50 protein-coding genes, 2 tRNA genes, 3 rRNA genes and 1 pseudogene (1 of these 56 only partly in view) are annotated in these 55,868 nt (G+C 59.5%); 30 read left to right on the top strand and 26 right to left on the bottom strand.

Features of this window, described 5'->3' with window-relative positions; all coding sequences use genetic code 11:
* A protein-coding gene (locus ACYZTY_RS19025; RefSeq protein ID WP_461955011.1) for a hypothetical protein crosses the window boundary here: on the bottom strand, nt 1-547 show its 5' portion. Its footprint begins 140 nt before the window's first position; 547 of the gene's 687 nt are visible here — the first part of the coding sequence; it begins with the start codon at nt 545-547; its stop codon lies beyond the left edge, outside the window.
* A 339-nt stretch (nt 548-886) separates the two neighbouring features.
* Here ACYZTY_RS19025 and ACYZTY_RS19020 point away from each other — a divergent pair, with 339 nt between their 5' ends.
* From ACYZTY_RS19020 to ACYZTY_RS19000, 5 genes are all read left to right on the top strand, one after another.
* A complete protein-coding gene (locus ACYZTY_RS19020) occupies nt 887-1,570 on the top strand; it encodes a response regulator (protein ID WP_461955010.1) in 684 nt (227 codons plus the stop codon).
* On the top strand, nt 1,567-2,892 hold the full coding sequence (locus ACYZTY_RS19015; RefSeq protein ID WP_461955009.1) for an ATP-binding protein: 1,326 nt from the start codon (nt 1,567-1,569) through the stop codon (nt 2,890-2,892). The genes ACYZTY_RS19020 and ACYZTY_RS19015 overlap by 4 nt, the downstream gene beginning before the upstream one ends.
* A 254-nt stretch (nt 2,893-3,146) precedes the next feature.
* Nucleotides 3,147-3,632 (top strand): GNAT family N-acetyltransferase, encoded by a 486-nt coding sequence (locus tag ACYZTY_RS19010; RefSeq protein ID WP_461955008.1) that lies wholly within the window; start codon nt 3,147-3,149, stop codon nt 3,630-3,632.
* Between the two features lie 77 nt (nt 3,633-3,709).
* Nucleotides 3,710-5,122 carry a diaminobutyrate--2-oxoglutarate transaminase gene (locus tag ACYZTY_RS19005; RefSeq protein WP_461955007.1) on the top strand — a complete coding sequence of 471 codons (1,413 nt, stop codon included), beginning with the start codon at nt 3,710-3,712 and terminating at the stop codon, nt 5,120-5,122.
* An 81-nt stretch (nt 5,123-5,203) separates the two neighbouring features.
* The gene (locus tag ACYZTY_RS19000; RefSeq protein ID WP_010461182.1) at nt 5,204-5,431 is read left to right on the top strand and encodes an MbtH family protein; all 228 of its coding nucleotides are present in this window, start codon (nt 5,204-5,206) and stop codon (nt 5,429-5,431) included.
* 174 nt (nt 5,432-5,605) lie between these two features.
* Here the strand turns inward: ACYZTY_RS19000 and ACYZTY_RS18995 are convergent, their stop codons facing one another.
* From ACYZTY_RS18995 to ACYZTY_RS18960, 8 genes are all read right to left on the bottom strand, one after another.
* Entirely contained in the window at nt 5,606-6,505 is a 900-nt protein-coding gene (locus ACYZTY_RS18995; RefSeq protein WP_461955006.1) for a metal ABC transporter substrate-binding protein, read from the bottom strand.
* Entirely contained in the window at nt 6,506-7,405 is a 900-nt protein-coding gene (locus ACYZTY_RS18990; RefSeq protein ID WP_003226663.1) for a metal ABC transporter permease, read from the bottom strand.
* Nucleotides 7,405-8,163: a metal ABC transporter ATP-binding protein gene (locus tag ACYZTY_RS18985; RefSeq protein ID WP_461959354.1), complete on the bottom strand. Its 759-nt coding sequence runs from the start codon at nt 8,161-8,163 to the stop codon at nt 7,405-7,407. The genes ACYZTY_RS18990 and ACYZTY_RS18985 overlap by 1 nt, the downstream gene beginning before the upstream one ends.
* Before the next feature lie 74 nt (nt 8,164-8,237).
* The gene (locus ACYZTY_RS18980; protein WP_461955005.1) at nt 8,238-9,164 is read right to left on the bottom strand and encodes a metal ABC transporter substrate-binding protein; all 927 of its coding nucleotides are present in this window, start codon (nt 9,162-9,164) and stop codon (nt 8,238-8,240) included.
* A 35-nt stretch (nt 9,165-9,199) separates the two neighbouring features.
* Nucleotides 9,200-9,772 carry a DUF6162 family protein gene (locus ACYZTY_RS18975; protein ID WP_461955004.1) on the bottom strand — a complete coding sequence of 191 codons (573 nt, stop codon included), beginning with the start codon at nt 9,770-9,772 and terminating at the stop codon, nt 9,200-9,202.
* Nucleotides 9,769-10,092: a hypothetical protein gene (locus tag ACYZTY_RS18970; RefSeq protein WP_461955003.1), complete on the bottom strand. Its 324-nt coding sequence runs from the start codon at nt 10,090-10,092 to the stop codon at nt 9,769-9,771. Before ACYZTY_RS18970 ends, ACYZTY_RS18975 begins: the two co-directional genes overlap by 4 nt.
* Nucleotides 10,089-10,631: a thiamine pyrophosphate-binding protein gene (locus ACYZTY_RS18965; protein WP_461955002.1), complete on the bottom strand. Its 543-nt coding sequence runs from the start codon at nt 10,629-10,631 to the stop codon at nt 10,089-10,091. Before ACYZTY_RS18965 ends, ACYZTY_RS18970 begins: the two co-directional genes overlap by 4 nt.
* On the bottom strand, nt 10,628-11,821 hold the full coding sequence (locus ACYZTY_RS18960; RefSeq protein WP_461955001.1) for a PepSY-associated TM helix domain-containing protein: 1,194 nt from the start codon (nt 11,819-11,821) through the stop codon (nt 10,628-10,630). The genes ACYZTY_RS18965 and ACYZTY_RS18960 overlap by 4 nt, the downstream gene beginning before the upstream one ends.
* A gap of 427 nt (nt 11,822-12,248) precedes the next feature.
* Here ACYZTY_RS18960 and leuC point away from each other — a divergent pair, with 427 nt between their 5' ends.
* Nucleotides 12,249-13,670 (top strand): 3-isopropylmalate dehydratase large subunit, encoded by a 1,422-nt coding sequence (leuC, locus tag ACYZTY_RS18955; protein ID WP_461955000.1) that lies wholly within the window; start codon nt 12,249-12,251, stop codon nt 13,668-13,670.
* Nucleotides 13,667-14,281 (top strand): 3-isopropylmalate dehydratase small subunit, encoded by a 615-nt coding sequence (gene leuD, locus ACYZTY_RS18950; RefSeq protein ID WP_461954999.1) that lies wholly within the window; start codon nt 13,667-13,669, stop codon nt 14,279-14,281. Before leuC ends, leuD begins: the two co-directional genes overlap by 4 nt.
* A gap of 96 nt (nt 14,282-14,377) precedes the next feature.
* On the opposite strand, the gene ACYZTY_RS18945 is transcribed toward leuD, so the two are convergent.
* From ACYZTY_RS18945 to ACYZTY_RS18935, 3 genes are all read right to left on the bottom strand, one after another.
* On the bottom strand, nt 14,378-15,328 hold the full coding sequence (locus tag ACYZTY_RS18945) for a LysR substrate-binding domain-containing protein (RefSeq protein WP_461954998.1): 951 nt from the start codon (nt 15,326-15,328) through the stop codon (nt 14,378-14,380).
* 18 nt (nt 15,329-15,346) lie between these two features.
* Nucleotides 15,347-16,222 carry an alpha/beta fold hydrolase gene (locus ACYZTY_RS18940; RefSeq protein ID WP_461954997.1) on the bottom strand — a complete coding sequence of 292 codons (876 nt, stop codon included), beginning with the start codon at nt 16,220-16,222 and terminating at the stop codon, nt 15,347-15,349.
* A 241-nt stretch (nt 16,223-16,463) separates the two neighbouring features.
* Nucleotides 16,464-16,922, bottom strand: coding sequence for a VOC family protein (locus ACYZTY_RS18935; RefSeq protein ID WP_461954996.1), 459 nt, complete (start codon nt 16,920-16,922; stop codon nt 16,464-16,466).
* A gap of 188 nt (nt 16,923-17,110) precedes the next feature.
* On the opposite strand from ACYZTY_RS18935, the pseudogene ACYZTY_RS18930 reads away from it, so the two are divergent.
* Nucleotides 17,111-17,488 (top strand): annotated as a pseudogene (locus ACYZTY_RS18930) (MetQ/NlpA family ABC transporter substrate-binding protein); the annotation flags it as partial.
* Nucleotides 17,489-17,613: 125 nt separating this feature from the next.
* Here the strand turns inward: ACYZTY_RS18930 and soxR are convergent.
* Nucleotides 17,614-18,081 carry a redox-sensitive transcriptional activator SoxR gene (gene soxR, locus ACYZTY_RS18925; RefSeq protein WP_461954995.1) on the bottom strand — a complete coding sequence of 156 codons (468 nt, stop codon included), beginning with the start codon at nt 18,079-18,081 and terminating at the stop codon, nt 17,614-17,616.
* A gap of 95 nt (nt 18,082-18,176) precedes the next feature.
* On the opposite strand from soxR, the gene ACYZTY_RS18920 reads away from it, so the two are divergent.
* On the top strand, nt 18,177-18,548 hold the full coding sequence (locus tag ACYZTY_RS18920; protein WP_461954994.1) for an antibiotic biosynthesis monooxygenase: 372 nt from the start codon (nt 18,177-18,179) through the stop codon (nt 18,546-18,548).
* Between the two features lie 4 nt (nt 18,549-18,552).
* Here ACYZTY_RS18920 and ACYZTY_RS18915 read toward each other — a convergent pair whose 3' ends face one another.
* From ACYZTY_RS18915 to msuE, 4 genes are all read right to left on the bottom strand, one after another.
* Entirely contained in the window at nt 18,553-19,656 is a 1,104-nt protein-coding gene (locus ACYZTY_RS18915) for a sigma-54 interaction domain-containing protein (RefSeq protein ID WP_461954993.1), read from the bottom strand.
* A gap of 24 nt (nt 19,657-19,680) precedes the next feature.
* The gene (locus ACYZTY_RS18910) at nt 19,681-20,868 is read right to left on the bottom strand and encodes an acyl-CoA dehydrogenase family protein (RefSeq protein ID WP_461954992.1); all 1,188 of its coding nucleotides are present in this window, start codon (nt 20,866-20,868) and stop codon (nt 19,681-19,683) included.
* Between the two features lie 134 nt (nt 20,869-21,002).
* Nucleotides 21,003-22,148, bottom strand: coding sequence for an FMNH2-dependent alkanesulfonate monooxygenase (ssuD, locus tag ACYZTY_RS18905; RefSeq protein WP_033059220.1), 1,146 nt, complete (start codon nt 22,146-22,148; stop codon nt 21,003-21,005).
* Between the two features lie 10 nt (nt 22,149-22,158).
* Nucleotides 22,159-22,722, bottom strand: a complete 564-nt coding sequence (msuE, locus tag ACYZTY_RS18900) for an FMN reductase (protein ID WP_461954991.1) — start codon at nt 22,720-22,722, stop codon at nt 22,159-22,161.
* A 399-nt stretch (nt 22,723-23,121) separates the two neighbouring features.
* Between msuE and ACYZTY_RS18895 the strand changes: the two genes are divergently transcribed.
* From ACYZTY_RS18895 to ACYZTY_RS18880, 4 genes are all read left to right on the top strand, one after another.
* Entirely contained in the window at nt 23,122-23,391 is a 270-nt protein-coding gene (locus ACYZTY_RS18895; protein WP_131060115.1) for a hypothetical protein, read from the top strand.
* Nucleotides 23,392-23,493: 102 nt separating this feature from the next.
* Entirely contained in the window at nt 23,494-24,105 is a 612-nt protein-coding gene (locus ACYZTY_RS18890) for a LysE family translocator (protein ID WP_461954990.1), read from the top strand.
* A 204-nt stretch (nt 24,106-24,309) separates the two neighbouring features.
* The gene (locus tag ACYZTY_RS18885) at nt 24,310-25,467 is read left to right on the top strand and encodes an aminotransferase class V-fold PLP-dependent enzyme (RefSeq protein WP_461954989.1); all 1,158 of its coding nucleotides are present in this window, start codon (nt 24,310-24,312) and stop codon (nt 25,465-25,467) included.
* Between the two features lie 65 nt (nt 25,468-25,532).
* Nucleotides 25,533-27,341: an aminopeptidase P family protein gene (locus ACYZTY_RS18880; RefSeq protein ID WP_461954988.1), complete on the top strand. Its 1,809-nt coding sequence runs from the start codon at nt 25,533-25,535 to the stop codon at nt 27,339-27,341.
* Here the strand turns inward: ACYZTY_RS18880 and ACYZTY_RS18875 are convergent.
* Nucleotides 27,334-28,254, bottom strand: a complete 921-nt coding sequence (locus ACYZTY_RS18875) for a LysR family transcriptional regulator (protein ID WP_461954987.1) — start codon at nt 28,252-28,254, stop codon at nt 27,334-27,336. The two genes, ACYZTY_RS18880 and ACYZTY_RS18875, sit on opposite strands and share 8 nt — an antisense overlap.
* Before the next feature lie 104 nt (nt 28,255-28,358).
* Between ACYZTY_RS18875 and ACYZTY_RS18870 the strand changes: the two genes are divergently transcribed.
* Nucleotides 28,359-29,357 carry a zinc-dependent alcohol dehydrogenase family protein gene (locus ACYZTY_RS18870; RefSeq protein ID WP_461954986.1) on the top strand — a complete coding sequence of 333 codons (999 nt, stop codon included), beginning with the start codon at nt 28,359-28,361 and terminating at the stop codon, nt 29,355-29,357.
* Here ACYZTY_RS18870 and ACYZTY_RS18865 read toward each other — a convergent pair.
* Nucleotides 29,354-29,944, bottom strand: coding sequence for a 2-hydroxychromene-2-carboxylate isomerase (locus ACYZTY_RS18865; RefSeq protein ID WP_461954985.1), 591 nt, complete (start codon nt 29,942-29,944; stop codon nt 29,354-29,356). The two genes, ACYZTY_RS18870 and ACYZTY_RS18865, sit on opposite strands and share 4 nt — an antisense overlap.
* Before the next feature lie 38 nt (nt 29,945-29,982).
* Nucleotides 29,983-30,711: an SDR family oxidoreductase gene (locus ACYZTY_RS18860; protein WP_461954984.1), complete on the bottom strand. Its 729-nt coding sequence runs from the start codon at nt 30,709-30,711 to the stop codon at nt 29,983-29,985.
* A 92-nt stretch (nt 30,712-30,803) separates the two neighbouring features.
* On the opposite strand from ACYZTY_RS18860, the gene ACYZTY_RS18855 reads away from it, so the two are divergent.
* A complete protein-coding gene (locus tag ACYZTY_RS18855) occupies nt 30,804-31,376 on the top strand; it encodes a TetR/AcrR family transcriptional regulator (protein ID WP_461954983.1) in 573 nt (190 codons plus the stop codon).
* On the opposite strand, the gene ACYZTY_RS18850 is transcribed toward ACYZTY_RS18855, so the two are convergent.
* Complete coding sequence (locus ACYZTY_RS18850; protein ID WP_222587803.1) at nt 31,363-31,644, bottom strand: hypothetical protein; 282 nt, start codon at nt 31,642-31,644, stop codon at nt 31,363-31,365. The genes ACYZTY_RS18855 and ACYZTY_RS18850 overlap by 14 nt on opposite strands.
* 168 nt (nt 31,645-31,812) lie before the next feature.
* Nucleotides 31,813-32,700 carry a threonine/homoserine exporter RhtA gene (gene rhtA / locus ACYZTY_RS18845; RefSeq protein ID WP_461954982.1) on the bottom strand — a complete coding sequence of 296 codons (888 nt, stop codon included), beginning with the start codon at nt 32,698-32,700 and terminating at the stop codon, nt 31,813-31,815.
* Nucleotides 32,701-33,370: 670 nt separating this feature from the next.
* Here rhtA and ACYZTY_RS18840 point away from each other — a divergent pair.
* From ACYZTY_RS18840 to rrf, 5 genes are all read left to right on the top strand, one after another.
* Nucleotides 33,371-34,909, top strand: a 16S ribosomal RNA gene (locus ACYZTY_RS18840).
* A gap of 123 nt (nt 34,910-35,032) precedes the next feature.
* Nucleotides 35,033-35,109: transfer RNA gene (locus tag ACYZTY_RS18835), tRNA-Ile, on the top strand.
* Between the two features lie 9 nt (nt 35,110-35,118).
* Nucleotides 35,119-35,194: transfer RNA gene (locus ACYZTY_RS18830), tRNA-Ala, on the top strand.
* 239 nt (nt 35,195-35,433) lie between these two features.
* A 23S ribosomal RNA gene (locus tag ACYZTY_RS18825) occupies nt 35,434-38,325 on the top strand.
* A gap of 154 nt (nt 38,326-38,479) precedes the next feature.
* Nucleotides 38,480-38,595, top strand: a 5S ribosomal RNA gene (gene rrf, locus ACYZTY_RS18820).
* Together the 16S, 23S and 5S rRNA genes with 2 tRNA genes alongside form the textbook arrangement of a ribosomal RNA operon.
* A 114-nt stretch (nt 38,596-38,709) precedes the next feature.
* On the opposite strand, the gene ACYZTY_RS18815 is transcribed toward rrf, so the two are convergent.
* Nucleotides 38,710-39,633 carry a TIGR03571 family LLM class oxidoreductase gene (locus tag ACYZTY_RS18815; RefSeq protein WP_461954981.1) on the bottom strand — a complete coding sequence of 308 codons (924 nt, stop codon included), beginning with the start codon at nt 39,631-39,633 and terminating at the stop codon, nt 38,710-38,712.
* Nucleotides 39,634-39,909: 276 nt separating this feature from the next.
* Between ACYZTY_RS18815 and mrdA the strand changes: the two genes are divergently transcribed.
* From mrdA to qhpG, 5 genes are all read left to right on the top strand, one after another.
* Nucleotides 39,910-41,802, top strand: a complete 1,893-nt coding sequence (gene mrdA, locus ACYZTY_RS18810; protein ID WP_461954980.1) for a penicillin-binding protein 2 — start codon at nt 39,910-39,912, stop codon at nt 41,800-41,802.
* A 235-nt stretch (nt 41,803-42,037) separates the two neighbouring features.
* Nucleotides 42,038-43,942, top strand: coding sequence for a sigma-54-dependent Fis family transcriptional regulator (locus ACYZTY_RS18805; protein WP_461954979.1), 1,905 nt, complete (start codon nt 42,038-42,040; stop codon nt 43,940-43,942).
* The gene (locus ACYZTY_RS18800; protein WP_461954978.1) at nt 43,942-45,660 is read left to right on the top strand and encodes an ABC transporter ATP-binding protein; all 1,719 of its coding nucleotides are present in this window, start codon (nt 43,942-43,944) and stop codon (nt 45,658-45,660) included. Before ACYZTY_RS18805 ends, ACYZTY_RS18800 begins: the two co-directional genes overlap by 1 nt.
* Entirely contained in the window at nt 45,650-46,327 is a 678-nt protein-coding gene (qhpE, locus tag ACYZTY_RS18795) for a subtilisin-like serine protease QhpE (protein WP_461954977.1), read from the top strand. Before ACYZTY_RS18800 ends, qhpE begins: the two co-directional genes overlap by 11 nt.
* Nucleotides 46,324-47,613, top strand: a complete 1,290-nt coding sequence (gene qhpG, locus ACYZTY_RS18790; protein WP_461954976.1) for a flavin-dependent monooxygenase QhpG — start codon at nt 46,324-46,326, stop codon at nt 47,611-47,613. Before qhpE ends, qhpG begins: the two co-directional genes overlap by 4 nt.
* A gap of 112 nt (nt 47,614-47,725) precedes the next feature.
* On the opposite strand, the gene ACYZTY_RS18785 is transcribed toward qhpG, so the two are convergent.
* Nucleotides 47,726-49,216 carry an aldehyde dehydrogenase family protein gene (locus ACYZTY_RS18785; protein WP_461954975.1) on the bottom strand — a complete coding sequence of 497 codons (1,491 nt, stop codon included), beginning with the start codon at nt 49,214-49,216 and terminating at the stop codon, nt 47,726-47,728.
* 284 nt (nt 49,217-49,500) lie between these two features.
* Between ACYZTY_RS18785 and ACYZTY_RS18780 the strand changes: the two genes are divergently transcribed.
* Nucleotides 49,501-49,755: a DUF1652 domain-containing protein gene (locus ACYZTY_RS18780; protein WP_461954974.1), complete on the top strand. Its 255-nt coding sequence runs from the start codon at nt 49,501-49,503 to the stop codon at nt 49,753-49,755.
* Nucleotides 49,756-49,803: 48 nt separating this feature from the next.
* On the opposite strand, the gene ACYZTY_RS18775 is transcribed toward ACYZTY_RS18780, so the two are convergent.
* A complete protein-coding gene (locus ACYZTY_RS18775) occupies nt 49,804-50,160 on the bottom strand; it encodes a hypothetical protein (protein ID WP_461954973.1) in 357 nt (118 codons plus the stop codon).
* A gap of 343 nt (nt 50,161-50,503) precedes the next feature.
* On the opposite strand from ACYZTY_RS18775, the gene peaA reads away from it, so the two are divergent.
* The 4 genes from peaA (at nt 50,504) to peaD (ending at nt 55,063) form a co-directional block, all read left to right on the top strand.
* Nucleotides 50,504-52,084 carry a quinohemoprotein amine dehydrogenase subunit alpha gene (gene peaA / locus ACYZTY_RS18770; protein ID WP_461954972.1) on the top strand — a complete coding sequence of 527 codons (1,581 nt, stop codon included), beginning with the start codon at nt 50,504-50,506 and terminating at the stop codon, nt 52,082-52,084.
* An 81-nt stretch (nt 52,085-52,165) separates the two neighbouring features.
* Nucleotides 52,166-53,596, top strand: a complete 1,431-nt coding sequence (gene peaB / locus ACYZTY_RS18765) for a quinohemoprotein amine dehydrogenase maturation protein (protein WP_461954971.1) — start codon at nt 52,166-52,168, stop codon at nt 53,594-53,596.
* Between the two features lies 1 nt (nt 53,597).
* Nucleotides 53,598-53,921 carry a quinohemoprotein amine dehydrogenase subunit gamma gene (gene qhpC, locus ACYZTY_RS18760; protein ID WP_008027961.1) on the top strand — a complete coding sequence of 108 codons (324 nt, stop codon included), beginning with the start codon at nt 53,598-53,600 and terminating at the stop codon, nt 53,919-53,921.
* 23 nt (nt 53,922-53,944) lie between these two features.
* Entirely contained in the window at nt 53,945-55,063 is a 1,119-nt protein-coding gene (peaD, locus tag ACYZTY_RS18755; RefSeq protein WP_461954970.1) for a quinohemoprotein amine dehydrogenase subunit beta, read from the top strand.
* A 139-nt stretch (nt 55,064-55,202) separates the two neighbouring features.
* Here the strand turns inward: peaD and ACYZTY_RS18750 are convergent, their stop codons facing one another.
* The gene (locus tag ACYZTY_RS18750; RefSeq protein WP_461954969.1) at nt 55,203-55,607 is read right to left on the bottom strand and encodes a lysozyme inhibitor LprI family protein; all 405 of its coding nucleotides are present in this window, start codon (nt 55,605-55,607) and stop codon (nt 55,203-55,205) included.
* Nucleotides 55,608-55,868 lie beyond the last annotated feature (261 nt).

Below are 55,868 nucleotides of genomic sequence, written 5' to 3'. Positions count from 1 at the left end.
TCTTTACAGCGGTAATCATGCGGCCTTTGTATTTTTCTAACTGTGCCCAGTGGGAACCTTTTAGGGGCTTGATGTGCAGCTCTTGCGTGTAAGCGTTATAACTAAGATAGTTGCCGTCGTTCAGCAGTATCCAGAAAACAAACCTGCGCCCCGATTCCTCCAACCACATGACACCAACAATCTTGTCGAAGTAAGGTTTCAACGGCGCCCATATGGATTGTGAAACAGGCGTTTTGGTAACGACACAGTCGTTACCCTGGGAGTACCTGCACACCATCGGTGTCTTGCCTTCGTAGTAGAACAACACGAGAAGATCGCCACCAGCCCCGTCCCAATCAAGCCCCGAGGTGGTAAATCCACATCGCACGTCTTTTGCATGCTGGGAAAAGTCGTCCCAGTTACCGTAAACACTACAGGGGTAACCCTCTCCGACACAGTTGTCCCCAAGATCGAAACGAGAATAGGTTTCGTCGTCCTTGAAGAAAAAATGAATGCGGTCGAGCCCGTCGCGCCAGTCGACGGCTACAAAGTTTTTCAGGGTTGTCATTGTTTGATTCCTTTCGTTTGTTTAAATGGCGCTACAGTGCGGTAGCGCGATTTTATGAGTGTGTTAATCGTATTGAAGTTGCTGCTGTTCAATGATGTTAGATTAGCGTTAGTGTTTGATAATTAGAATGGGTGTTGGGTGATTGTATGTTTCAAGTTGAATCCGGGTGTTTGGTTTTAATAAGGGTGTAAAGAGTAAGTTGTCAGGCTGGCGCTATAGTTTTTAGTGACTACTCTTTGGTTCAATATTACGAATGTGCTTCTCGTCCGCTGACTCGCTCGTCATAATTCAGCCTTAATCCTCACCTGCTTGACTCGCTTTTTTGCTAAGGGGGCTCCCATGCACGTACTGGTTTGCGAAGACGATGAGCTGATCGCCAGCGGCATTGTCGCTGGCCTCACTGCCCAGGGCTTGACCGTGGAGCATGTGGCGACGGCATCCTCGGCCCGTGCGATGCTCAAGGTGGCTGAGTTCGACGTCATGGTGCTCGACCTTGGCCTTCCCGATGAGGACGGCTTGAAACTGTTGCAGCAGTTGCGTTCCAGTGGTCTGGAGATTCCGGTGCTGATCCTCACGGCACGGGACGCGGTCACTGACCGCGTTGACGGCTTGCAGGCCGGCGCCGACGATTATCTGCTCAAGCCATTCGACCTGCGTGAACTCGCCGCACGCCTGCACACCTTGTTGCGACGAGTGGCGGGGCGCAGCGTCAATCTGATCGAACACGGCCGTTTGACCTACGACCCAAGCAGCCGCGAAACCATGCTCGGCGGTCAGTCCGTCGACCTATCGCGGCGTGAACAGTCGCTGTTGCAGGCCTTGTTGCATAATCGTGGTCGGGTGCTGTCCACCGAACAACTGAAGGACAGCGTCTACGGTTTCAACGACGAACTGGAAAGCAACGCCCTCAACGTGCATATCCATCACCTGCGGCGCAAACTCGGCAATGGCATTGTCGAGACCGTGCGCGGCTTGGGCTATCGCCTGGGGCCGGCCGATGGTGGAGAGGAATTGAAAAAGTGATGAGCCTGCGTTTGCGCCTGAGCCTGACGCTCGGCGCCGCCTTTGCGCTGATCTGGGCTCTGGCGGCGGCCTGGATGCTCAGCGACTTGCGCAACCAAATGATGTTTTCCCTCGACCAGCGGCTGGTGGCATCGGCGCGCATGGTCGCCGGCCTGATGGAGCAATTGCCGGCGTTGCCGAGCAAGGGCGAGGGCACCCATTTCAGCGCTGAACAATTGAATATCCCTGGTGGCATGGCCTGCCAGGTCAGCTCGTTGCGCGGCGAAATCCTCGCCCGCAGTCACACCGATCCGCAACAAACCCTGGAAGCCGAGAAGATGGGCTTCCACGATCAGATGATCGACGGCGCGCCGTGGCGCAGCTTTACCCTGGCCCGCGGTGATCTGCGCATTACCACCGCCGACCGGCAGATCGAGCGCGAGGCGCTGAACATGTCGATCCTGCTGGCCGCTTCGGTGCCGGTGGGCGTGGCGTTGCTTGGCTGCCTGTGCCTGTTGTGGCTGGGGATCGGCCAGGGATTGGCGCCGCTGAACCGGATGCGCGATGCGTTGATGCGCCGCAGTGCCGATTCGCTCGAACCCTTGCAAATTCAGCCGTTGCCCAGCGAACTTCAACCGTTGCTGGACACGCAGAATCAGCTGTTCCAGCGCATCGGCAAGACCATCGAACGCGAACGTCGCCTGACCGGTGACGCGGCCCACGAATTGCGCAGCCCGCTGACGGCGATCAAAACCCACCTGCAAGTGGCGCGCATGACCGAGGGCGCGGCCCGGGATCAGTCCCTGGCGCGAGCTGAAGAGGGCGCCGACCGCATGCACCGCACGCTGGAACAATTACTGCTGCTGGCGCGGGTCGAGGGCAGTCTGTCGTTCGATGACGGTGTGCAATGCAGCGCCGAGCAAGTGGCGAAACTGGCGATTCAGGATGCTGCCAGCGGTGATCGTCGACGGATCAAGCTGCAAATGCCGGCGAAATTCTCCGATGCACCAGTGCAAATGCCCGCGGTGCTGTCGATCGCTGCATTGCGCAACCTGCTGGACAACGCCCTGCGCCATACCCCGGGCGACGGGGCGGTGGAACTGAGCCTGGAAACCACCGGCAGTCGTGCGCGCTTTCTGGTCCGCGACCACGGCCCGGGCATTGCCGAAGACGACCTGCAACACCTGACCCAACGCTTCTGGCGCCACGGCCAGAGCACCGGCTGCGGTTTGGGCCTGGCAATCGTCCAGGCGATTGTTCAGCGCTGCGGCTGCACCCTGCATTTCGACAGCCGCCCGGATGGGTTGCGGGTTGAGCTGACCATGCCCCTGCAACCCATCTAACAACCACCACAACTCCCCTGTAGGAGCGAGCCTCTGTGGCGAGGGGATTTATCCCCGCTGGACTGCGCCGCAGTCCCATTTTTTGGGGCCGCTTCGCAGCCCAGCGGGGATAAATCCCCTCGCCACAAAAGCCCGCTCCCACAGGGATCTGATGTGTTGCACATCAAATGTAACTTCTCTCCATTGGTATTCTGACGGCCACCAGCGCTATCGTCCCCGGCAGCTTTTTCTCAATGGATTGAGGTAACAGCGCCATGGATGCATCGATTCACATCTGCAAGGCAACCCCCGCCGACGCCGGCATCATCAGCCGCATCGTCGAGCGTTCCATTCGCGTCGGCTGCGCGCTCGACCACCGCAACGACCCGCGAACCGTTGCCACCTGGACCCACAACAAAACCATCGAACACGTACAACCCTGGCTGACCGACCAACGGTTGTACCTGAACATCGCCCTGTTGCAGGACAAACCGGTCGGTGTCGCCATGGCGGCGATCAGTGGCAAGGTCGCGTTTTGCTACGTGCAGCCGGAATGGTTTCGTCGCGGTGCCGGAGAGGCGCTGGTACACGACCTCGAAGGCTGGTTGATCAACCGGGGGCTGGCTCAGGCACGGCTCAACAGCACCCGCACCAGCGAGGCCTTTTACCGTCATCTGGGTTACCGGCCCTGCGCCGAAATCTTCACCGTGGCCGGGCTCCACGCCATCCCCATGCGCAAAGCACTGACACCGCCTTCATAGAAAGCTGATCGAGGGTCTAAATCCTCGGCGCCCTGATGCGTTTCCAGAACAGGAAAACCTTATTGAGGGGTCGAGAGATGTCAGTCGCTACCAGCCTTATGGAAGATCAGTCGGCCCGGATCACTCCGGCGCCGGCCGAGACGCTTTATCAGTTCAACGAATCGCCGCTGCTGGCCCGTCAAAACCAGCAGGAATCGAATGCCCGCAGCTACCCGCGGCGCATTCCCCTGGCGCTCAAACGCGCCAAGGGTATTTATGTCGAAGACGTCGAAGGCCGCCATTTCATCGACTGCCTGGCCGGCGCCGGGACCTTGGCCCTGGGGCATAACCATCCGGTGGTGATCGAAGCGATCCAGCAAGTGCTGACTGATGAACTGCCGCTGCACACCCTCGACCTGACCACGCCGGTCAAGGATCAGTTCGTCCAGGACCTGTTCGGTCTGCTGCCACCCGCACTGGCTGCTGAAGCGAAGATCCAGTTCTGCGGCCCGACCGGCACCGACGCGGTGGAAGCCGCGCTGAAACTGGTGCGTACCGCCACCGGACGCAGCACCGTGCTGTCGTTCCAGGGCGGTTATCACGGCATGAGCCAGGGCGCGCTGAGCCTGATGGGCAGCCTGGGGCCGAAAAAGCCATTGGGCGCCTTGCTCAGCAACGGCGTGCAGTTCATGCCGTATCCCTACGATTACCGCTGCCCCTTCGGGCTCGGCGGCGCGCAAGGGGTGAAGGTCAACCTGAGCTACCTGGAAAACCTGCTGAATGACCCGGAGGCCGGCGTGCAATTGCCGGCGGCGGTGATTGTCGAGGCTGTGCAAGGCGAGGGCGGGGTGATCCCGGCCGATCTCGACTGGTTGCGCGGCCTGCGACGCATCACCGAAAAGGCCGGCGTGGCGCTGATCGTCGATGAAATCCAGAGCGGTTTCGCCCGCACCGGCAAGATGTTCGCCTTCGAACACGCCGGAATCATTCCCGATGTGGTGGTGATGTCCAAAGCCATCGGCGGCAGCCTGCCATTGGCGGTGGTGGTCTATCGCGACTGGCTAGACACCTGGCTGCCGGGCGCCCATGCCGGGACCTTCCGTGGCAATCAGATGGCCATGGCCGCAGGATCTGCGGTGATGCGTTACCTGACCGAACACAAGGTCTGCGAGCACGCCGCCGCCATGGGCGAACGCTTGAGCGAACACCTGCGCATCCTGCAGCGGGACTTCCCGCAACTGGGCGACATTCGCGGGCGTGGCTTGATGATCGGCGTTGAGCTGGTCGATCCGACGGGCGCGCCCGATGCGCTGGGCCATCCGCCGATCTTCGGTCGCCTGGCGCCGCTGGTGCAGCGTGAATGCCTCAAGCGTGGGCTGATTCTTGAGCTGGGTGGCCGTCATGGCGGCGTGGTGCGCTTCCTGCCGCCGCTGGTGATTACCGCCACGGAAATCGATCGGGTGGCCGAGATTTTCGGCCGGGCCATGGCCGCTGCCACCGCCAGCCTGTAAATTTTTCCGCACCTGGTACGTTCCTTCTACATACCGGCTGCGCACGCAGTGCAGTCCACCCTACAGCGATGGAGATACACCATGACGTCAGTATTCGACCGCGAGGACATCCTCTTTCAGGTCGTGGTCAACCACGAAGAGCAATACTCGATCTGGCCCGACTACAAAGCCGTGCCTGCCGGCTGGCGCACCGTGGGCAAGAGCGGCCTGAAAAAGGAATGCCTGGCCTACATCGAAGAGACCTGGACCGATATGCGTCCGTTGAGTTTGCGCCAGAAGATGGACGAGCAGGCGGCAGTGGCTAATTAAGGCCCGGCGCAAAAAAGAAGCCCGCTGGACTGTTAACAGTCAGCGGGCTTTTTTTGGTCCGGGATTTGTGTCGCCTGTCAGGCCGCCTTCGCGGGCAAGCCTCGCTCCTACAGGTTCGGTGATCTGTAGGAGCGAGGCTTGCCCGCGAAGAACGATAACGCGGTGTAACTGACGTTACGCCCCACTCAACCCCTTGATCAGCAAATCCACATTTCCCTCCAGCTCAGCCACCGGATCCGCAGCATCCACACTCAACACCACCAACCGACTGCCTGCCTCTGAGATCATCGCTTTCACCGCATCCGACGGCTGTCGGTGATGCAACACCACCGCCACATCATTGTCCTTTAGCGTCGCGCCCAATTGCTTGAGGGCTTCAGGTGTCCACTCGGCATCCGGGCGTGCATCGAGGCCGATCAGCTCCAGATTCAGCCCGCCGATCAGGTAGCCAAAGTGATCGCTCAGGCTCATCACACTGAGGTTGTCTGCACTGGCCAGGCGTGCTTCGCTGTCCGCGCTGAGCTTGAGCAAACGCTGCTTCAACGTAGCCAGGTTAGCCTCGATCTTCGGCTTGGCCTCGGGCGCCAGGCGCACCAGGTCTGCCGCCATCACATCCGCCATCCGCCCCATGTTGTTGCTGGAAAACCAAGGCTGGCTGTTCAACCCGTCGACCTTGTTCCCAGGCTGCACGGCGATGCCGGGCAGGGCGCCGTCCACCGGGCGGGCGGCATCGACTTCGATGATACGGATGTTGCTGCGCCGGGAAATCGGGTACAGCGGATCGTCTGCCCACACTGAGCGCAGGCCAATTACCGCATCGGCGTCGGTCGCCAGTTTGGCCAGCGCCGGAGCGCCGCGCCCAGTGAAGTACGCCGTCTGACGGCTGCCCGGCAGGTTCGCCGGCGCGGCACGCTCAAGGCTGACGTCGGTGCCCTTGAGCAGCACTTCGCCCAGCCCGTAAGTGATCGGCAAAGACGCCAGCACGCGCAGTGGTTTTGTGTCCGCCGCAAAGGTTGTAGTGACCAGCCCGCACAGGGCCACGGCCAAGGTCAATTGACGCAAAGTAAAAGACATTTATCCGAGATTCCCTTTCAGACTTGGGACGACGCCACGCGCAATGGCGGCCAGAGCAAAAGCGATACCGGCGACCAGAATGATTGCGGCACCGGACGGAATAGGCAGGTCGAAGACGATCGGCGCGAGAATCCCGCACAGCGTGCTGACCGTGGCGATCAGCACTGAGCACCAGAAGAAACCCTTCAGCGATTGGCTGAGCAAGCGTGCCGCTGCGGCCGGAATCACCAGCAGCGCACCGACCAGAATTGCGCCGATGACTTTCACCGCGGCCACGGTGATCAGGGTTACCAGAATCACAAACAGATAATCCAGCGTCTTCACCGCCACACCGCGCACCGCCGCCAGTTGCGGGTTGAAACTGGCCAGCATGATGCGGTTGTACAGCGGCAAGGCCAGCGCCATGACCAGTGAGCCGACGATCGCTAGCACCAACAGATCATTACCGTTGACCGTCAGCACCGAACCGAACAGCACGTTTTCGAGGATGTGCACGTTGATCTTGCCCGCCAGGATCAGCAGCAGGCTTGCCCCCAGCGCCAGCGACACCGAGAGAAACACGCCGATCAACGTATCCGGTGCCAACCCGGTGCGGTTGCGCAGGTAGTTGAGCAGGATGCCGAACAGCAGGCAGTAACCGAACAGGCTGCCGTAAGGCCCGGTGTACGGTTCGCCGAGCAGGATGCCGATGGCCACGCCGGTCAATGCCGCGTGACCCACCGCTTCGGAGAAAAACGCGAAGCGCTTGACCACCACCAGCGTGCCCAGACCGCCCAGCACCGGGCCGATCAGCAAACCGGCGAGCAGCGCGTTGACCACAAATCCATAGGCCAACGCTTCGGGCAAGTAACCCGAAGACGCCCAGCCCTGAACCATCAAACGAAAGGCTTCATAACTCATCAGGCAGGGCTCCGTGGATGGGTCGAGAACAGGGTCAGCAAGCGCTCCGGCGTCAATGCTTCCTTGGGCGTGGCATCGAACAGCACCCGGCGATTGAGCCCGGTGACGCGATCCGCCAAGCGCCCGACCGCTTCCAGATCATGCTCGATCCACAGCACGGTGATCCCGCTCTGGCGCCAGTCGCCGAGCAGCCGTTCGAACACCTGAATGCCGGCCTCATCGAGGGCCGACATCGGTTCATCGAGCACCAGCAACTGCGGCGCCGGGATCAACCCTTGAGCGAGCAACACGCGCTGACGCTCACCGCCGGACAACGCGCCCATGCGCCGCTTGCGTTTGTCTTGCATGCCGACCCGTTCAAGCGCTTCACCAATCGCGGCGGCGTAGTGCTTGCTCAAACCAAGGAACGCCGGACGACGCTGACACATCGCGGCCATGAAATCGTCAACGGTCATCGGCAAACCGCGATCGAATTCCAGCGCCTGAGGCACGTAGCCGATGGTCCCGGGTGTGCCCGGCCATTGCAGGCTCAAGCGGCCCTGGTGCGGCATTTGCCCGAGCAGCGTCTTGATCAGCGAGCTCTTGCCACCACCATTCGGGCCCACCAGCGCATGCACGCTGCCGGGCTGGACCTGGAAGGTCACGTTGTCGAGGATCGTCGTTCGCCCCAGCGTCAGGCTGACCTCTGCAAAGTCCAAGGTTGGCCCCAAAACCTGTAGGAGTGAGCCTGCTCGCGATAGCGGTGGGTCAGTCAACATCGATGTCGACTGACACTCTCTCTTCGCGAGCAGGCTCGCTCCTACAGGGGTTTCGCTGAGTGTTTCTTTAGCGGTCATTTCCCCGACTCCTGAATCGCCCGGACCACCGTATTGAGGTTGCCAGTCATTTCCTTTTCGTACTTGTCGGCGGTGTATTCGCCATAGGAAATGTGCGACAGCGGGTACAGCTTCACCCCGGACTCACGCTGGATGGTCTCGACGTAGGTAGACGGGAAATCCATCTCCGAGAAGATCACCTTCACGTCCAGTTCCCGCAGTTGATCGATGGTCTTCTTCAACTGGCTCGGGCTCGGCTCGATGCCGTGGGCCGGCTCGACCACGGCTGTCACTTCCAGGCCGAACTCACGCAGCAGATAGTCATAAGCCGCGTGAACCGTGGCCACCCGCAGTTCGGCGTTCGGCGCCTGGGTCAGTTTTGCCAGGGCGTCGGCGCGCATCTGCCGCAGGCGTTTGCCATAGGCGCGAGCATTCTGGGTGTAGGTCTTGGCATTGGCCGGGTCGAGTTTGCCCAGCTCACGGGCGATGTTGTTGACCTGGGCAATCGAAGCGCTGATCGACAGGAAGGTATGCGGGTTGACGACCTTGCCGGCACCGCGTGCGGCGACCCCGGTGGCGGCCAGCAGCGGCACGTTTTCGTTGGCTTCGATCACCGGGACGTTCGGCGTTTCGCTGGCGGCGATCATGCGGTCGGCGAAGTCGTCATGACCGACACCGTTGAGCACGACCACGTCCAGACCGCTGATGCGCTTGATGTCCTCGGCGCGCGGCTCGTAGGCGTGCGGGTTGAAACCGGCCGGAATCAGCGGCACCACTTCGGCCTTATCACCGACGATGTTGGCCACGTAGCTGTAATAAGGGTGCAGGGTGATGCCGATGCGCAGGCGCTTGGCCTCGTCGGCGCTGGCCAGTGGCGTCAGCAGGCAAGCCAGCACGCCAACCACTGTCAGGCGCAGGAAAGAGCGTAGAGATGAAATAGGCATGGGAAAGCGGTCTTCTCTCGGGTGAAGGCGAGGGTTCAGTGCCGGTGCTGGCGGGTCACGCCGGCATCGAATTGCGCGACGATCTGCTGCCAGCCGGCGCTTTCGAGCGCGACGTCAGTGAGATCGGTCGGGGCCGCGAGGGCTTTGCCGCGGTTGAGCCAGACGTCAGGCGCATCGTCGTCAGCGGTCAAACGCATCAGAAACGAACCGGCGACGGCGGGCGTCTGGCTCTGACCGAAGTAAGCCTTGGCGTCGAGCAACTGCCAGGCATGGCCGCCACGGCTGACGGAACTGGCGTCCTGGGCAAACGGCGCGAAGCCTTCATCGGCAAGATTTTCGGGTGTCGGCAGCGCTTGCTGTTCCTGGCGCAGCAGGTGAATCTCGTCGAGGGTGACACGCAGGTCGGCGTAGATCCCTTGCTCGGACGCGCTCAGGTCGCGGCGGGCATCCAGTTGATGGCTGCCAACGTTGCTGACTTCCTGAGACTCATGGCGCCAGGCAACCACCGAGCCGGCCACCGCCAGGATCATCAGGCACAACAGCAACACAAACAGGGTTTCATGGCCGGCACCGGCCGGGCGGACGACGTGTGTAGTGGGCGTACTCATGGGGCTTGAATGTCCGCTTGGTCGATCTCGACGACGTGGCCGGGGCCGGCGTCGAACAGCACGTAGAATTCGGCGCCGGGCTTCTTGAAGGTCAGGGTCGAATCGGCGCCAAGCTTGCCCGGCACCAGGATGGTTTCGTCGTAGCCGATCACGTCCAGCGTCACCCCCGGCGCACCGCTGCCGTCGGAGAAGCCGCCGGTGCATTGGATTTGTTCGGCGTCGATGGCTTTGCATTCGCACATCGGGTTGTGGGCCAGGGCGCTGGCGCTGAAACCGGCGCAGAGCACCAGCAAAGCCGCGTTTAGAGAACGTAGCGTCATGGTTTGCCTCCTTGTTTGTTCAGCCACGCGAGGGTGGCGGGGGATGCCTGGCTCAACGGGATCGACGCTTGATGCATCGCGCCGTCCCAGCCTTCCATGGTGATCCACAGTTCGGCGTCGGCTTTGGTCTTGTCGGGGATCGGCAGCATGGCGCCCATGCGGTACGGCGTGCCGAAGAAAATCACCCCGGCGGCGCGCAGGCTGCGCGGTTTGCCGATGCGCAGGTACGTCGCCTTGACCTGATCTCGACAGCTGTCGCACAGCGCTGCGTTGAAGTTCTTCATATAGCCGGCCGGGCCATCGAGGGTCGGTGCTTCGTTGCGCAACTCGGCGAGGCGCAGGCTCCAGGGCCCGACCTGCACTTCACCGATTTCCCGCTCACCGAGTCCGGTGTCGCCGCGAAACAGCGCCGCGTCGGCAAAGTACTTGGGCATAAACCCCAGCGGCACCAGCAACAGCAGCACGTTGATGTGGAAGCGCCATTTGTGCCAGAAGCGGCTGAGTTTCGAGGCCGGTTTGTCGGCGGCGAACAGGCTCATTGGCTGACCTCCGAGGTTTCACGGCTGGTGACGGCGGCGGTGCGCGGACGTTTGTCTTTGCGTTTGAGGGCATTGGCCGTGGCCAGGGCGGTGCGCTTGGTCCAGATCAACAGGCCGCTGAGGACCATCATGCTGAGGATCAGGCCGAAGAAGAACCAGATCAGCTTGATCCAGATGCCGCCGAAATCACCGGTGTGCAATGGCCGCATGGATTCGGTCACCAACTCCAGGCCGGAACGGTCCGACAGCAGGCGGGTGGCGGCGATATCGCCGGTGTAGGGGTTGATCTCGGCAGTCTGGAACATCAAGGGATACCAACTGCGACCGCCCACCGTCAGGTAGCTGTAGGCATTGGCAGGCATGCTGACGAAGCTGTCTTCCAGGCCAGGAATGCGCTCCTTGGCCTGCGCAATCGCCGCCTCCAGACTGATCATCGGCGCGGGCGAGCCATCGGTGCTCACTGGCACGCTCTCACGGGGGACCACCAATGCCACGGGAGCAGTGGAAATCGACACTTGGTTATCGAACATGAACGCTTGAATCAGGAACCAGGTGCTGGTGATGGAAATCACCGCGATGAACCAGATCGACCAGATACCGCTCAGTCGGTGAAAGTCGCCCCAGAAAATCCGCGCGCCATGACGGATGCGCAACGTCGGACGCAAGAAGCCTTTCCAGAAACGCTTGTAGACCACCAGCCCGGTCACCAAAGACGCCAGCAAGGGCAGGCTCAGGAACGACACCAGGTACCAGCCCCAGCTGTAACCGTTGGTGAACGGCACCAGCCACCAGCCATGCAATGCACGTGTGAAGGCCTGGAAATTGAATGGCGGGGCGGCGCCCTGAATCACGCCGGTGTACGGGTTGACGTAAACCGTCAACGAGCGACCATCGGGGTAGCTGACGTTGACATCGAGCGCGAAGTGCGACTCGTCGGGCCGGCTGATGGCCTCGACCAGCGTGTCCGGTTCCGCCTTCTTGATGGCGGCGATGATCTGGTCATAACTGAGCAGCGGCGCATCGTCCGTGGGTTGGCTGGCGCGCATTTGCGGGTTGGCCAGCCAGACGATTTCCTGACTGACCACCGCCAGCGTGCCGGTGACACAGACGATCAGCACGAAAAACCAGATCGGCAAGGCCAGCCAGCTATGGACCAGAAACCAGAGTTTGGAGCGGGATTTCTTCGACATGATTAAAGGTCTTGTATCGATGAGAGGGCCTCTGCTGCGGGCTTCCCAGCGATGAGGTCCATGAAAGGCCGGCCCGTGGCTTTTGCCTACGCGGACTGACTGCATCTATATAGGACGGATGAGGGTCGGAAATCCCGAAGCGGTATATGAAAGTAAATGTTTCCCGTTCCCGCCAACACACACAACCCTTGTAGGAGTGAGCCTGCTCGCGATAGCGGTGGTTCAGCCAACGTCAACGTGACTGACACACCGCTATCGCGAGCAGGCTCACTCCTACAAGGGATCTGCGTTCACTTCAGGCTGGGTGTTCCTCGATCCAACACGAACCATGGTTCACGGGATCACTCTCCGGCCATTGATGGGGATGGCCCACTCCCTAAGATGGAACTCAGACGCCTTTCACCCGCGAGCCTGAGCGAGCCCCTCCATGACGCCAGCAAGAACCCTCTACGACAAACACATCGATTCCCACACGGTGTGTCGCCTCGATGACCAGGGCCACGTCCTGTTGTACATCGATCGCCAGGTCATCAACGAATACACCAGCCCCCAGGCATTCAGCGGTTTGCGTGAGGCCGGGCGCGGAGTCTGGCGTGCCGGAACCGCGCTGGCCGTGGTCGATCACGTCAACCCCACCGCCCCGGTGCGCATCGCCGCCATGCCGGACCCCGGTGGCGCGCGGCAGGTGTCGTATCTGGCGGAAAATTGCCGGGACTTCGGCATCGAGTTGCTCGACATCCTCAATAAACGCCAAGGCATCGAACACGTCATTGCGCCGGAGCAGGGCTTTATTCTGCCGGGCATGGTGATCGCTGCGGGCGACAGCCACACCACCACCTATGGCGCCCTCGGTGCGTTCGGATTCGGCATCGGCACTTCGGAGATCGAGCACCTGCTGGCGTCCCAGACTCTGGTCTACAAACGCCTGAAAAGCATGCGCGTGACGGTGGATGGCGAGTTGGCGCGGGGGCTGACGTCCAAGGACGTGATCATGACGCTGATTGGCCAGATCGGCGCGTCGGGTGCTACCGGGTACGCCATCGAATTTCGCGGTTCGACCATCGATGCCTTGAGCGTCGAAGCACGCATGACCATCTGCAACATGGCCGTCGAGGCCGGGGCGCGGGGCGCGTTCATGGCCCCGGACGAGAAAGTCTTCGCCTACCTCAAGGGCAAACCACGCGCACCCAAAGGCGCGTTGTGGCAGCAGGCGGTCGAGAAATGGCGGGCCTTGCACAGCGACGCGCACGCGCATTTCGACCGTGAAGTTTGGGTGGACGCCAGTACCCTGGAACCGATGGTGACGTGGGGCACCAGTCCGGATCAGGCGTCACCGATTGGCGCGCGTGTGCCGGACCCGCAAGACGTCAGCGACCTGATCCTGCGTCAGGACATGCGCCGTGCCCTGAATTACATGGGCCTCGAAACCGGCATGCCGCTCAGCGATATCGTCATCAGCCACGCCTTTATCGGCTCCTGCACCAACGCTCGCATCGAAGACCTGCGCGATGCCGCCAGCGTGGTGCGGGGCAAACACGTCGCCGGGCACGTGCGGGCGATGATCGTGCCGGGCTCCACCGAAGTGCGCAATCAGGCTGAAGCCGAAGGCCTGGCGGCGATCTTTATCGAGGCCGGGTTCGAGTGGCGGCAGTCCGGGTGCTCAATGTGCCTGGCGATGAACGATGACGTGCTCGCGCCGGGCGACCGCTGCGCCTCCAGCACCAACCGCAATTTCGAAGGCCGCCAGGGCGCGGGTGCGCGCACGCACCTGATGAGCCCGGCCATGGTCGCCGCGGCAGCGATCACCGGCCGCTTGACCGACATCCGTCACTTTGGAGACCGCGCATGAGCCTGCAACCTTTCACCCTGGTCACCGGCAAGGCGGCGCCGATGCTCGCGGCCAACATTGACACCGACGTGATCATGCCCAAGCAGTTCCTCAAGGGCATCGACCGCGCCGGGCTGGATCGTGGTTTGTTTTTTGACCTGCGGTTTATGCCGGACGGGTCGCTTAATCCCGAGTTCGTGCTGAACAAACCGGCATGGAAGGGTGCAAGCTTCATGGTGGTAGGGCCGAATTTTGGTTGCGGGTCGAGCCGCGAACATGCGGTCTGGGGTTTGAAGCAGATGGGGATTCGGGCGCTGATTGGCAGCAGTTTTGCCGGGATTTTCTATGACAACTGCCAGCGTAACGGAGTGTTGTTGATTACCCTCGATGAGGCTGTTTCACAGCGGCTTGGGCAAGTGGTCAGTGAACCGGACAGCGCGCTGATCAATGTTGATCTGGAAGCTCAAAAGATTCGCCTCCACGACGGTCGGGTCATCCCGTTCGAAATCGACACCTTGCGCAAAACTGCATTGCTGCTGGGCCTCGACGCCATCGGCAGCACCTTGCAGCGCAGCGAGCAAATCAAAACCTTCGAACGCAATCACTTGGCCGCCAACCCTTGGCTGAGCTGAAATCGCCTTCGCGGGCAAGCCTCGCTCCTACAGGATCACCGCTGACCCTGTAGGAGCGAGGCTTGCCCGCGAAGGGGTCCGCCCTGACACAGCAAATCAAACCGACAACCCCTTGAAATGCTCCTGCAAAAACTCCACACACGCCCGCAGCTTCCCCGAATACGCCAGGCGCGTCGGGTACACCGCCCAGACGTTGGCGCTCTGGGTGTATTCGGGCAGCAACTGCACCAGCCGTCCTTGTTCCAGCAGCGGCTTCACATCCCACAATGAGCGCAGCAACACGCCGCGCCCATCCAGTGCCCACTGCAAGACGATTTCCCCGCTGTTGGACGACAACGGCCCGCTGACCCGCACGCTCTCCAGAACGCCATCGCGTTCCAGGTTCCAGACGCCGAACGCGTTGTCGCGCTCCTTGAGCACCAGGCAGTCGTGTTGCTCCAGATCGCTCAGCAGTTGCGGCGTGCCCCGGCGTTGCAGATAGGCCGGCGCCGCGCACAGCACCCGTCGATTACTCACCAACCTCCGACCGATGTGCTGACCGGGAATGTCATCGCCGACACGGATCTCCAGATCAAAGCCTTCACTGACGATGTCCACCACCCGGTCGAACAGGTCGAGGCGAATCTCCAGATCCGGGTAGCGCTCGGCCAACAACGACAGGGCCGGCGCCACATGATTGCGGCCGAAGCCGAAACTCGTGCACAAATGCAGGCGCCCGCGAGGGCTGTCGTGGGCGTCGGAAAGTTCGTCGTGCAGTTGCTGGAAGTCATCGAGAATGCGCAGCGCCCAGCGCTGGACCCGTTCACCGTCCTCGGTCAGGGCGATGCGGCGACTGGTGCGATGGAGCAGGCGGGTGCCGAGGGTGGTTTCGAGAATCTGGATGCGCTTGCTGACGTAGGCGGGCGACAGGCCCAGCTCATCGGCAGCGGCGGCGAAACCGCTCTTGCGGATCACGGTGAGGAGTACACGCAGGTCTTCGGGTAGGGGCACGGTGTCTTTCTTGGTGGTCATGGCAGAACGAACACTGGCGGCATGAGCCGCCAGCATAGCAGCGGGACGCCGCGATCAGCGCAGGAAACCCAGCACTTCGGCGAGCAACAGTTCGGGGGCTTCTTCGGCGATGTAATGGCCGGCGGGCAGGGCGTTGCCACGGACGTCGGTGGCCACGTGTTGCCATTCCTTGAGCGGCGCGAAACAGCGCCCGACCGTCCCTTCGGCGCCCCACAGGACCAGCAATGGCAGGTGCAGATAATGACCGGCCTTGATATCGGCGCGGTCATGTTCCAGATCGATGCTGGCGCTGGCGCGGTAGTCCTCGCAGATGCCGCGCGCGGTGCCCGGCAGTTTCAGGCAGCGCAGGTATTCGCCGAAGGCCTCGGGCGTGAACGGTTTGAGCCCGGCGCTGCGACTGCCCATGACGCTGCGCAGATAGGCTTCGGGGTCGGCTTCAATCAGGGTTTCCGGCAGCGGCGCCGGGCGGATCAGGAAGAACCAGTGCCAATAGGCGCGAGCAAAGGCTTCGTTGGTTTGCGCGTACATCGACAGGGTCGGGGCGATGTCCAGCAGCACCATGCGTTGCACGGTATCGGGATGATCCAGCGCCAAACGATGGGCCACCCGAGCACCTCGATCGTGGGCAAGCACCGAGAACTGTTCGAAGCCCAGGGACTTCATCAGCTCGACGCTGTCCTTGGCCATTTCACGTTTGGAATAGTTCGTGTGGTGATCGTTGGCCGGCGGTTTGCTGCTGTCGCCGTAACCACGCAAGTCGGCGGCGACCACGGTGAAGTGTTCGGCCAGTTGTTCGGCGACCTTGTGCCAGATGACGTGGGTCTGCGGGTGACCGTGCAGCAACAGCAGGCCCGGCCCGCTGCCGCCGATGCGGTAGGCAATGTCCACACCGTTGACGTGGCGCTGGTCTTTCAGGAATCCGGCGAACATGGGGCGAGTCCTTGTTGTAGTTGCCTGCATCCTGAAAGTGTTGCGCGCCGGGGGCAAGGCGCAAAGCGTGGAGCGCTTGTTCATGAAGTGTGTTCGAGGGATGTGTGGTGTCAGGGATGCCGCCTTCGCGGGCAAGCCTCGCTCCTACAGGGTTTTGTACCGTTCGGGATTACCGCAAACAACACAAAACCTGTAGGAGCGAGGCTTGCCCGCGAAGAGGCCCTAAAATCCACCACAAAACTCAACCCTGTTGAAACATCTCCTGCGCCCGCTGCTCAATCTGCTCCTGAGTCAAATCCTCTTTGCGCGTGGCCAGAAACCACAGATGCCCATAGGGATCTTTCAACGTCCCCGAGCGGTCGCCATAAAACTGATCCTTGACCTCGGACACCACCGTGCCGCCCGCCGCAATCGCCTGTTTATAGGACTTGTCCACATCGTTCACATACAAGTGCAGCCCCACGGAGGGCGACGTGTCGGGATTGCTCAACGGCCCCTGATCGCACGGCGTACCGAGCATGATCGGGCAATCGCCAATCCTTAGCTCGGCATGTCCAATCCCGCCATCCGGCATCGACAGGCGCATGACTTCGGTGGCGCCAAAGGCCTTCTTGTAGAACTCGATGGCTTCGGCCGCTTTCTGAATACCCAGATAAGGCGTGATGCAGTGATAACCCTCTGGAATGGGTTTGACGCTCATGACAGTTCTCCCTTGTTGTTTTGAATTGATGGTGTTCCTTCGCCGATTTCCGGTCGGATAACTATAGGTCAGCGCCTTTTGCGCAACCGAGTGCCCGACGAGCAGCAGCGTCACTGTTCAGCTATCAACAGTGCTGCAGCAGATTGCTCGGGTTTATCCGTTTTCAATCGACAAAACCCCCGAAAACACGGGCGCTGGTGCTGCTGCACGAAGCCGGGCTGATCAAACTCAAGGACCCGAGCAACACCCTGGCGACCCAGCGCGACATTATCGACAATCCGAAACACCTGAAGATTCGCGAACTGGAAGGTGCGTTGCTGGCACGTTCGGTGAGCCAGGTGGACCTGGCCTTTGTGTTCGCCAACTACGCCCTGGAAGCGGGGATCGATACCAACAGCGCGCTGATCGTGGAGAAGGGCAAGAGCCTGTACATCGAATTCCTCGTGGCGCGGCCGGACAACATCAATGATCCGGGTGTGCAGAAGCTGGCGAAGGCGTTGAATTCGGATGAGGTTCGGCAGTTCATTCTGACCCGCTACAAAGGGCAGATTGCGCCAGGGTTCTGATTTTTTATCAACCGTGAGATCGCCATCGCGGGCAAGCCACGCTCCCACAGGGTTTGCGTCGTTCGTTAATTTCGTGAACGACACAAGACCTGTCGGAGCGAGGCTTGCCCGCGAAGGCCGCACCGCTATTTCGGATCTGCCCCCGATTCCAGCAGCTGCGCCCCCGGCCCCTGTTCCCCAAGCACATCACCAGAATTACGCAACGGACACGCCTCCATCGACAAACACCCACACCCGATGCAGCCATTAAGCCGATCCCGCAGCAGCACAAGCTGATTGATCCGCTCATCCAGATCGCGACTCCACTGCGCCGACAACACCTTCCAGTCCGCCGCTGTCGGCGCACGGTTATCCGGCAAGGCTTTCAGCGCCTCGCCAATCTCCGCCAACGGAATCCCCAACCGCTGGGCCACTTTGATCAACGCCACCCGCCGCAACACTTCCCGTGGATAGCGCCGCTGGTTGCCCTGATTGCGATTGCTTTTGATCAAGCCCTTGGACTCATAAAAGTGCAACGCCGTGACCGCCACGCCGCTGCGGGCAGCCAATTGGCCGACGGTAAGTTCCTTGTGCAGATGTTCCGAGGTGATCATTTGAAAAATGCCTCTTGACCTCTAGTTAACTTTAGGTTTTACCCTGCAGGCCTTCGGATCGCAAGGTCCGGCTTTCACGTCAGTGGGGATTCTTCATGCAAGCGCCAGAGAAAAATCGCAGCTTCACCCAATTGATCGAATTCGAGATCGAACCCCATCAGCAGCCCGCGTTGGTGTCGGCATTATCAAAGCAGACTGAACGTCTGGCCCAATGCTATAGCGGGTTCTTGAGTGCGAGCATCCAGGCCAGCGACGACGGCCGGCGGGTGCTCAATTACCTGCAATGGCAAACTCGCGAGGCGGGGGAGGCCGCTTTTCAGAGCTTTGAAAGCGGCGAGCAGGATTTCTGGCAGCTGATTCGCGCCCATCAGGCGAAGACCGTGACGTTCGGCTCGTTCCAGGTGCTGCACAGTCTGGAACGCAGCCACGACGATGCGCTGCACTGCAATCTGGTGCATCAGGGGTAAGCGCTTAGATCGACAATTGCATCAAGCGCTCACCCTGAACGTTTTCTGTGGGCCGGCGCTTGTTGACCGCCAGTTCGCCGATCTTGATCAGCCGCGTGCGTGTGACGTTGCGGCTCAAGCCGAGCAGGGCAGCGGTGTGCACCTGGTTGTAATGGCTGAAGCGATAAGCCGCTCGCAACAACGCGTCCTCGACTTTCTCGTGGAGCGCACCGGCCTGTTCTTCGAAGAGCTTTTGAAAGGCCCGGTCGAGCAAGGCTTCCGGTGAGTCGTCGATGTTGCTGTGGTGATCGTCCTGACGCTCGATACGCATGTTCGACAGGCGCAGGTCATCGCGTTCGATCACGCCGTTGCGGCAGATCAGCAGGGTGTGGTGAATCACGTTTTCCAGCTCGCGGATGTTGCCCGGCCAGCTGTAGCTGCGCAGTTTCAGTTCGGCCTCTTTGCTGATGGTGATGGTGCCGTAACCCAGGCGCTGGCTGTAGGCTTCGACGAAATGTCGGGTCAGCGGCAGGATGTCGCCGGGGCGATCGCGCAGCGGGCTCAGTTCCAGGCTGACCACGTCGAGGCGGTAGTACAAATCCTCGCGGAAATGCCCGGCGTTGATGGCTTTCTCCAATTGCACGTTGGTCGCGGCCAGCACGCGCACATTGATGGGAATGCTCTTGCGCGAACCCAGTCGCACTACCTCGCGCTCCTGCAACACGCGCAACAACTTGACCTGAATCGCCATCGGCAAATCGCCGATTTCGTCAAGGAACAACGTGCCGCCATCGGCCTCCTCGAACCAGCCGGCCTTGGCGCTCAGCGCACCGGTAAAGGCGCCTTTTTCATGGCCGAACAACTCGGCCTCCACCAGGGATTCAGAGAACGCGCCGCAGTTCACTGCCACAAAAGGCCGGTTACGGCGGGCGCTGAGGTTGTGGATATGCCGCGCCACCAGCTCCTTGCCGGTGCCGGTTTCGCCGATGATCAGCACGCTGGCTTCACTCGGCGCGACTTGTTGAATGTGGGCGAGCAAGGCCTGGGATTTAGGGTCTTCGAACACCTGCGCGGTCGCGCGGATCGAAGTGGCCAGCGCGGGCGAGGGCGGTAATGTGAGAAGTTGCATCAGGCAGGCTCCATGAGTGGAAGGCTATGAATAGAAAGTCGGGATCGGCAGGGACTGGTTCAGCGCCCAGTCACCCAGTTCATGGAGTTTGTAATCCACCGGGTCGTGCAGGGTCTGCGTGCGCAGGTTGCGCCAGTGGCGGTCCAGTCGCAGGGAGGCATGGGTCGAACGCGCGCCGGTGACTTCAAACAAACGACTACAGATATCCAGGCCATTGCGTGTTGCCGCGACTTTGGCGGTGGCGATGGCTGTGGCGAGTTGCCCGCGTTCTTCGGCGCTGAGGTTCGGGCCTTTGGCCCACGCCTTGTCGAGCAACTCGGCGGCGCGTTCCACCAGCAGTCGAACGCCTTCGAGGGCGACCCAGAATTCGCCGTAATGGCCGAGCACATAGGGATCCTGACGCACATCCTGCGCGCTGGATTTGTGCCACGGACGGGTTTCGGTGAGCGTGTATTGCCGCGCTTCTTCAAAAGCACCTTCGGCAATGCCGAGGAACATGTGCGTAAAGGTCAGTTGGGCAATCAATGGTCGCAGGCAGGCAAACGGTGTGCTCAGCGGACCCGGATCGAGCAGCAGTTCCGATTCCTCGACCCGCACTCGCTCGAACGTCGCGCTGCCGCTGTCGGTCTGGCGCTGGCCCATGTTGTTCCAGTCGTTGTGCAGGGTGATGCCACTGCGACCGCTGGGGATGGCGGCGATCAACAGTTTGCCGCCGGCACTTTCGTCAACGGCCGAGGCGATCAGCATTTCCGAGTCAGTGGCGCCTGAGCAGAAGCTTTTCTTGCCCGAAAACTCGCGCCAGCCGCCGAGGTTTTTCACCACGGTGCGGGTGTCCAGCGGGTTGAGGGCGTTGCCCCAGAACCAGTTCTTGCGCGCGGTCTGTTCAAACCACGGCTGCCACTGCTCGGGCCTGGCGAACAGGCGCACGGTGGCGAGCATCAGGTGATGGAAGCCGAAGACATGCGCAATCGAACTGTCGACCTTGGCGAATTCGCGCACGATGTTCAGGGTTTCACTCCAGCTGGCGCCGAGGCCGCCGTACTGGACGGGAATGCTTAACGCGAGCAGACCGCTATGACGCAGCGCGTCACGTTCGGCCTTGGGTGTACCGCCACGCTCGTCGCGCTCGACGGCGGTCAGGGCAAACTCGGCGGCCAACTGGCGGGCGGTCTGCAACGGGGACAACAGGGCGCTTTGCGGCTTGGCAGTCACGCGGGGTTCCTCTTAAAAATCGACACAAATCTATGTAGGAGCGAGGCTTGCCCGCGAAGAGGCCATCACATTCAACAGAAATGTCGACTGTCAGAACGCCTTCGCGGGCAAGCCTCGCTCCTACAAGGATCGGGTCAGGCCGTGGCTTTGGTGGGCAGTACGTCATTGGCGATCATTTCGCCAAACGGCCCGGTGAGGTTGGTGACGCCGCGCCCCGCCAGGCTCGCGTACGGCTCGGGCAACAGCGGGAACACCAACTCGGCAAAGCGATAAGCCTCTTCGAGGTGCGGGTAGCCGGAGAAGATGAAACTCTCGATGCCCAGGTCCGCGTACTCCTTGATCCGCGCCGCTACTTGCTGCGGGTCACCGACCAGCGCCGTTCCGGCACCGCCGCGCACCAGACCGACACCGGCCCACAGGTTGGGCGAGATTTCCAGGTTGTCGCGGCGCCCGTCATGCAACGCGGCCATGCGTCGCTGGCCTTCGGAGTCGAAACGCGAGAACGACTTCTGCGCCGCGGCGATGGTCTCGTCGCTGATGTGCTCGATCAGTTTGTCCGCCGCTTTCCAGGCCTCCTCGGCCGTCTCGCGAACGATCACATGCAAGCGAATCCCGAACTTCACCGTGCGACCGTTTCGCGCCGCACGCTCACGCACATCCGCCAGTTTTTCCGCGACGGCGGCCGGTGGTTCGCCCCAGGTCAGGTAGACATCAACCTGCTCGGCGGCGAGTTCATGAGCGGCTTCGGATGAACCGCCGAAGTACAGCGGCGGATACGGTTTCTGCACCGGCGGATACAGCGCCTTGGCGTTCTGCACTTGCAGGTGTTTGCCTTCGAAATCCACCGATTCGCCTTGCAGCACGCGGCGCCAGATTTTCAGGAATTCGTCGGTGACTTCATAGCGCTCGCTGTGGTCGAGAAAGATCCCGTCACCCCGGTTTTCATCCGGATCACCGCCGGTCACCACATTAATCAGCAAACGGCCATTGGACAGCCGATCCAGCGTGGCGGCCATGCGTGCCGAGACCGTCGGCGAGATGATCCCGGGGCGGATCGCCACCAGATAGCGCAGGCGTTCGGTCAGCGGCACCAGCGCCGAGGCGATCACCCACGAATCCTCGCAGGAGCGCCCGGTAGGAATCAGCACGCCGTGGTAGCCAAGGCTGTCAGCGGCTTGCGCCACTTGTTTGAGGTAGTTGAGGGTCACCGGGCGCGCACCCTGAGTGGTGCCCAGGTAATGGCCGTCGCCGTGGGTCGGCAGGAACCAGAAAACATCCATGAAGAAATCCTTAAGCGATTTTCAGCAGATTTTTGGGGTGCACGCCGAACAACGGCGCGGCGCGTTCTGCAGCAAGACGAATGCGGGCCTTCAAGGGCTCACTGGTTATTTGGTAATTGGCGAAATCGGCTTCGGTGGCGTAGACGCCAATCGGCAAGGTCAGGGCCTGGAAGAAACTGAACAGCGGCCGTAACTGATGATCGAGCACCAGCGCATGCCGTTCGCTGCCACCGGTGGCGGCCAGCAACACTGGGGTGTCGATCAGCGCATTGAGGTCGATCAGGTCGAACAGGTGCTTGAGCAGGCCCGGGTAGGAACCGCGATAAACCGGCGCAGCGACGATCAGCAGGTCGGCGTTCTCGATTGCTTGCAGCTCGGCTTCAATTTCGACGCTCAACTCCTGGCGGGACAGCGCGGCGCCCAGTGGCCGGGCGATGTCGCCCAGTTCGATCAGCTTGCTCTCGATCGGCAATTGCTCGGCCAGCTCGGCCAATAGCGCTTGGGTCAGCACCAGCGTGCGGGACGGACGCCAGGTACCGCCGGAGAGGGCAACGACTTTCAATGGACGCGACATGATCAGTTCCTTTTTAAACAGTTGCTCAGCGAGCAGTGAGAAGTCACTGACTTGAGCAAGAGCTGTACCAATCCTTACAAGCCCGTTTTACGGGGCTTGTAGAGCATCGATCAGTGGGCGCTGTGCGATTTAAAGGGCGGTTTGTTGAATGACTGTTGCCTGGCAAACAGTTGCGTGAGCAACAGTGCGTGGAGGCGATGGAGTTGTTATAGAGGCTCGCTGTTATTCCGTAAAAGATCATAAATTAATATTTATAGATCATTTAGAGATATGACAGGTGCAGGCCGAACGTCATTAGCCAAATTTGATAGCCACTATCGAGAGCGTTGATTTCTGCCCATCGAAGGGCGCGAGTAGCCTGTGTTCATTGCCCCGAACCCAGATGCCAGGACGCCCCAGATGAAACCTCTAATCGCCACTTTCTTGCTGCTCGCGGTCTCCGTTCTCGCCGGATGTGCCAGTCATGTTTCGCCTGAACTTCGGCCATACACCGCCGAAGAAAGTCGCGAACTGGCGCTGGAAGCCTTGAATCGTCGTGGTTTGTCCTTCGACGAGTACCATGCGAAAAAAGCCGAATTGCTCGGCCAGCCGCAAAAGTCGTTCAGTTTCGACAAACAAGGCGAGATGAACGCCGAACGTGCTGTACAGCTCCACGGTCGTCCAAGCTGATCGCAAACTGTACCGTTCGAAGTTTCACGCAACTGTCCATGGGTTTCCCCCGGGGCGTGCGATAGGGTCAACACCTGACTGACCCTGATTGGACTGCCGCTCATGCTCTCGCTCGATCTGCTGCTGGGCTTCGCCCTGTTTGCCCTCGTCACCTCGATAACGCCTGGCCCCAACAACACCATGTTGCTGGCATCGGGCGTGAACTTCGGCTTTCACCGCACCATCCCGCACATGCTCGGCATCACTTGCGGCTTCTTTGTGCTCGTCGTGGCCGTTGGTTTCGGCCTCGGCGCGGTGTTTCAAACCTATCCATTGCTCTATACGGTGCTGCGTTACGTCGGCGCGGCGTACTTGCTGTACCTGGCATGGAAAATCGCCCATTCAGGCCCGGTTTCCGAGAGTGAAAAAGACGACAGCAAACCGATAACTTATCTGGGGGCGGCGGCGTTTCAGTGGGTCAATCCCAAGGCGTGGATCATGGCCATCGGTGCCATCAGCACCTACACGCCGATGCAGGGCTACTTCACCAATGTGATCGTGATTGCCGCGGTCTTTGCCGTGATCAACCTGCCGAGCGTCGGCGTCTGGGCCGGTTGCGGCACGTTGTTGCGCAATGTGCTGAAGGATCGTCGCTGGTTGCGACTGTTCAACTGGGGCATGGCCTTGCTGTTGGTGGCTTCGCTGTATCCGTTGTTGCTCGAAAGCTTTAGCTGACACATCGCTTCAACCGGTTGGCCGATGCCTGTTAAGCTCGACTTCAGGAGCGTTCCTACGCACTTTTAAATGAAGTTGTTCTTCTTTAACGGCCTCCGATCAGGTATTTCTAACGCTCTGAACGATCGGCGCAGCTCACGAGGCTGCGCCTTGATGGTTCAGTGACGAGCCTCCTGATCCCGGAACATGCTCTGCGAGTTTTCTATGAATAAACGTCCTCTGTATTTCGACTACGCCGCCACCACGCCGGTGGATGAGCGGGTCATCAAGGTCATGGTCGAGTGTCTGGGTTTCAACGGAAACTTTGGCAACCCGGCGTCCAGCTCCCATGCCTTCGGCCAACAGGCCCGGCAAACGGTCGAGCAGGCGCGGCGCCAGGTCGCCGAACTGGTCGGCGCCCAGGCGGAACAGATCGTCTGGACCTCTGGCGCTACCGAATCGAACAACCTTGCCCTCAAGGGCGTTGCCCAGGCTCGCGGGGTGTCCGGCGGCCACATCATCACCAGCCAGATCGAACACAAGGCCATCCTCGACACGGCGAAGCAATTGCAGGACGCCGGTGTGGCCGTGACTTATCTGGTGCCTGACGCCGAGGGTCTGATTACCCCGCAAGCGGTCTGCGAGGCGATGCGCGAAGACACCTTTCTGGTGTCGCTGATGCTGGTCAACAACGAACTGGGCACGGTCAATGACATTGCGGCCATCGGCCAGATCGTGCGTGATCGTGATGCGTTGTTCCATGTCGACGCGGCTCAGGGCGCGGGCAAAGTCGCGATTGATCTTGCTGCATTGCCAGTGGACCTGATGTCGTTTTCGGCGCACAAGATTTACGGCCCCAAAGGCATCGGCGCGCTGTACGTCGGCCCGCGCGCGCAGCAACGTTTGCAGGCGCAGATTCACGGCGGCGGTCACGAGGGCGGTTTGCGTTCCGGGACCCTGGCGACTCATCAGATCGCCGCCATGGGCGTGGCCTTCGCCTTGGCGGCCGCCGCTTTCGAGGAAGAAAAAGCCACGATCGTGCGGCTACGCGAACGCTTGCTTGAACAACTGCTGGGCATCCCCGGCGTTCGGCTCAATGGCAGCCTGACCCAGCGCATTCCCCATACCCTGAGCCTGACCTTCAACGAAGGCGAGTTCAATTCCGCGGCGTTGAGCAGTTCGATCGCGTTTTCCGCGACCTCGGCCTGTAATTCCGCCAGCAATGCGCCTTCCCATGTGCTGCTGGCCCTGGGGCATGACGCCCGCTCGGCGAGTCGCACCATCCGCTTGAGTCTCGGCCGGTTCACCACCGAGCAGGACATCGACCAAGCGGTACAACTGATTAAAGCAGCCTGCGCCAGTGCCCCGGCATTCTGGCAATAAGGCCTGACAGTTCCGGCGTTGATCGGCACTCAACAATAATGATGAAGTGATTAGCAGGAGACATGATGAGTACGCAGCTTTCGATCAATGGATCGGTGCCCGAGCGCCTGGCGCAAACCCGCGAACTGATGAGCCGGGAGGGCATTCATGCCCTGCTGGTGCCGTCGGCCGATCCGCACCTGTCCGAATACCTGCCGGGCTATTGGCAAGGGCGTCAGTGGTTGTCGGGCTTTCATGGTTCGGTCGGCACGCTGATCGTTACACCGGACTTTGCCGGTGTCTGGGCCGACAGCCGTTATTGGGAACAAGCGACCAAGGAACTCAACGGCAGCGGCATCGAGCTGGTCAAGCTGCAACCGGGCCAGCCTGGCCCGCTGGACTGGCTGGCCGAGCAAACTCCTGAAGGCGGCGTGGTCGCGGTCGACGGTGCGGTGATGGCCGTGGCGTCGGCGCGTACGCTGGGTGGCAAGCTCGAAGAGCGCGGTGCACGTCTGCGCACCGACGTCGATCTGTTGAACGAAGTCTGGCGTGACCGTCCGACGCTGCCGAATGAACCGATCTATCAGCACTTGCCGCCTCAGGCGACCGTCAGCCGTGGTGATAAACTCGCCAAGCTGCGTGAAGTGTTGAAGGGGCGTGACGCCGACTGGCACTTCATTGCCACCCTCGATGACATCGCCTGGTTGTTTAACCTGCGTGGCGGCGACGTGTCGTTCAACCCGGTATTCGTTTCCTTCGCCTTGATCAGCCAGGAGCAGGCCACCCTGTTCGTGGCCCTGAGCAAGGTCGATGCCGAGCTGCGTGCGGTCCTTGAACAGGACGGCGTGACCCTGCGCGATTACAGCGAAGTGGCCGACGCCTTGCGAGCGGTGCCGAGTGGCGCGAGCCTGCAAGTCGATCCGGCGCGCGTGACGGCCGGTTTGCTGGATAACCTGAACAACGGCGTGAAGCTGGTCGAAGGCCTGAACCCGACCACTTTGGCCAAATCGCAGAAGAGCCTGGCCGATGCCGAGCACATTCGTCAGGCCATGGAGCAGGACGGCGCGGCGCTGTGCGAGTTCTTCACCTGGCTGGACACGGCGTTGGGTCGTGAGCGCATCACCGAACTGACCATCGACGAACACTTGACTGCCGCACGTACCCGACGTCCCGGGTACGTTTCGCTCAGTTTCAACACCATTGCCGCCTTCAATGCCAATGGCGCGATGCCGCACTACCACGCCACCGAAGAAGAACACGCGGTGATCGAGGGCGACGGTCTGTTGCTGATCGACTCCGGCGGTCAATACTTGGGGGGGACCACCGACATCACGCGGATGGTGCCGGTCGGTACGCCGACGGATGAGCAGAAACGTGATTGCACGCGGGTGCTCAAAGGCGTCATTGCGCTGTCCCGTGCGCAATTCCCTCGTGGCATTCTCTCGCCATTGCTCGATTCGATTGCCCGCGCGCCGATCTGGGCCGAAAGCGTTGATTACGGACACGGCACTGGCCATGGCGTCGGCTACTTCCTGAACGTGCACGAAGGTCCGCAAGTCATCGCCTATCAGGCCGCCGCTGCCCCGCAAACCGCGATGCAACCGGGCATGATCACGTCGATTGAGCCGGGGACTTATCGCCCGGGCCGTTGGGGTGTGCGGATCGAGAACCTGGTGTTGAACCGTGAAGCGGGCAAGAGCGAATTCGGCGAGTTTCTGAAATTCGAAACCCTGACCCTGTGCCCGATCGACACCCGCTGCCTGGAACCGTCGCTGCTGACGTTGGACGAGAAACAGTGGTTTAACGCTTACCACGCCGAGGTGCGCGAGCGCTTGAGCCCGTTGCTGGATGGCGCGGCCCTTGAGTGGCTGAATACCCGTACTGCGGCTATTTGATCGGTTGGAGTTCAGGCGCTGTTTCGAGCGCCTGACTCATATAGTCAACAAAGGCTTTGACCCTGGCGGATTGGCGACGATTCGCCGGGGACACGGCATGAATCGGCAACGACTGCGCGGTGTAGTCCTGCAAAATCGCGGTCACTCGACCGGCGCTCAGATCCTCGCTGAACAACCATACCGGCGACAACGCAATCCCCAGTCCTCCCAGCACCATCTCGCGGATCGCCTCTGAGTTGTTGCTTTGCGCATTACCCTTGATTCGCACCTCGTGACGTTGGGCGTTTCGCTCGTAAATCCATAAATTCTGATTGTTCAGCAAGTTGAATTGCAGGCAATTGTGTCCGCGCAGTTCTTCCGGTGTGGTCGGCTCGCCGCGTTGCGTGAGATAGCCCGGCGCTGCGACGGTCGCCCGGTGGGTGGTGCCGATGCGGCGGGCGATGAGGCCGCTGTCGGTCAACTCGCCAATTCTGAAGGTAACGTCCAGGCCTTCGCTGACCAGGTCCTGATTCTGATCACTGAGTTGCAGGTCTATCTGAACCTGGGGGTGTTTTTTCAGAAACTCTGGAAGTCGCGGTGCAATCTGCAAGCGTCCGAAACTGACGGAGGAACCGATCTTCAGGTTGCCGGCAACGGTTTCGCGTCCTGATTGAAAACTGTGTTCAGCCGCGTCTACGGCCGCGAGGACTTGTCGGCATTCGCTGTAGTACCGCTGGCCTTCGTCGGTCAGCGAGAGTTGGCGAGTGCTACGGGAAATCAGCTTCCCGCCCAGTTCGGTTTCCAGCGCCCTTAGTATTTTGCTGATGGTCGGCTGGCTGGTCTGCATCTCCCGGGCAACGGCAGAAAAGCTGCCGCGTTCGATAACCCGGACGAAGATGGCCATTGCATGGAGTTTGTCCACGGGGTTTCTCATTGATGCCAAATGGGCATGGTCACTATAGCTATATAGCGTCTTATCGGCATGAGTGAGTGGGAGGAAGATCGGTCCTACAGCCACCTCTGACGGGAATTTGCGAAATGACTGACTCATTTGAAATGCGTGCTCTGATTGTTGAATCGGCCAATGGGCCGTTACGCTTGGCTACCATCCAGCGGCCCGTGCCTGGACCGGGTCAGGTGTTGGTCAGGATCAAAGCCAGTGGGGTGAACCCGTTGGATGCAAAGATTCGTTCGGGGCAGGCTGCTCATGCACGTCAGCCGTTGCCGACGGTGCTGGGCATGGACCTCGCTGGGACGGTTGAGGCGTTGGGAGAGGGTGTCAGCGGATGGCTGCCGGGTGATGAGGTCTACGCGATGGCGACCGGAATCGGCGGTGCTCAAGGTTCACTCACGGAATTTGCGGTGGTCGATGCACGGTTACTGGCGCGCAAACCAGGCAATCTGAGTATGCGTGAGGCGGCAGGGTTGCCGTTGGTACTGATTACAGCATGGGAAGGGTTGGTGGACCGGGCTCGAGTTCGAACGGGGCAGAAGGTGCTGATTCACGGCGGTGCGGGTGGTGTCGGGCATGTGGCGGTACAAATAGCCCGGGCCTTTGGAGCTGAAGTGTTCGCCACTGGCTCGACGGGGCAACAGGCGATCATCGAAAGCTTCGGTGCGACGTTTATTGATTACCGCAAGTCCTCGGTCGAGGATTATGTGGCGGAGCATACGGCAGGAGAGGGGTTCGATATTGTCTACGACACGGTGGGCGGAGAAACGCTGGATGCTTCCTTCAAGGCCGCTCGGGTTTACGAGGGGCATGTGGTGAGCTGCCTCGGCTGGGGACAGCATAGTTTGGCGCCGTTGTCGTTTCGGGGCGCGACCTACTCCGGGGTGTTTACCTTGTTGCCTTTGTTGACTGGCAAGGGAGGAGAGCGTCACGGGCAGATTCTTCGTGAAGCCGCACAATTGATCGAGGCCGGTAAGCTGAAGCCGTTGCTCGACCCGCGGCAGTTCACATTGCAAACCGCCGGGGCCGCCCATGAACTGCTCACTACTGGAGCGGCTCAAGGTCGCTTGGTCGTCGAGATTTAACTCAGGGCTTCAAGGACGAAGTCCAGCCGATCCTGACCGAAGAACATCTGATCACCGACAAACATGCACGGTGCGCCGAATACGCCTCGTTGGATCGCTTTCTCGGTGTTGTCCTTGAGAGCGGTTTTGACTTCCTCGTCGGCGGTGAGTGCCAGTACTTCGTTCGGGTCGAAACCGTTTTGCGTCAGCACGGCTGCAACGGTCGCCGGATCATCGAGGCAGAGGCCCTCGACCCAGAGTGCGTTGAACAGGCAATCGATAAACGCATGGAAGCGTTCTGGATGACGCAACTGCATACCCGTGACGGCACGCATAAGCATCAGGGTATTGATAGGAAAGTGGGGATTGAACTTCAGTGGTACGCCGTAACGTTTTGCGTAGCGGTCCAGGTCCTGAAACATGTAGCGACCTTTGGCCGGGATGGTTGCCGGTGATGCGTTGCCGGTGGCTTTGAAGACCCCACCCAGCAGCATCGGTACGTAGATCAGCTGGCTGTCGGTCTGCTCGCAGATTTTCGGCAATTGGGTGTACGCCAGGTAGGTGGCGGGGCTGCCAAGATCGAAAAAGAACTCCACGGTTTTGCTCATGGTCGGTGCACTCTGCTTATTGTTGTAGGGAGGAGGGCTTACCAGCGTTCGTTCCAGGGGCGCAGATCCAGCTCGAAAGTCCAGGCGTCCCGCGGCTGGCTGTGCAGGTACCAATAGTTCTCGGCGATGTGCTCGGGATTGAGGATGCCGTCCTCGTCCTTGGTGGCGTACTTCTCCGGAAAGCTGTTGCGAATGAAGTCAGTATCGATGGCGCCGTCGACTACGACGTGGGCGACGTGAATGTTCATCGGCCCCAGTTCACGGGCCATGCTTTGAGCCAGTGCGCGAATCCCGTGCTTGGCACCGGCGAATGCTGCAAATCCTGACGCGCCGCGCAGGCCAGCGGTGGCGCCGGTGAACAGGATCGTGCCGCGTTGGCGTGTGACCATCCGCTTGGCCACTTCACGTGCATTGAGAAAACCCGAGAAACAGGCCATTTCCCAGATCTTGAAATACTTGCGGGCAGTTTCTTCAAGAATGCTGCACGGCACGTTGGCGCCGATGTTGAAAACGAACGCCTCAATGGGGCCGATCTCGGTTTCAATCTGCTCGACCAGCGCAATCACGTCCTCTTCCTTGCGTGCATCACAGGCAAATCCGTGGGCGTCACCGCCATTCGCCTTGATTGCATCGACCAACGGCTGGAGTTTGTCCGCGCTGCGACGAGTGACGCAGGCAACGAAACCCTCCTGCGCAAAACGCTTGGCAATCGCGCCGCCGGTGGCATCACCCGCGCCGACAACCAGTACGACCTTCTTGTTATTCATGGGTAGATCCCTTTGCTAAACGATCGTTAACTGAACGAACGTTATGCTACGATTCGACGGACGTCAAGACGATCAACCCTGAGGGAAAGGCGATGCGTTACTCAGTCAATCACAAGTTGGAAACCAAAGAGAAACTGCTGAGCAGCAGCGCTGTGTTGGCGAAGAAATCCGGTTTTTCCACGGTGGGTGTCGACGGCTTGATGAAGGCGATCGGCTTGAGTGGCGGTGCTTTCTACAGTCACTTTTCGTCGAAGGACGAACTGTTCGCCTCGATCGTCGAGCGCGAGTTGTGTCAAAGCCTGGAGCGATTGGGGGCTGATCAGGATCGCGACAGACTGGAACGCTGCCTCAAGCATTATCTGAGCATGGCCCATGTCGAGCACCCGGAATCCGGTTGTGCGTTACCGGTATTGGGAGCTGAAATTGCCCGTTCAGATATCGCTGTTCGCCAGGAGGCGGAGATCTGGATTTGTCAGCTGCAGGAGAGTTGGGCGAGGATCCTGGAAAGCGACAGCCTGGCATGGTCGGTGCTGTCGCAATGCATCGGTGCGTTGGTCGTGGCTCGAATGTTGGCCACTCCAGACATTCAGCGCACAGTGCTGAAGTCCAGTCACGATGAGATTGGCCGCCAGATTGCCGGGCGGCATCCATCTACTTGCAGATAACGATCATGCTTCGGCTGGTATAACCGGCAGGGTTGAGACCAAATGGATAATCGCCTGGCTCTTCCACCGCATCCCCCGACTTGGCGATGACCTTGTACCCCTTGGGCGCGCACGAGTTGGCGGCGCTGGTGTAGCACTTGTCCCAGGATGAGGAGAGTCCTGAACAGTTGATATGCAGCCCTTTCTTGCCATGTTTGACTTGTGTTTTCGATGTCGCCGCGCAGCCCGCAACTGCAAGTACAGCGATCAGTAGCAAAATTCGTTTCATTACTGTCCTTATAGCGTTCCCGGATCTCGTGCCCGGGTCTGGCTGCATTCGCTTTCAATTGAAGCGTTCTGATATCCCTATCCTGAAAAATCCATGTCTGACACTGGGTTACGGGCCTAAACATGGCCTAATTGAGCGGCAAATACCAGACCTGCGTCAAATCCTGTATCAATCCGCCGCGACCGCAGGCTTGGCAGCGCTTCCCATGGTCATGGTCGCCCCGACGGAAGCCAGAATGATGCACATGATCGCCATCCACTGTGACAGCGTGAGGTACTCGTGGAGGAACAGCAAACCTGACAGCGCGCCGAAAGCGGGTTCAATGCTCATCAATGTGCCGAAGGTCCGGGTTGGCATTCGGGTCAGAGCGACCATCTCCAGCGTGTAGGGCAGGGCGGTGGACAGAAGTGCGACAGCGATGGCCACGGGGATCAATGACGGAGTCAGCAGGGCGGCACCGGCATGGACAATGCCGATAGGGGCGACGAACAGTGCGGCAATCATCACTCCCAGTGCAGCGGTCTGCACGCCATTGTCGGCGCCGGCCTTCTGGCCGAACAGGATGTACAGTGCCCAGCAGACACCCGCGCCCAAGGCATAACCGGCACCTACGAGGTCGATTCCCGCAGTCGTCGCTCCTGTCGGTATTAATAGCAGCAAGCCGATGGCAGCCAGGGCTATCCACAAAAAGTCGATCGCGCGGCGTGAAGCATAGATAGCCACTGCAAGTGGTCCGGTGAACTCCAGGGCTACGGCAATCCCCAGGGGGACGGTGCGCAGAGACATATAGAAGAGGAAGTTCATGCCGCCCAGTGCCATCCCGTAGACGATGACGGTACGCAGGGACTTTGCAGTGAGCTTCGCCCGCCATGGGCGCAACAGGAGCAGCATGATCACGCTGGCGAAGATCAGCCGCAGGGTGGTGGTTCCCTGAGCGCCGATAATCGGGAACATGCTTTTGGCCAATGAAGCTCCGGACTGGATCGACGCCATGGCTATTAATAGCAGGCCAACCGAGAACAGAGTCGAGGCGAGGCTGCGGGGATGGTCATTCATTACGTGGCATCGTCCGAAGTGGGAAGCGAGAGTATTGCTCTGTGTGTTGGGCAATATACTGCGCATTCGTGACGGTTGCGTCTATATATAAGCAATGATTTTGAACATCCTGATAGAAAAGCCAAATCAGGGGTTGACGGCAGATTCTGGAAGTCTATAATTCGCCCCACTTCCGGCGCAGTCGAAACGGAAAACTCCTTGGTAAACAAAGAGTTACGCAGTTTTCGACAGCGAGTTGCTTCAGGTCATCGAAGCCCAGAAGGAGTTGATCAGGCAGGGTTGTAGGGCTTGATTGACGGTTCGATCTTCTCGGTCGAAAGCGGAGAAAAAGAGGTGTTGACAGCAGCGAGTAACGCTGTAGAATTCGCCTCCCGCTAACGAGAGATCGGAAGCGCAAGTGGTTGAAGTTGCAAAGGAAACTTTGAAAACTTCTGAAAATAACCGCTTGACAGCAACAGAGGCTGCTGTAGAATGCGCGCCTCGGTTGAGACGAAAGATCTTAACCAACCGCTCTTTAACAACTGAATCAAGCAATTCGTGTGGGTGCTTGTGGAGTCAGACTGATAGTCAACAAGATTATCAGCATCACAAGTTACTCCGCGAGAAATCAAAGATGTAACCAACGATTGCTGAGCCAAGTTTAGGGTTTCTTAAAAACCCAAAGATGTTTGAACTGAAGAGTTTGATCATGGCTCAGATTGAACGCTGGCGGCAGGCCTAACACATGCAAGTCGAGCGGCAGCACGGGTACTTGTACCTGGTGGCGAGCGGCGGACGGGTGAGTAATGCCTAGGAATCTGCCTGGTAGTGGGGGATAACGCTCGGAAACGGACGCTAATACCGCATACGTCCTACGGGAGAAAGCAGGGGACCTTCGGGCCTTGCGCTATCAGATGAGCCTAGGTCGGATTAGCTAGTTGGTGAGGTAATGGCTCACCAAGGCGACGATCCGTAACTGGTCTGAGAGGATGATCAGTCACACTGGAACTGAGACACGGTCCAGACTCCTACGGGAGGCAGCAGTGGGGAATATTGGACAATGGGCGAAAGCCTGATCCAGCCATGCCGCGTGTGTGAAGAAGGTCTTCGGATTGTAAAGCACTTTAAGTTGGGAGGAAGGGCAGTAAATTAATACTTTGCTGTTTTGACGTTACCGACAGAATAAGCACCGGCTAACTCTGTGCCAGCAGCCGCGGTAATACAGAGGGTGCAAGCGTTAATCGGAATTACTGGGCGTAAAGCGCGCGTAGGTGGTTTGTTAAGTTGGATGTGAAATCCCCGGGCTCAACCTGGGAACTGCATTCAAAACTGACAAGCTAGAGTATGGTAGAGGGTGGTGGAATTTCCTGTGTAGCGGTGAAATGCGTAGATATAGGAAGGAACACCAGTGGCGAAGGCGACCACCTGGACTGATACTGACACTGAGGTGCGAAAGCGTGGGGAGCAAACAGGATTAGATACCCTGGTAGTCCACGCCGTAAACGATGTCAACTAGCCGTTGGGAGCCTTGAGCTCTTAGTGGCGCAGCTAACGCATTAAGTTGACCGCCTGGGGAGTACGGCCGCAAGGTTAAAACTCAAATGAATTGACGGGGGCCCGCACAAGCGGTGGAGCATGTGGTTTAATTCGAAGCAACGCGAAGAACCTTACCAGGCCTTGACATCCAATGAACTTTCCAGAGATGGATTGGTGCCTTCGGGAACATTGAGACAGGTGCTGCATGGCTGTCGTCAGCTCGTGTCGTGAGATGTTGGGTTAAGTCCCGTAACGAGCGCAACCCTTGTCCTTAGTTACCAGCACGTAATGGTGGGCACTCTAAGGAGACTGCCGGTGACAAACCGGAGGAAGGTGGGGATGACGTCAAGTCATCATGGCCCTTACGGCCTGGGCTACACACGTGCTACAATGGTCGGTACAGAGGGTTGCCAAGCCGCGAGGTGGAGCTAATCCCAGAAAACCGATCGTAGTCCGGATCGCAGTCTGCAACTCGACTGCGTGAAGTCGGAATCGCTAGTAATCGCGAATCAGAATGTCGCGGTGAATACGTTCCCGGGCCTTGTACACACCGCCCGTCACACCATGGGAGTGGGTTGCACCAGAAGTAGCTAGTCTAACCTTCGGGAGGACGGTTACCACGGTGTGATTCATGACTGGGGTGAAGTCGTAACAAGGTAGCCGTAGGGGAACCTGCGGCTGGATCACCTCCTTAATCGACGACATCAGCTGCTCCATAAGTTCCCACACGAATTGCTTGATTCATTGAAGAAGACGATAGAAGCAGCTTTAAGCTCCAAGCTGATAGCTCACCGCTAACAGTTACGCGCTCGAAATTGGGTCTGTAGCTCAGTTGGTTAGAGCGCACCCCTGATAAGGGTGAGGTCGGCAGTTCGAATCTGCCCAGACCCACCAATTTTGTATGGGGCCATAGCTCAGCTGGGAGAGCGCCTGCCTTGCACGCAGGAGGTCAACGGTTCGATCCCGTTTGGCTCCACCATTAACTGCTTCTGCTGTTAGAGTTTAGAAATGAATATTCTGAAGTGAATATTGATTTCTAGTCTTTGATTAGATCGTTCTTTAAAAATTTGGGTATGTGATAGAAAGATAGACTGAACGTTACTTTCACTGGTAACGGATCAGGCTAAGGTAAAATTTGTGAGTTGCTCTTAATTGAGTATTATCGAATTTTCGGCGAATGTCGTCTTCACAGTATAACCAGATTGCTTGGGGTTATATGGTCAAGTGAAGAAGCGCATACGGTGGATGCCTTGGCAGTCAGAGGCGATGAAAGACGTGGTAGCCTGCGAAAAGCTTCGGGGAGTCGGCAAACAGACTTTGATCCGGAGATGTCTGAATGGGGGAACCCAGCCATCATAAGATGGTTATCTTAAGCTGAATACATAGGCTTAAGAGGCGAACCAGGGGAACTGAAACATCTAAGTACCCTGAGGAAAAGAAATCAACCGAGATTCCCTTAGTAGTGGCGAGCGAACGGGGACTAGCCCTTAAGTGGCTTTGAGATTAGCGGAACGCTCTGGAAAGTGCGGCCATAGTGGGTGATAGCCCTGTACGCGAAAATCTCTTAGTCATGAAATCGAGTAGGACGGAGCACGAGAAACTTTGTCTGAATATGGGGGGACCATCCTCCAAGGCTAAATACTACTGACTGACCGATAGTGAACTAGTACCGTGAGGGAAAGGCGAAAAGAACCCCGGAGAGGGGAGTGAAATAGATCCTGAAACCGTATGCGTACAAGCAGTGGGAGCCCACTTTGTTGGGTGACTGCGTACCTTTTGTATAATGGGTCAGCGACTTATTTTCAGTGGCGAGCTTAACCGAATAGGGGAGGCGTAGCGAAAGCGAGTCTTAATAGGGCGTCTAGTCGCTGGGAATAGACCCGAAACCGGGCGATCTATCCATGGGCAGGTTGAAGGTTGGGTAACACTAACTGGAGGACCGAACCGACTACCGTTGAAAAGTTAGCGGATGACCTGTGGATCGGAGTGAAAGGCTAATCAAGCTCGGAGATAGCTGGTTCTCCTCGAAAGCTATTTAGGTAGCGCCTCATGTATCACTGTAGGGGGTAGAGCACTGTTTCGGCTAGGGGGTCATCCCGACTTACCAAACCGATGCAAACTCCGAATACCTACAAGTGCCGAGCATGGGAGACACACGGCGGGTGCTAACGTCCGTCGTGAAAAGGGAAACAACCCAGACCGTCAGCTAAGGTCCCAAAGTTATGGTTAAGTGGGAAACGATGTGGGAAGGCTTAGACAGCTAGGAGGTTGGCTTAGAAGCAGCCACCCTTTAAAGAAAGCGTAATAGCTCACTAGTCGAGTCGGCCTGCGCGGAAGATGTAACGGGGCTCAAACCATACACCGAAGCTACGGGTATCACTTAGGTGATGCGGTAGAGGAGCGTTCTGTAAGCCTGTGAAGGTGAGTTGAGAAGCTTGCTGGAGGTATCAGAAGTGCGAATGCTGACATGAGTAACGACAATGGGTGTGAAAAACACCCACGCCGAAAGACCAAGGTTTCCTGCGCAACGTTAATCGACGCAGGGTTAGTCGGTCCCTAAGGCGAGGCTGAAAAGCGTAGTCGATGGAAAACAGGTTAATATTCCTGTACTTCTGGTTATTGCGATGGAGGGACGGAGAAGGCTAGGCCAGCTTGGCGTTGGTTGTCCAAGTTTAAGGTGGTAGGCTGGAATCTTAGGTAAATCCGGGATTCTAAGGCCGAGAGCTGATGACGAGTTACCCTTTGGGTGACGAAGTGGTTGATGCCATGCTTCCAAGAAAAGCTTCTAAGCTTCAGGTAACCAGGAACCGTACCCCAAACCGACACAGGTGGTTGGGTAGAGAATACCAAGGCGCTTGAGAGAACTCGGGTGAAGGAACTAGGCAAAATGGCACCGTAACTTCGGGAGAAGGTGCGCCGGTGAGGGTGAAGCATTTACTGCGTAAGCCCATGCCGGTCGAAGATACCAGGCCGCTGCGACTGTTTATTAAAAACACAGCACTCTGCAAACACGAAAGTGGACGTATAGGGTGTGACGCCTGCCCGGTGCCGGAAGGTTAATTGATGGGGTTAGCTAACGCGAAGCTCTTGATCGAAGCCCCGGTAAACGGCGGCCGTAACTATAACGGTCCTAAGGTAGCGAAATTCCTTGTCGGGTAAGTTCCGACCTGCACGAATGGCGTAACGATGGCGGCGCTGTCTCCACCCGAGACTCAGTGAAATTGAAATCGCTGTGAAGATGCAGTGTATCCGCGGCTAGACGGAAAGACCCCGTGAACCTTTACTATAGCTTTGCACTGGACTTTGAATTTGCTTGTGTAGGATAGGTGGGAGGCTTTGAAGCGTGGACGCCAGTTCGCGTGGAGCCAACCTTGAAATACCACCCTGGCAACTTTGAGGTTCTAACTCAGGTCCGTTATCCGGATCGAGGACAGTGTATGGTGGGTAGTTTGACTGGGGCGGTCTCCTCCTAAAGAGTAACGGAGGAGTACGAAGGTGCGCTCAGACCGGTCGGAAATCGGTCGTAGAGTATAAAGGCAAAAGCGCGCTTGACTGCGAGACAGACACGTCGAGCAGGTACGAAAGTAGGTCTTAGTGATCCGGTGGTTCTGTATGGAAGGGCCATCGCTCAACGGATAAAAGGTACTCCGGGGATAACAGGCTGATACCGCCCAAGAGTTCATATCGACGGCGGTGTTTGGCACCTCGATGTCGGCTCATCACATCCTGGGGCTGAAGCCGGTCCCAAGGGTATGGCTGTTCGCCATTTAAAGTGGTACGCGAGCTGGGTTTAGAACGTCGTGAGACAGTTCGGTCCCTATCTGCCGTGGACGTTTGAGATTTGAGAGGGGCTGCTCCTAGTACGAGAGGACCGGAGTGGACGAACCTCTGGTGTTCCGGTTGTCACGCCAGTGGCATTGCCGGGTAGCTATGTTCGGAATAGATAACCGCTGAAAGCATCTAAGCGGGAAACTAGCCTCAAGATGAGATCTCACTGGGACCTTGAGTCCCCTGAAGGGCCGTCGAAGACTACGACGTTGATAGGTTGGGTGTGTAAGCGCTGTGAGGCGTTGAGCTAACCAATACTAATTGCCCGTGAGGCTTGACCATATAACACCCAAGCAATTTGTGCGTAAAAGCCAGATTGCGGTGTGTGAAGACGAAACGAACCGAAAGTTCGAGATACTCGCAAAACACCAAACTATCGCATACCCATTCGCTGGAGCGTGACCTCGCAAGAGAGAACGACCCGGCTACCGAATTTCTTGACGACCATAGAGCATTGGAACCACCTGATCCCATCCCGAACTCAGCAGTGAAACGATGCATCGCCGATGGTAGTGTGGGGTTTCCCCATGTGAGAGTAGGTCATCGTCAAGATTAAATTCCGAAACCCCAATTGCGAAAGCAGTTGGGGTTTTGTTTTGCCCGCAGGAAAGTGGCGTGACAAAAAAAGGGATAGCCCAGCGGCTATCCCAAGTTCCAGCAGCACCGTTAGTGGAACTTAGGCAGAACGTATTCAGCGATCTCTTCAATAACTTCAGCAACCGGTCGTTCGCTACGGCGCAGATGTAAGCCGACATGCTGAACACCTGCTTCACGCAACGCCTGAAGCTCATCAATCAAAGCCAACCGTCCACAGCTGCCACCGAAGCGCACACGTCGCATGGGTGCATAAGGGTGGGCGGATAGATCCAGGTGAACGAAGCTGATGTAGGGTTTATTGCCTCCGACTTCCCGCCACAGCCCCACTCGGCGCCGATGCTCATCCGGAGTACCCGGATAGGCGAGCCAGCCATCCATGTGTTGGCCAATCCAGCCAGGGGATTGTTGACCAAGGCCCGCAACCAGTAATGGCACCGGCTGATCTCGCTCCGGCAATAGACGAGCACCTTCGGGCAAGCGGCCTTCACCTTGGCTGCGCAATAGCTCAACCGTCTCGCGAAAGATCTCCCCGCGCTGATCGTAGTCCACGCCAAACAACGGATACTCCATCGGACGGTCACCACTGGCGACCCCGAGGAGCAGACGTCCGTCACTCAATTCATCGACACTGTTGGTGGCCTTGAGCGTTAGCCAAGGCTGACGCAACGGCAGCACAACCGCCGCCGTGCCCAGCATGATGTTGTCGGTAATCCCGGCCAAATAACCAAGGTAGGAAAAGGTTTCAAAGACCTGTGCGGCATCGCCAAAGTCAGGGTCATAAACCGGCACATCGCGTATCCAAAGTGCCCGAAAACCGGCGTTGTCAGCCAATCGCGCCATCGCCGCGTGTTGCTTCAAATCGGGTACACCGAAAGGCCGCTCCTCCTCAATCCGTAGCCGCTGACCATCACTGGACCAATCGTTATCCAGCGGTAATTCCAGGCCGATGGAAAACCCGTTCGGGCCGAGTAATCGTTGAAATCGTGGATGCATGAAAAGACTCCCAAACAACAAAATGGAATGACATGCACCCAGTATCTACAGGCCCATCTGCTAGAAAAATGCATGAATCGGAATATCAATCTTGAGAAAAACGCACGAGTCAGACAAATAGCCGCTAGTCGTTTTGGCCCTCAAGGGCAACCGTTCGAGAAAATCGCGCTAAGGTGACCGCACGGTTTTTGGTATGGTGCAGCTCGTTTTTTCACGGGCGGATTTCAAGCCTACGGATCGGCCCCCCCCTTTTTTAGCCAAAGAGCTGCTGCAGAAATGCCCGAACCGATACCCATCAAGGACCATGAAAAAGAGACGCGCCTGGTCAACAAACGGTTGATCGCCTGCGCCTTGTTCGTCGCCGCCATTTCCTGCGCACTCGTGGTGCGCATGTATGTATTGCAAGTGGTCGAGTTCGACTATCACTCGACCATCTCCGAAAACAACCGCGTACATGTGCTGCCGATCACCCCTACGAGAGGGCTGATCTTTGACCGCAACGGTGTCGTCCTCGCAGACAACCGTCCCAGCTTCAACCTGACCATCACCCGCGAACGCGCCTCCGACGTCAAAGAAGAACTCGATGAGGTGGTCAATCTCCTGCACTTGCCCGCCGAGGACCGGACGCTGTTCGACAAGGCCATGAAGCAGGCGCGCCACCCGTTCGTGCCGGTCACCCTGTTCTATGAGCTCAGTGAGCAGCAAATCGCGGTACTCGCGGTCAACGAGTTCCGACTGCCGGGGATCGATGTCGAGCCCCAATTCGTCCGCCATTACCCAATGGGCGCACACTTCGCACACTCGATCGGGTACGTCGGTCGTATCAACGAAAAAGAATCCAAAGTCCTGGACACGGTGGAGTACCGCGGCACCCAATCCATCGGCAAGACCGGCATCGAAAAGTTCTACGAGTCCGAATTGCACGGCCAAGTGGGTTACGAAGAAGTCGAAACCAACGCTCAGGGCCGCGTACTGCGAGTGCTCAAGCACACTGATCCGATCCCCGGTAAAAACATAGTCCTGAGCCTGGATGTCAAACTTCAGGAGGCGGCCGAGGAAGCCTTGGGCGATCGTCGTGGTTCAGTAGTGGCGTTAGACCCCTCGACTGGCGAAGTGCTGGCAATGGTCAGCAAGCCCAGCTTCGACCCGAACCTGTTCGTCACTGGCATCAGCTTCAAGGAATACGCGGCGCTGCACGATTCCATCGATCGGCCGCTGTTCAACCGCGTCCTGCGCGGCCTCTACGCGCCGGGTTCGACCATCAAGCCCGAGGTGGCCATTGCCGGTCTCGATGCCGGGGTCGTCACTCCTCAGACTCGCGTCTTCGACCCGGGCTATTACCAACTCCCGGACTTCGATCACAAATACCGTAACTGGAACCACAGCGGCGACGGTTGGGTAGACATGGACGCGGCGATCATGCGCTCCAACGACACTTACTTCTATGACCTGGCCCACAAGCTGGGCATCGATCGTCTGCATGACTACATGGCGATGTTCGGCCTCGGCGAGAAGGTCTCGCTGGACATGTTCGAGGAGTCTGCCGGGCTGATGCCATCCCAGGCCTGGAAGCGTGCCACGCGCCGTCAGGCCTGGTTCCCGGGCGAGACCGTGATCCTCGGCATCGGCCAGGGTTACATGCAGGTCACGCCGCTGCAGCTGGCCCAGGCCACCGCGCTGATCGCCAACAAAGGTGTGTGGAACCGACCGCACCTGGCCAAGACCGTGGACGGCGTGGCGCCGGTGGACGAGCACCCGATGCCGAACATCCTGCTCAAGGACCCGCGTGACTGGGAGCAGGTCAACCACGGCATGCAGATGGTGATGCACGACGCTCGCGGGATTGCCCGGGCGGCCGCGCAGGGCGCCCAGTACCGCATCGCCGGCAAGAGTGGTACCGCGCAAGTGGTCGCGATCAAGCAAGGTGAACGCTACAACCGGGCGAAAACCCTGGAGCGTAACCGCGACAATGCCTTGTTCGTCGGTTTCGCCCCGGCCGAGCATCCGAAGATCGTCATCTCGGTGATGATCGAAAACGGTGAGGCCGGTGGCCGCGTCGCCGGCCCGGTCGTGCGGCAGATCATGGATGCCTGGTTACTTGATCAGGACGGTCATCTCAAACCGCAATACGCCACGCCGAGCAAAATACCGGGCGACCCCCACGTCTAAGCGATTGATGGTGTCTGGTAGATCGCCTTCGCGGGCAAGCCCGCTCCCACAGTGACCGAGTTAAACCACAAATTTGTGCACGACACAGAACCTGTGGGAGCGTGGCTTGCCCGCGAAGAACGATAACGCGGTGCAACGGATGAAACACACTTGCCATCGCCCTGACGTTAACGTAAAGATTGCGCCAGGGCGCTGAATTAAAAAAAGCGCAAAGCGGACCGATCCGGAGCGCTTGATGACGCTAATAAAAACAACTCCTCTCAAGCTGCACCGCGAAGCCCGGCTGGCCCGGGAAAAGCTCCATCTCGAGGGCGAAGTCCCCGATGGCGTGCTGCGGGCGGAAATCGATGCGTCGTGGCGGCGCAGTCTCAGCCATGGCGTGCATTTCAACGCCAAGCACGAACTGACGCTGGAATCGAGCGCGGGTCTCGACGTGCTGCTGGCGAGCAATCGCCTGCTGATCGATGCCGCATTGCCGGCGATCGATTACCTGGCCGAACGCCAAGGCAAGGAAGGCCTGATTATCCTGGCCAATTCCGACGCCACCATTCTTGCCGTCGAAGGTCGGGCTGACCGCCTCAAGGGCAGCGGGCTGCAAGACATCACCCTCGGCGCCTGCTGGAGCGAAGCCGCACGCGGCACCAACGCACTGGGCACCGCTCTGGTGGAAGCCCGGCCAACGATGATCGATTGCGGCGAGCATTACCTCGACCGTCTCAGTGATTTTTCCTGCACGTCGGTGCCGATCCATTGCCCCCAAGGCGACATCCTCGGCGTCCTCGACCTGACCCGCGAAGGCCCCCTCGGCCGCGTTCATGACAGCACCGCGTTGCTGGCCATGGCCGTCAGCCAGATCGAAAGCCGCGTGTTCAACGCCAGCTATCCGGACGAAATCGTCCTCGCCTTCCACAGCCGTCGGCAATACCTCGAATCCCCTTGGCAGGGCCTGTTGGCAGTGAGCCTCGGCGGACAGATTCTCGCGGTCAGCGCCCAGGCCTGTCAGTTGCTGCGTGCCGAGCGCTCGGCGTTGGTCGGTCGACGTTGCGAAGAGTTTCTGGGTGTCGATGGCCTGCAACTGCTGTCGCGTCTGCATCAGGGAGGCGTGGGCAGTTTGCAGACCGCCAAAGGCGAATTCTTCTACAAAACCCTGCGGGTGCCGCAGCGTTCGATCAACGTCAGCACGCCGCCGCGCAGCACCGCGAAAACCGCCAAACCACAACCGGATCTCGAATCCCTGGCCGGCAGCAATGTCCGTTACGCCCGGGCCTTGCGCATGGCCCGCCAAGGTCTGGCCAATGAATTGCCCGTGTTGCTGCTCGGTGAAACGGGCACCGGTAAAGAAGTCATCGCCCGTGCCCTGCACATGGCCGGAACCCGCTGCGACAAACCCTTTGTCGCGGTGAACTGCGCGGCGATCCCCGAAGGCCTGATCGAGTCAGAACTGTTCGGCTACCGCGAAGGCGCCTTCACCGGCTCACGTCGTGGCGGCATGATCGGGCGACTGCAACAGGCCCACGGCGGCACGTTGTTCCTCGACGAAATCGGCGACATGCCGTTGGCTTTGCAAGCCCGTCTGCTGCGCGTGTTGCAGGACCGTAAAGTCGCACCGCTGGGGGCCGGCGAGGAACAAGACATCGACGTCGCGCTGATCTGCGCCACCCATCGCGACCTCAAGCGCCTGGTGGAAGAAAAGCACTTCCGTGAAGACCTGTTCTACCGGGTCAACGGCATCAGCGTGATGCTCCCAGCCCTGCGCGAGCGTGACGATTTCAGTGGCCTGGTCAGCCGATTGCTGGCCAGGCTCGATGCACCGACCGTCGTCTTGCACGACGATCTGAGCCGCTTGCTCGACGGCTACCATTGGCCGGGCAACATCCGCCAACTGGAAATGGTTCTGCGCACCGCGTTGGCCATGCGTGAGCCCGGGGACACGGTGCTCACCCTCGACCACTTGCCCGACAGCATGCTCGACGAACTGACCGCTACTGAACGCCCAGCGTCGGGCAGCATTCGCGAAAACGAACTGGAGCTGATTCGCCAGTCCCTGGACAGCCATCAGGGCAACGTCTCGGCCGCCGCCGACGCCTTGGGCATCAGCCGCGCGACCCTGTATCGCAAGCTCAAACAGTTGCGCTCGTGATGCAGCGCTTGATCGTTCGGCTGATCGACAGCCAGAACCCTGAAGCCCTGCAAGCGGCGTTGCGTTGGCTTTACAGCTTTGTGCGCCCGCATCGGTTGGCGATCGCCGGGCTGCTCGGTCTGTCGGTCTGCGCCTCGTCGCTGGTGCTGGTGCAACCGTGGCTGACCAAGCTGCTGATTGACGATGGTTTGCTGGCGAAAAACTTTCCGATGCTGGTGCTGATTGCCGGGTTGATGATTCTCGCCGGACTGCTGGGCACGGCGCTGTCGGGGATCAATCGCTATCTGCACACACGGTTGTCCGGGCGGATTCTGTTCTCGCTGCGTGACGACCTTTATCGACATCTGCAAACCCTGTCGCCGAGTTTTTACGGGCAGCGGCGGATCGGTGATTTGATGTCGCGCCTGGATGGCGATGTCGCGGAGATCCAGCGCTTCGCTGTGGATTCGCTGTTCTCTGCGGTATCCAGCGTCATTGGTCTGGTGGTTGCCGTGGCCATGCTGTTGACCCTGTCGTGGAAACTCTCGCTGCTGGCGCTGGTGCTGATTCCCCTCGACGTGCTCTGGCTGCGCTGGATGCGGCGCAAGGTCGAACGCGATGTGCGGCAGTTGCGCGAGCGTTCGGCGGACATGTCATCGTTCATGGTCGAGACGTTGCCGGTGATGAAATTCATCCAGTCTGCCGGCCAGCAACAACGTGAATCGCGGCGGCTGGAAACGCTCGGTCAAGGCTATATGAGCCAGTTGCTGCGCCTGCAAGTCACCGAGTTTTTCACCCAGGCGGTGCCCGGCACGCTGACGTCATTGTCCCGGGCCTGCGCGTTTTTGATTGGTGGGTATTGGGTGGTGCAGGGGACCTGGCAACTGGGCGCGCTGATCGCGTTTTCCACGTATCTGGGGATGGCGGTCGGACCGGTTCAGAGCTTGCTCGGGCTCTATGTTGCGATTCAGCGCATGACCGTCAGCCTGGGGCGGGTGATGGAATTGCGCGGGGAAGAACCGACCGTTCTCACACCCGTTGAACCCAAACCGATGCCGACGTCCGGCGAGCTGCGTTTCGACGACGTGCACTTCAGCCATCCCGGTCGCCCAACCACTTTGCGCGGCATCGAAGCGCGAATTCCCTATGGCTTGAAAGTCGCCCTGAGCGGCGGTTCCGGGGTCGGTAAATCGACCCTGATCGACCTGCTGCAACGGCATCACGATCCTCAATCCGGCCGCGTTTTGTTGGGAGAGGTCGACCTGCGGGAGCTGGACCTGTTCCAGCTGCGCCGGCGGATTGCCGTGGTCAGTCAGGACATCGTGTTGTTTCGCGGGAGCCTCGCTGACAACCTCGCCTACGCCGTGCCGGACGCCAGCCGCGAAGCGATTGCCGAAGTCGCACGGCTGGCGCAACTCGACAGCCTGATCGAGTCGTTGCCTGAAGGTCTCGACAGCCCGCTGGGCGAACGTGGCCAGCAACTCTCCGGCGGGCAGAAACAGCGCATCGCCATCGCCCGCGCGTTGTTGCAGGATCCGCTGATACTGGTGCTGGACGAAGCGACCTCGGCGGTGGATGAAGCCACCGAGCGCGAAGTGATCGAGGCCATCGACCGACTGTTTGCCGGGCGTACGCGGATCCTGATCAGCCATCGCCCCTCGACCCTTGCGGATGCCGATTTGCGCTTTGAATTGCTCGACGGCGTGCTCACTTCAAAAACGGTGCTGCATGAAGCCTGAGTTGCGGATCGGCGTGGTCGACAGCGGACATTCGGCGGCGCAACGGGTGCAGGTGATCGCGGGGCGGCGCTTTTCGCTGCTGGAGGATGGCCTGGCCGAAAGCGACTTGCGCGATGACCCGCTCGGCCATGGCAGCGCGGTGATCGAGGCCATCGGACGACGGGCGCCTGCGGCAGTGTTTTGCGTGGGGCAGGTATTCGATCAGCGCGGCGTCACCAGCGCCTTGCAGATCGCCACCGCCATCGACTGGCTGGTGGCGCAGGACGTTCGGTTGATCAATTTGAGCCTCGGTTTGCGTCAGGATCGAAGCCTGTTGCGCGAAGCCTGCGCAGCGGCGGTGGCGCGAGGCATTTTGCTGTGTGCCTCCAGCCCGGCGCAGGGCGAGGGCGTGTTTCCGGCGAATTATCCTCAGGTGCTGCGAGTCACTGGCGATGCCCGTTGCGCCGAGCATGAGTGGTCGTGGCTCAACAGTGCCCAGGCCGATTTCGCGGCGTGCGTGCATGGGACCTATCCGGGGCAGTCTGGGGCAAGTCTTGGGTGCGCGGCTTTGAGCGGGCACATTGCGAGCTTCCTGGTTGCCCACCCCCAAGCCAGCAACGAACACGTCATCGAATGGCTGCGCGAGCACGCCCGTTATCGCGGCCCTGAACGGCGCTTCGGGCCATGATTGTGATTCTTGGCGCCGGTCCCGCAGGGGCGGCGGTCGCCCTGGGTTTGCGACGGCTCGGCTATGCGGTGACGCTGGTCAGCGAGTGGCGGCGGTTTGCGGCACTGGAAGGCGTCTCGATTCGGGTGCTGGAGGCCTTGCGCGGTGCGGGGCTGCACCAGGCGCTGGCGGATGCGGCGTTGCCTTCCCAGCGGCAGGTGTCGTGGAACGGTCAGCAGCATGCGCAAAATATCGAATTTCTTTTGGACCGTCCGAGCTTCGACCGAGGCTTGCGCGAAGACCTGCGACTGGCAGGCGTTGAATTGATCGAAGGCCGGGTGCTGACCGTCCAGACTTCCTCCTCGGGGCACAGGGTCGAGATTGAAGGGCGCGATGCGCTGAACGCGGATTTCCTGGTGGAAGCCCGTGGACGCCAGGCGCCTGCGCTTGGCAAGGGCCTGCGCGGGCCTGAGACGGTCAGCCTGCTCAATCGTTGGCAAGGCACGCCGGGCAGCACGGCCAGCGCGGTGGAAAGCCTTGAGGACGGCTGGGCCTGGATGGCGCGGCGGGCCGACGGTCAGTGTTATTGGCAATGGACGGTAGACGTGGCCAGCGCCGAGTTGCCGGGCAAGGCGACGTTGCTGGATTACTGTCGCGCGCGACGTCAGGGCTCGGCCTTGGCGCGTGAGTTTTTCGGAGCCGGGCCTGAGATCGATCTGCAGCTGCATGCGCGCAGCAGCACGGCGATTCTGTGTCCGCAGGTGTGTGGCGATGACTGGATTCGGGTCGGCGATGCCGCGATGGCGGTGGATCCGCTGTCGGGCAACGGGATTTTTCAGTCGCTGTCTTCCGCGTTACAGGCGCCCACGGTGATCAACACATTGTTGCGTAAACCGGAACGCGCGGCGTTGGCCCAGCGCTTTCATCAGCAGCGGGTGGAGCAGCTGTTTTTGCGCTTTGCGCGGATCGGTCGGGATTTTTATGCCGATGAGCAGCGTTGGCTGGAGCAGCCGTTCTGGCAGGCGCGACGGCGCTGGCCGGATGCTGAGGTTGCTCATGCCGAGGCGGATTTTGCAGCGTTGAGGATTGAGCGGGCGCCGGTGCTGAAGGATGGTTTTGTGGGTGAAGCCGAGGTGGTGATCACGGCGGATCAGCCGCTGGGGATCTGGCATGTGCAAGGGGTTGAGCTGGCGCCGTTGGTGCGGCGGTTGCGGACCGAGTCGGCCGAGCAGGCGTTGGCCGGGTTGACGGTGGAGCAGGGGCGGGTGGTCCGGGGTTGGTTGTTGGCCCAGGGGTTCAAACCTTGAATGTTTGGTGACTGGTCTGGCCTCTTCGCGGGCAAGCCTCGCTCCTACAGAGGGCTGCGTAATCCTGTAGGAGCGAGGCTTGCCCGCGAAGGGGGCCTAAAGGACGCCGCGATTACAACTTGATCAACACCGACTTCAACTCGGTGTAATGCTCAATCGCCGCATACCCCATTTCCCGCCCAACCCCCGACATCTTGTACCCGCCAAATGGCAGCGCCGGGTCCAGGGCGCTGTGGCAATTGACCCACACTGATCCTGACTTGATCCGCGGGATCATCCGGTGCACCGCCGCCAGATCGTTCGACCAGATACTCGCGCCCAGCCCGTAAGGACTGTCATTGGCCATGCGCAACGCATCGGCTTCATCGTCGAATGGAATCGCCACCAGCACCGGGCCGAAGATCTCCTCCTGCACCAGTGAATGCTTCTGATCGACATCGACAATCACCGTCGGTTTGACGAAGAACCCCGGCCCGAACTGCTCGCCGCCGCAGGCGATGGTAGCGCCACTTTCCCGGCCCTTTTCGATGTAACCGTAAACCCGTTCCTGCTGCCGCGCCGAGATCAGCGGCCCCATCTCGACACTCGGGTCCAGCCCGTTGCCGAGCTTCATGGCGTTGGCAATGTCGGCGATGTCCGCCACCACATTGTCGAAATGCTTGCGCTGCACGTACAGCCTGGAACCTGCGCAGCACACCTGGCCCTGATTGAAGAAAATCGCGCTGGCGGCTCCGGCTGCGGCGGTTTTCAGGTCGGCATCGGCCATGACGATGGTCGGCGATTTGCCGCCCAGTTCCAGGGTGACCCGGGTCATCGACTCCATGGCGATCTTGCCGATCTGCTTGCCCACGGCGGTGGAACCGGTGAAGGTCAGCTTGTCCACCAGCGGGTTGTGGGTCAGCGCCGAGCCTGCGGTGATGCCGGTGCCGGTGACCACGTTGAACACACCCTCGGGATAGCCGGCTTCCAGCACCAGTTCGGCGAGTTTCAGGGCGGTCAGGGGAGTTTCGTCGGCGGGTTTGAGCACCACGGTGCAACCGGTGGCCAGTGCAGGGCCAAGTTTCCAGCAGGCCAGCAGCAGCGGGAAGTTCCAGGCGACGATGGCGCCGACCACGCCCACCGCTTCGCGGCGGATGAAGCTGTGGAACTGATCGTTGGGCATCAGCGGCAACGACACTTCAACGCTGGAACCCTCGATCTTGGTTGCCCAGCCCGCCATGTAGCGCAGAAAATCGATGGACAGTTGCACGTCCATCACCTGGGCCACCGCCGCGCTTTTGCCGTTGTTCAGGCATTCCAGTTGCGCCAGCAGTTCGGCGTCGCGTTCCATCAGATCGGCGAGCTTCCACAACAGGTTCTGCCGCTCCCGTGGGCGAGTGCGGGTCCAGGCCGAATCATCGAAGGCCTGACGAGCGGCGAGCACGGCGCGGTCGACATCCTCGGGCGTGGCCCTCGGGACGACGCACAACACTTCACCGGTGGCCGGGTTGTGCAGGGGCATGGTCTGGCCATCGGCGGCCTCGACCCAGTCACCGCCGATGAGCATGCGCGGGGCGCGCTGGATGAAGGCGCAAGTGTCGGGAAGCAGATAGGGGAGGGGCATGGCGAGACCTCTTGTTGTTCGTGAAAACGTGGCTTTCTTAACGGCTGGCAATGGCTGTGCCAAGTCCCTGCAAAGGCAGGAACGCCCTTGGTCGGCGGGGTTTTGGGACGCTAAACGGCAAGGCGGACGCTGTGGCGCTGTTGCAAATTGCGACAACCATGAGACGACGAGCGACCCGCTTGCGGCCTTGAGGCACTCAGTGTTCAGGACTAGAATTTTCAGGCTAGGTGGGTGATATGAAGGAGCATTTACCCGGCCACACATCTGGCGTAAGGGAGGTAACGATGTTCCTTTCAACCCTGGAAATTAAAAACATCATTGAACACAGCATGCTGCCCGGCGTCTGCACATGCAGCGTGGAGGCGGACCAGACGCTGACGATTCGGGTCTGTGATTGCATGACTGGCAAAGTAGATTTGGTGGCGACCCATGTTCCGCTATGGGAACTGGACAGCCCCCATGCGATCGCCTCGCTGGTGGCGGACATGCGGCTGGAAATCGAAGCTCACAAAGGCATTCAGCCGACGTCCTATAGCTGAAGTGGCGGCACGCCGCATCACCGAAGTGGTGCGGCTCACGCCGACGTTTTATTCGGATATTTTCCGCGAAATCTCTTCGAACGTGTCGCCATCTACGGCGGCCAACAACTTTTTGTCATCTTTGAGCGTCGCCAGGAAGGTCACCTCGGTTTCCCTGCCGGCCAGCATGAACCCGGCAATCGCGCCGATAGGCCCCAACAGCATCGCGCCCGCTACGCCGAAGCCGATGGCGTCCTTGATGTTGTTGATCGATTCCTCGTTGGCGACTTCCACGCGCTTGAACGATGAGAGCGGGAGGGTGATGCCGGGCCACGGGTGAAGCGACGTTCTAAGGGTAAAAACGCCGTCTCGGTACTCTCCATCACCCTGCAGAAAGTCCCCCGCCAGGACAGTGATGCTTGCCATTTTGTTATCCCTCGTGGCAATCGGTGAACACCCATTTCGCACCCGCCTGCAACGGTCGTCAATCGTCGGGCGATGAACTGTTCCGGGCGGGGCATCTATGCTTGTCTCAGGTTGCAACACCTGTCGCGATATTAGACGCAGGTGAACGCGTCCAGACGCGATCCGCAGGCCTTGTCTTCGCATAACTGCTTGATAAAAAAGGTTATCGGCAAGCTGGCACGCTCCGTGTATTGCTCATCGCAGACGTTTCTCTTGCCTCCGTCAGCGCTGCGCCGCCGACGGCAGAAACCATAAAAACGATAAGCCACAAAAATAAGAAAGCACCGTGCGAGGTTCGACGTTGATGAAGAGAAGACTCCGATCAGGCCTGAGCGCCAGTCTGTTGGCCGTGGCCGCCTGTGTGGCGCTGCATTCGCCTGACAGCCTGGCAGCCCGCGACGCCCAGACCATCCTCAAGGAAACCTGCCAGGGCTGTCACACCCCCGAAGCCGACAATGCCCTGAGCCGCATCAGCCACCAGCGCAAAACCCCGGAAGGCTGGCTGATGAGCATCGCCCGGATGCAGACCATGCACGGTTTGCAGATCAGCGATGACGACCGCCGCACCCTGGTCAAATACCTGGCCGACACCCAGGGCCTGGCGCCGAGCGAGACCGATGGCGTGCGGTATGCGCTGGAGCGTCGACTCAATACCGTCGAGAAGTTCGACGACCAGACCAGTCAGATGTGCGGCCGCTGCCACTCCGGTGCGCGGGTTGCCCTGCAACGGCGTCCGGCCCAGGAATGGGAGCGTCTGGTGAACTTCCACCTCGGCCAATGGCCGTCCCTGGAATACCAGGCCCTGTCTCGCGACCGTGACTGGTTCGACCTGGCTCGAAAAGACATGGTGCCGCTGTTGGCCAAGCGTTATCCGCTGGACAACCCGGCCTGGAAAAAATGGCTGAGCAGCGCGCCGAAAGCCCAAGCGCTGGTGGGCGACTGGAGCTTCAGCGGCCACTTGCCGGGTAAAGGCGAACTGGCTGGCGTGATGAGCGTCACCGCCGATGGCAGCGACACCTTCAAGGTCAGCGTCAAAGGCCAATACGCCGACGGCAGCTCGTTCAATGGCGACGGCAGCGCGATTCTCTACACCGGTTACGAATGGCGCGGCAACGTGACCATCAACGGCGTGACCATGCGGCAGGTGTTCGCCGCTCAAGGCAATGCGATGCAGGGTCGGATGTTCGAAGCCGAGCATGACGAGCGCGGTCTGGACTTTGTCGCGGCCAAGCAGGGCAGCAGCCGTTTGCTGGCGGTTCAACCGGGTTATCTGAAGGCGGGCGCCGAGACCGAAGTCAGCTTGATCGGCAGCGGTCTCACCGGTAAACCGAACTTCGGCAAAGGCGTGGAAGTGGTCGAAGTCATCGAGCGAAGCCCTGATCGTATCAAGGTCAAACTCAAGGCCGCTGCCAACGCTCAACCAGGCTTGCGCAACGTCACCGTTGGCACGCTGAAAGGCCCGACCCTGTCGGTCTACAGCAAAATCGCCGAGGTCAAAGTCGTGCCCGAGTTCTCGGTGGCCCGCGTCGGTGACGGCGGTGGTTCGACGCCGAAAGTCCAGGGCCGTTTCGATGCCGAAGCCTGGGGCAAGGGCGTTGACGGCAAGCCGTATCGCATCGGCGTATTCCCGGCGCAGTGGTCGGTCGAAGCCTTCGACGATCGCGCCAAGGAAGACGAGGACGTCAAGTTCGCCGGCACCATGCAGGCCGACAGCGGCGTGTTCACACCGGGCGATGCCGGGCCGAACCCGCAACGCAAAATGTCCACCAACAATGCCGGCAACCTCAAGGTGATCGCCGCCGTCGACGACGCAGGGAAATCCCTGACCGGCGAGGGCCACATGATCGTCACCGTGCAACGCTGGAACAATCCACCCATTCCATGAGTTGGCTGAAACCACAGGCCTCAGACACTATTTCGGAATGACCGCAGGCCCCGTCAAACGGGGTTTGCACAGGAGGTTGCAATGGGCGCTATTTTGAATCTGGTTGAGCGGAACCTGCACGAAGTGCACGTCGATGCCGACCGCATGCTGTTTCACATTCCCAGCAGTTCGCTGTTCGCCAGCGATGAGCTGACTGGGACCATCATCGATACGCTGCGCGGTCCCGGCTGTTCGTCGGACGACCTGATCCAGCGTTTGGCTTCGCGTTTCAACGGCGAGGAAATCACCGAGACCCTGCGTGAGTTGATGTCCCTGGAGCTGGTCAGCGACGGCTCGCCGCTGACCCCGGACATCGGCACCAAACGGGTCGAGCGCACCGCGATCAACACCGTGGTGCTCAACGTCAACACCGGCTGCAACTTGAGCTGCACCTATTGCTACAAGGAAGACCTCGACAAGCCGTCGGCCGGCAAGAAGATGGACGTCGAAACGGCGATCGCGTCGGTGGAAATGCTGCTGCGCGAATCGCCGGATGAAGAGCGTTTCACCGTGGTGTTCTTCGGTGGCGAACCGTTGAGCAATCGCAAGCTCATCGAGTACATGGTCGACTATTGCGAGAAGCGTTTCCGCGAGGCGGGCAAGTTCGTCGAGTTCGTCATGACCACCAATGCCACGCTGCTCACCGAAGAGACCGTGGACTACCTCAATGCCCACCGTTTCGGGCTATCGGTGAGTATCGACGGACCGAAAACCGTGCATGACCGCAACCGCATCACCGTGGGCGGGCAGGGCACGTATGACGTGGTGCGGCGCAAGGCCGAGATGCTGCTGTCGCGCTACAACAGCCGTCCGGTGGGCGCTCGGGTCACGCTGACCACCGGCGTCACTGATGTCGAAACCATTTGGGATCACCTGTTCAACGAACTGGGTTTTGCCGAAGTCGGCTTTGCCCCGGTGACCTCCGGCGACATCAGCACCTTCAACCTGTCCAGCGACGAACTGATTGAAGTCTTCGCCAACATGAAGAAGCTCGGTCGGCGTTATCTGGAGGCGGCGCTGGAACACCGCAACATCGGTTTCTCCAACCTGCACCAGCTGATCACCGACATCCACGAAGGCCACAAAAAAGCCCTGCCCTGTGGCGCTGGCCTGAAGATGCTGGCGGTGGATCACAAGGGCGAATTGAACCTGTGCCATCGCTTTACCGGTTCGAGCCTGCCGACTTTCGGCAACGTCCACAGCGGAGTGAAACAGGTGGAGTTGAACGACTTCCTGTCCCAGCGTCTGGACCGCACCAACACCGGTTGCGAGGACTGCCAGATCCGCAATCTCTGCTCCGGCGGCTGCTACCACGAGAGCTACGCCCGTTACGGCGACCCGACCCACCCGACCTATCACTACTGCGAACTGATGCGTGACTGGGTCGACTTCGGCATCGAGGTCTACACCCGGATCATGGCCCACAACCCTGCGTTTATCAGCAGCTACATCACTCCGCGCAAGGCTCACTGATATGAAACATCTCAAGGCAATCAATAACAAAGCGTTGAAACTCGATGAGGCCGCGGCCGAAAACCGTATCGAAGAAGTGGTGGCGATGAGCTCTGTTGCGGGCTGCGCTTCGACCACTGACCCGGGTTGGGAAATCGATGCGTTTGGCGGTGTGTCGTCGCTGTGCCAGCCGATGGAAGCCGATTTGTATGGCTGCTCTGACCCGTGCTGGTGGCCGGCTCAGGTGCCCGACATGATGAGCACCTACCCGGACTGGAACAAGGATGCCCAGGCGTCCAACGACAACTGGCGCAACCTCGGGACTGTCTTTCCAAAAGACAAGTGATCGGATTTCAGAAGGATTCCAGCATGCACAGCATCAAAGCCTGCGGCCTGGCCGCATTCGCCACCCTGAGCGTCTGTTCGCTCACTGTTCTGGCCGATGAGAACACTGCTCTGCAAGAAGGTCACGAGTACATGGTGACCACCAATTACCCGAATAACCTGCACGTCATCGACCTGGCCACCGACACGGTGCTCAAGACTTGCAAGATGCCGGACGCCTTCGGCCCCGGCACCGTGCAGCTGTCGCCGGATCGCAAGACCGCTTACGTGCTGAACAATCACTACGCCGATGTCTATGGCGTCGAACTCGACAGCTGCAAGCAGGTGTTCCACGCCAGCATCACCCAGAAGCCGGGGGAAAAAGCGAAGTCGATGTTCGCCTTCACCCTCAGCCACGACGGCAAGGAACTGTTCGCCATCGCCAACCCGACATTGATGCGGAGCGACCGTTACGAAGTGCAGCAACCCCGGCTCGATGTGTACGCCACCGACGCCGGTATGGACGCCAAACCCGTGCGCAGTTTCCCGGCGCCGCGGCAACTGACGATCATGCAAAGCGGTGACGACGGCACGCTGTACGTGGCGGGGGCGGATGTCTACAAGGTCGATGTGAAGACCGGAAAGTTCGATGTACTGATCCCCAGTCGTCACTGGAAACGGGCGAACTACAGCGCGCCGGACGTGCTTTACGTGTGGAACCAGCAGACCTATCGCCATGACTTCTCGCTGCTCTACACCGCCGCGAAATTCAAGGACAAAAAGCAGGACCCAGCGACGGCCGAGTACCTGTATGGACTGTTCAGCATCGACCTGAAAACCGGCAAGACCGAAACCATCGACTTCGGTCCTCTGACGGAAATCTACTTCAGTGGCATGCGCTCGCCCAAGGATCCGAACCTGATGTTCGGCGTGCTCAACCGCTTGGCCAAGTACGACATCAAGGAAAAGAAAATGCTCCAGGCGGCAACGCTGGATCACTCCTACTACTGCATTTCCTTCAATAAGGATGGCAGCAAGATTTATCTGGCGGGGACGTTTAATGATGTGGCGATCTTTGATCCCGAAAGCATGAAGCAGATCGGCAACATCAAATTGCCGGGTGGGGATATGGCGATCACGACGGCGCAGATATTTGTCCGGTAATCGCGGCGCCTGTTCTGACGCCATCGCGAGCAGGCTCACTCCCACAGTGGATCTTCAGTGTGATCACTATTGTGTGAACAACCCTGAACCCTGTAGGAGCGAGCCTGCTCGCGATGAGGCCCTGAGAGGCGCTAGAGAATCAAGCCCCAGGCACCGGGCAACTCATATCCCCTTCCTGACACTTCAAATAATTCTTGAAAGTCTCCACCCGTGCCTTGGTCAATTCCGTCACGCAGTTGCTGTAGACCAGCGGATACACACTCCCGCCTTCCACCGCAGACGCCGAAAACTTGCACTCGGCATCCCGAAACGCAATCCAAGTGCGCTGCGCCCCCAGCAGCAGTTTTTTGCTGTCCGGATTGCTCTTCAAACGGTTGGTGATCTGCTGGTAAAGCGCATTCAGTTCCTTATCCGCCGCCTTGTGCTGCTGCTGCGCCGCGCACTGATTCATCGTGGCCTGGTCAGTGGCGTTGTCGCAGTCCGCCGCGTGAACAACGGTGGAGAACAGCAAAGGTGTCAGCGCCAGAAGGAGGCGTGGATTCATAGGGATTCTCACTGTGACGGAAAAGTTGGGATGCAGTGTAGCGAAGAGGGTGGTCAACCAATAACGAAGTCAGGTGCAACCGCTTTAGCCATGGGGCTTGCCTGTGTCAACAGTCCCGCGCTTTACCACGCATTCGTCAGCGAGCCAGAACTTACCACTGCAAATGCAGCCGAATGTTTCAGACATGCTTGATAACAACTCCCCATTGATACAACTTTAGGGTTGGACTTGTGGTCTTACAGGCCTACTGTTCAGTACAGG

The sequence above is a fragment of the Pseudomonas sp. LB1P83 genome (assembly GCF_054897885.1).
The sequence above is the reverse complement of the archived record's forward strand: the minus strand, read 5'-3'. Positions and strand labels throughout refer to the sequence as shown.

Excerpts from the sequence above, each read along its gene's own strand:
- msuE (WP_461954991.1), bottom strand. The coding sequence starts at position 22,722 with ATGTCGCGTCCATTGAAAGTCGTTGCCCTCTCCGGCGGTACCTGGCGT.
- ACYZTY_RS18920 (WP_461954994.1), top strand. The coding sequence starts at position 18,177 with ATGCAAGCGCCAGAGAAAAATCGCAGCTTCACCCAATTGATCGAATTC.
- qhpC (WP_008027961.1), top strand. The coding sequence starts at position 53,598 with ATGAAACATCTCAAGGCAATCAATAACAAAGCGTTGAAACTCGATGAG.
- ACYZTY_RS18855 (WP_461954983.1), top strand. The coding sequence starts at position 30,804 with ATGCGTTACTCAGTCAATCACAAGTTGGAAACCAAAGAGAAACTGCTG.
- ACYZTY_RS18785 (WP_461954975.1), bottom strand. The coding sequence starts at position 49,216 with ATGCCCCTCCCCTATCTGCTTCCCGACACTTGCGCCTTCATCCAGCGC.
- ACYZTY_RS18805 (WP_461954979.1), top strand. The coding sequence starts at position 42,038 with ATGACGCTAATAAAAACAACTCCTCTCAAGCTGCACCGCGAAGCCCGG.
- ACYZTY_RS18980 (WP_461955005.1), bottom strand. The coding sequence starts at position 9,164 with ATGCCTATTTCATCTCTACGCTCTTTCCTGCGCCTGACAGTGGTTGGC.
- ACYZTY_RS18775 (WP_461954973.1), bottom strand. The coding sequence starts at position 50,160 with ATGGCAAGCATCACTGTCCTGGCGGGGGACTTTCTGCAGGGTGATGGA.
- rhtA (WP_461954982.1), bottom strand. The coding sequence starts at position 32,700 with ATGAATGACCATCCCCGCAGCCTCGCCTCGACTCTGTTCTCGGTTGGC.
- ACYZTY_RS18995 (WP_461955006.1), bottom strand. The coding sequence starts at position 6,505 with ATGTCTTTTACTTTGCGTCAATTGACCTTGGCCGTGGCCCTGTGCGGG.
- ACYZTY_RS19020 (WP_461955010.1), top strand. The coding sequence starts at position 887 with ATGCACGTACTGGTTTGCGAAGACGATGAGCTGATCGCCAGCGGCATT.
- ACYZTY_RS18815 (WP_461954981.1), bottom strand. The coding sequence starts at position 39,633 with ATGCATCCACGATTTCAACGATTACTCGGCCCGAACGGGTTTTCCATC.
- peaB (WP_461954971.1), top strand. The coding sequence starts at position 52,166 with ATGGGCGCTATTTTGAATCTGGTTGAGCGGAACCTGCACGAAGTGCAC.
- ACYZTY_RS19010 (WP_461955008.1), top strand. The coding sequence starts at position 3,147 with ATGGATGCATCGATTCACATCTGCAAGGCAACCCCCGCCGACGCCGGC.
- ACYZTY_RS18985 (WP_461959354.1), bottom strand. The coding sequence starts at position 8,163 with ATGTTGACTGACCCACCGCTATCGCGAGCAGGCTCACTCCTACAGGTT.
- qhpG (WP_461954976.1), top strand. The coding sequence starts at position 46,324 with ATGATTGTGATTCTTGGCGCCGGTCCCGCAGGGGCGGCGGTCGCCCTG.
- peaA (WP_461954972.1), top strand. The coding sequence starts at position 50,504 with ATGAAGAGAAGACTCCGATCAGGCCTGAGCGCCAGTCTGTTGGCCGTG.
- ssuD (WP_033059220.1), bottom strand. The coding sequence starts at position 22,148 with ATGGATGTTTTCTGGTTCCTGCCGACCCACGGCGACGGCCATTACCTG.
- leuC (WP_461955000.1), top strand. The coding sequence starts at position 12,249 with ATGACGCCAGCAAGAACCCTCTACGACAAACACATCGATTCCCACACG.
- leuD (WP_461954999.1), top strand. The coding sequence starts at position 13,667 with ATGAGCCTGCAACCTTTCACCCTGGTCACCGGCAAGGCGGCGCCGATG.
- ACYZTY_RS18990 (WP_003226663.1), bottom strand. The coding sequence starts at position 7,405 with ATGAGTTATGAAGCCTTTCGTTTGATGGTTCAGGGCTGGGCGTCTTCG.
- ACYZTY_RS19005 (WP_461955007.1), top strand. The coding sequence starts at position 3,710 with ATGTCAGTCGCTACCAGCCTTATGGAAGATCAGTCGGCCCGGATCACT.
- ACYZTY_RS18975 (WP_461955004.1), bottom strand. The coding sequence starts at position 9,772 with ATGAGTACGCCCACTACACACGTCGTCCGCCCGGCCGGTGCCGGCCAT.
- qhpE (WP_461954977.1), top strand. The coding sequence starts at position 45,650 with ATGAAGCCTGAGTTGCGGATCGGCGTGGTCGACAGCGGACATTCGGCG.
- peaD (WP_461954970.1), top strand. The coding sequence starts at position 53,945 with ATGCACAGCATCAAAGCCTGCGGCCTGGCCGCATTCGCCACCCTGAGC.
- ACYZTY_RS18885 (WP_461954989.1), top strand. The coding sequence starts at position 24,310 with ATGAATAAACGTCCTCTGTATTTCGACTACGCCGCCACCACGCCGGTG.
- ACYZTY_RS18880 (WP_461954988.1), top strand. The coding sequence starts at position 25,533 with ATGAGTACGCAGCTTTCGATCAATGGATCGGTGCCCGAGCGCCTGGCG.
- ACYZTY_RS18945 (WP_461954998.1), bottom strand. The coding sequence starts at position 15,328 with ATGCTGGCGGCTCATGCCGCCAGTGTTCGTTCTGCCATGACCACCAAG.
- ACYZTY_RS19000 (WP_010461182.1), top strand. The coding sequence starts at position 5,204 with ATGACGTCAGTATTCGACCGCGAGGACATCCTCTTTCAGGTCGTGGTC.
- ACYZTY_RS18860 (WP_461954984.1), bottom strand. The coding sequence starts at position 30,711 with ATGAATAACAAGAAGGTCGTACTGGTTGTCGGCGCGGGTGATGCCACC.
- ACYZTY_RS18800 (WP_461954978.1), top strand. The coding sequence starts at position 43,942 with ATGCAGCGCTTGATCGTTCGGCTGATCGACAGCCAGAACCCTGAAGCC.
- ACYZTY_RS18850 (WP_222587803.1), bottom strand. The coding sequence starts at position 31,644 with ATGAAACGAATTTTGCTACTGATCGCTGTACTTGCAGTTGCGGGCTGC.
- ACYZTY_RS18935 (WP_461954996.1), bottom strand. The coding sequence starts at position 16,922 with ATGAGCGTCAAACCCATTCCAGAGGGTTATCACTGCATCACGCCTTAT.
- ACYZTY_RS18970 (WP_461955003.1), bottom strand. The coding sequence starts at position 10,092 with ATGACGCTACGTTCTCTAAACGCGGCTTTGCTGGTGCTCTGCGCCGGT.
- mrdA (WP_461954980.1), top strand. The coding sequence starts at position 39,910 with ATGCCCGAACCGATACCCATCAAGGACCATGAAAAAGAGACGCGCCTG.
- ACYZTY_RS18915 (WP_461954993.1), bottom strand. The coding sequence starts at position 19,656 with ATGCAACTTCTCACATTACCGCCCTCGCCCGCGCTGGCCACTTCGATC.
- ACYZTY_RS18780 (WP_461954974.1), top strand. The coding sequence starts at position 49,501 with ATGTTCCTTTCAACCCTGGAAATTAAAAACATCATTGAACACAGCATG.
- ACYZTY_RS18870 (WP_461954986.1), top strand. The coding sequence starts at position 28,359 with ATGACTGACTCATTTGAAATGCGTGCTCTGATTGTTGAATCGGCCAAT.
- ACYZTY_RS18940 (WP_461954997.1), bottom strand. The coding sequence starts at position 16,222 with ATGTTCGCCGGATTCCTGAAAGACCAGCGCCACGTCAACGGTGTGGAC.
- ACYZTY_RS18895 (WP_131060115.1), top strand. The coding sequence starts at position 23,122 with ATGAAACCTCTAATCGCCACTTTCTTGCTGCTCGCGGTCTCCGTTCTC.
- ACYZTY_RS18750 (WP_461954969.1), bottom strand. The coding sequence starts at position 55,607 with ATGAATCCACGCCTCCTTCTGGCGCTGACACCTTTGCTGTTCTCCACC.
- ACYZTY_RS18875 (WP_461954987.1), bottom strand. The coding sequence starts at position 28,254 with ATGAGAAACCCCGTGGACAAACTCCATGCAATGGCCATCTTCGTCCGG.
- soxR (WP_461954995.1), bottom strand. The coding sequence starts at position 18,081 with ATGATCACCTCGGAACATCTGCACAAGGAACTTACCGTCGGCCAATTG.
- ACYZTY_RS18960 (WP_461955001.1), bottom strand. The coding sequence starts at position 11,821 with ATGTCGAAGAAATCCCGCTCCAAACTCTGGTTTCTGGTCCATAGCTGG.
- ACYZTY_RS18865 (WP_461954985.1), bottom strand. The coding sequence starts at position 29,944 with ATGAGCAAAACCGTGGAGTTCTTTTTCGATCTTGGCAGCCCCGCCACC.
- ACYZTY_RS18965 (WP_461955002.1), bottom strand. The coding sequence starts at position 10,631 with ATGAGCCTGTTCGCCGCCGACAAACCGGCCTCGAAACTCAGCCGCTTC.
- ACYZTY_RS18890 (WP_461954990.1), top strand. The coding sequence starts at position 23,494 with ATGCTCTCGCTCGATCTGCTGCTGGGCTTCGCCCTGTTTGCCCTCGTC.